The sequence below is a fragment of the Hyphomicrobium album genome, from assembly GCF_009708035.1.
GTDB classification, from domain to species: domain Bacteria; phylum Pseudomonadota; class Alphaproteobacteria; order Rhizobiales; family Hyphomicrobiaceae; genus Hyphomicrobium_A; species Hyphomicrobium_A album.
This window is the reverse complement of sequence record NZ_WMBQ01000001.1, coordinates 1,225,107-1,282,777: the sequence shown is the minus strand read 5'-3', so window position 1 is coordinate 1,282,777 and position 57,671 is coordinate 1,225,107. Positions and strand designations below refer to the sequence as shown.

At 61.1% G+C, this 57,671-nt stretch carries 48 protein-coding genes, 1 tRNA gene and 1 pseudogene (1 of these 50 only partly in view); 32 read left to right on the top strand and 18 right to left on the bottom strand.

Annotated features, from left to right (window positions below; all coding sequences use genetic code 11):
• Window positions 1–291 precede the first annotated feature (291 nt).
• Entirely contained in the window at window positions 292–2,334 is a 2,043-nt protein-coding gene (gene uvrC / locus GIW81_RS06285; protein ID WP_154738434.1) for an excinuclease ABC subunit UvrC, read from the top strand.
• Window positions 2,335–2,408: 74 nt separating this feature from the next.
• Here uvrC and GIW81_RS06280 read toward each other — a convergent pair whose 3' ends face one another.
• Window positions 2,409–2,630, bottom strand: a complete 222-nt coding sequence (locus tag GIW81_RS06280; protein WP_154738433.1) for a hypothetical protein — start codon at window positions 2,628–2,630, stop codon at window positions 2,409–2,411.
• Between the two features lie 160 nt (window positions 2,631–2,790).
• Window positions 2,791–3,666 (bottom strand): dienelactone hydrolase family protein, encoded by an 876-nt coding sequence (locus tag GIW81_RS06275; RefSeq protein ID WP_154738432.1) that lies wholly within the window; start codon window positions 3,664–3,666, stop codon window positions 2,791–2,793.
• A gap of 158 nt (window positions 3,667–3,824) precedes the next feature.
• Between GIW81_RS06275 and GIW81_RS06270 the strand changes: the two genes are divergently transcribed.
• From GIW81_RS06270 to GIW81_RS06245, 6 genes are all read left to right on the top strand, one after another.
• A complete protein-coding gene (locus tag GIW81_RS06270) occupies window positions 3,825–4,973 on the top strand; it encodes an extensin family protein (protein ID WP_154738431.1) in 1,149 nt (382 codons plus the stop codon).
• A gap of 76 nt (window positions 4,974–5,049) precedes the next feature.
• On the top strand, window positions 5,050–5,640 hold the full coding sequence (gene pgsA / locus GIW81_RS06265) for a CDP-diacylglycerol--glycerol-3-phosphate 3-phosphatidyltransferase (protein ID WP_195930415.1): 591 nt from the start codon (window positions 5,050–5,052) through the stop codon (window positions 5,638–5,640).
• A gap of 21 nt (window positions 5,641–5,661) precedes the next feature.
• Window positions 5,662–5,937, top strand: a complete 276-nt coding sequence (gene moaD, locus GIW81_RS06260) for a molybdopterin converting factor subunit 1 (protein WP_154738430.1) — start codon at window positions 5,662–5,664, stop codon at window positions 5,935–5,937.
• Window positions 5,938–5,941: 4 nt separating this feature from the next.
• A complete protein-coding gene (moaE, locus tag GIW81_RS06255; RefSeq protein ID WP_324614911.1) occupies window positions 5,942–6,394 on the top strand; it encodes a molybdopterin synthase catalytic subunit MoaE in 453 nt (150 codons plus the stop codon).
• A 167-nt stretch (window positions 6,395–6,561) separates the two neighbouring features.
• Entirely contained in the window at window positions 6,562–7,914 is a 1,353-nt protein-coding gene (locus tag GIW81_RS06250; RefSeq protein ID WP_154738428.1) for an N-acetylmuramoyl-L-alanine amidase, read from the top strand.
• Between the two features lie 780 nt (window positions 7,915–8,694).
• Window positions 8,695–9,978: a hypothetical protein gene (locus tag GIW81_RS06245; RefSeq protein WP_154738427.1), complete on the top strand. Its 1,284-nt coding sequence runs from the start codon at window positions 8,695–8,697 to the stop codon at window positions 9,976–9,978.
• Window positions 9,979–10,014: 36 nt separating this feature from the next.
• On the opposite strand, the gene rpoH is transcribed toward GIW81_RS06245, so the two are convergent.
• Together rpoH and GIW81_RS06235 are read right to left on the bottom strand one after the other, a co-directional pair.
• The gene (gene rpoH / locus GIW81_RS06240) at window positions 10,015–10,905 is read right to left on the bottom strand and encodes an RNA polymerase sigma factor RpoH (RefSeq protein ID WP_407658192.1); all 891 of its coding nucleotides are present in this window, start codon (window positions 10,903–10,905) and stop codon (window positions 10,015–10,017) included.
• 341 nt (window positions 10,906–11,246) lie between these two features.
• The gene (locus GIW81_RS06235; protein ID WP_154738425.1) at window positions 11,247–12,263 is read right to left on the bottom strand and encodes an RluA family pseudouridine synthase; all 1,017 of its coding nucleotides are present in this window, start codon (window positions 12,261–12,263) and stop codon (window positions 11,247–11,249) included.
• A gap of 28 nt (window positions 12,264–12,291) precedes the next feature.
• Here GIW81_RS06235 and GIW81_RS06230 point away from each other — a divergent pair, with 28 nt between their 5' ends.
• From GIW81_RS06230 to GIW81_RS06220, 3 genes are all read left to right on the top strand, one after another.
• Window positions 12,292–12,675, top strand: a complete 384-nt coding sequence (locus GIW81_RS06230) for a hypothetical protein (protein ID WP_210251910.1) — start codon at window positions 12,292–12,294, stop codon at window positions 12,673–12,675.
• 80 nt (window positions 12,676–12,755) lie between these two features.
• Window positions 12,756–12,831, top strand: a tRNA-Glu gene (locus GIW81_RS06225).
• A 221-nt stretch (window positions 12,832–13,052) separates the two neighbouring features.
• Window positions 13,053–13,262, top strand: coding sequence for a YodC family protein (locus tag GIW81_RS06220; RefSeq protein WP_154738423.1), 210 nt, complete (start codon window positions 13,053–13,055; stop codon window positions 13,260–13,262).
• Between the two features lie 31 nt (window positions 13,263–13,293).
• Here GIW81_RS06220 and GIW81_RS06215 read toward each other — a convergent pair whose 3' ends face one another.
• The 3 genes from GIW81_RS06215 to GIW81_RS19455 form a co-directional block, all read right to left on the bottom strand.
• Entirely contained in the window at window positions 13,294–13,539 is a 246-nt protein-coding gene (locus GIW81_RS06215; RefSeq protein WP_154738422.1) for a hypothetical protein, read from the bottom strand.
• Between the two features lie 10 nt (window positions 13,540–13,549).
• Window positions 13,550–14,614, bottom strand: coding sequence for a tyrosine-type recombinase/integrase (locus tag GIW81_RS06210; protein WP_154738421.1), 1,065 nt, complete (start codon window positions 14,612–14,614; stop codon window positions 13,550–13,552).
• A gap of 331 nt (window positions 14,615–14,945) precedes the next feature.
• On the bottom strand, window positions 14,946–15,302 hold the full coding sequence (locus tag GIW81_RS19455; RefSeq protein WP_456077608.1) for a BRA0787 family protein: 357 nt from the start codon (window positions 15,300–15,302) through the stop codon (window positions 14,946–14,948).
• A 1,385-nt stretch (window positions 15,303–16,687) separates the two neighbouring features.
• On the opposite strand from GIW81_RS19455, the gene GIW81_RS06205 reads away from it, so the two are divergent.
• Window positions 16,688–17,071: a hypothetical protein gene (locus GIW81_RS06205; RefSeq protein ID WP_154738420.1), complete on the top strand. Its 384-nt coding sequence runs from the start codon at window positions 16,688–16,690 to the stop codon at window positions 17,069–17,071.
• Between the two features lie 591 nt (window positions 17,072–17,662).
• Here the strand turns inward: GIW81_RS06205 and GIW81_RS06200 are convergent.
• Window positions 17,663–18,238, bottom strand: coding sequence for a hypothetical protein (locus GIW81_RS06200; RefSeq protein WP_154738419.1), 576 nt, complete (start codon window positions 18,236–18,238; stop codon window positions 17,663–17,665).
• A 278-nt stretch (window positions 18,239–18,516) separates the two neighbouring features.
• Here GIW81_RS06200 and GIW81_RS06195 point away from each other — a divergent pair, with 278 nt between their 5' ends.
• From GIW81_RS06195 to GIW81_RS06175, 5 genes are all read left to right on the top strand, one after another.
• Window positions 18,517–20,346, top strand: a complete 1,830-nt coding sequence (locus GIW81_RS06195; protein ID WP_229309090.1) for a KAP family P-loop NTPase fold protein — start codon at window positions 18,517–18,519, stop codon at window positions 20,344–20,346.
• Window positions 20,347–20,350: 4 nt separating this feature from the next.
• Window positions 20,351–21,112 carry a hypothetical protein gene (locus tag GIW81_RS06190; protein ID WP_154738418.1) on the top strand — a complete coding sequence of 254 codons (762 nt, stop codon included), beginning with the start codon at window positions 20,351–20,353 and terminating at the stop codon, window positions 21,110–21,112.
• A complete protein-coding gene (gene qatC / locus GIW81_RS06185; RefSeq protein WP_154738417.1) occupies window positions 21,109–22,410 on the top strand; it encodes a Qat anti-phage system QueC-like protein QatC in 1,302 nt (433 codons plus the stop codon). The genes GIW81_RS06190 and qatC overlap by 4 nt, the downstream gene beginning before the upstream one ends.
• Window positions 22,407–23,165, top strand: a complete 759-nt coding sequence (qatD, locus tag GIW81_RS06180; RefSeq protein WP_154738416.1) for a Qat anti-phage system TatD family nuclease QatD — start codon at window positions 22,407–22,409, stop codon at window positions 23,163–23,165. The genes qatC and qatD overlap by 4 nt, the downstream gene beginning before the upstream one ends.
• A gap of 178 nt (window positions 23,166–23,343) precedes the next feature.
• Window positions 23,344–24,183: a hypothetical protein gene (locus tag GIW81_RS06175; protein WP_154738415.1), complete on the top strand. Its 840-nt coding sequence runs from the start codon at window positions 23,344–23,346 to the stop codon at window positions 24,181–24,183.
• Window positions 24,184–24,694: 511 nt separating this feature from the next.
• Here GIW81_RS06175 and GIW81_RS06170 read toward each other — a convergent pair.
• The gene (locus tag GIW81_RS06170) at window positions 24,695–25,312 is read right to left on the bottom strand and encodes a terminase small subunit (protein ID WP_154738414.1); all 618 of its coding nucleotides are present in this window, start codon (window positions 25,310–25,312) and stop codon (window positions 24,695–24,697) included.
• A 101-nt stretch (window positions 25,313–25,413) separates the two neighbouring features.
• Entirely contained in the window at window positions 25,414–25,962 is a 549-nt protein-coding gene (locus GIW81_RS06165; protein ID WP_154738413.1) for a recombinase family protein, read from the bottom strand.
• A gap of 1,220 nt (window positions 25,963–27,182) precedes the next feature.
• On the opposite strand from GIW81_RS06165, the gene GIW81_RS06160 reads away from it, so the two are divergent.
• The 5 genes from GIW81_RS06160 to GIW81_RS06140 all read left to right on the top strand — a co-directional run bounded on the left by GIW81_RS06160 (window position 27,183) and on the right by GIW81_RS06140 (window position 34,799).
• Window positions 27,183–32,120: a DEAD/DEAH box helicase gene (locus tag GIW81_RS06160; protein ID WP_154738412.1), complete on the top strand. Its 4,938-nt coding sequence runs from the start codon at window positions 27,183–27,185 to the stop codon at window positions 32,118–32,120.
• Between the two features lie 32 nt (window positions 32,121–32,152).
• A complete protein-coding gene (locus tag GIW81_RS06155; RefSeq protein ID WP_154738411.1) occupies window positions 32,153–33,172 on the top strand; it encodes a restriction endonuclease in 1,020 nt (339 codons plus the stop codon).
• 141 nt (window positions 33,173–33,313) lie between these two features.
• On the top strand, window positions 33,314–33,937 hold the full coding sequence (locus tag GIW81_RS06150) for a hypothetical protein (RefSeq protein ID WP_154738410.1): 624 nt from the start codon (window positions 33,314–33,316) through the stop codon (window positions 33,935–33,937).
• Window positions 33,938–33,952: 15 nt separating this feature from the next.
• Window positions 33,953–34,174, top strand: a complete 222-nt coding sequence (locus GIW81_RS06145) for a hypothetical protein (protein WP_154738409.1) — start codon at window positions 33,953–33,955, stop codon at window positions 34,172–34,174.
• A 37-nt stretch (window positions 34,175–34,211) separates the two neighbouring features.
• Window positions 34,212–34,799 (top strand): hypothetical protein, encoded by a 588-nt coding sequence (locus GIW81_RS06140; RefSeq protein ID WP_154738408.1) that lies wholly within the window; start codon window positions 34,212–34,214, stop codon window positions 34,797–34,799.
• A gap of 40 nt (window positions 34,800–34,839) precedes the next feature.
• Here the strand turns inward: GIW81_RS06140 and GIW81_RS06135 are convergent, their stop codons facing one another.
• Window positions 34,840–36,117, bottom strand: coding sequence for a hypothetical protein (locus GIW81_RS06135; protein ID WP_154738407.1), 1,278 nt, complete (start codon window positions 36,115–36,117; stop codon window positions 34,840–34,842).
• A gap of 53 nt (window positions 36,118–36,170) precedes the next feature.
• A complete protein-coding gene (locus tag GIW81_RS06130) occupies window positions 36,171–36,845 on the bottom strand; it encodes a response regulator (RefSeq protein ID WP_154738406.1) in 675 nt (224 codons plus the stop codon).
• A 541-nt stretch (window positions 36,846–37,386) separates the two neighbouring features.
• Between GIW81_RS06130 and GIW81_RS06125 the strand changes: the two genes are divergently transcribed.
• The gene (locus tag GIW81_RS06125) at window positions 37,387–37,620 is read left to right on the top strand and encodes an Acb2/Tad1 domain-containing protein (RefSeq protein ID WP_154738405.1); all 234 of its coding nucleotides are present in this window, start codon (window positions 37,387–37,389) and stop codon (window positions 37,618–37,620) included.
• A gap of 1,116 nt (window positions 37,621–38,736) precedes the next feature.
• Here the strand turns inward: GIW81_RS06125 and GIW81_RS06120 are convergent.
• From GIW81_RS06120 to GIW81_RS06105, 4 genes are read right to left on the bottom strand one after another with little or no spacing between them, the layout of a single operon-like run.
• On the bottom strand, window positions 38,737–38,937 hold the full coding sequence (locus tag GIW81_RS06120) for a hypothetical protein (protein WP_154738404.1): 201 nt from the start codon (window positions 38,935–38,937) through the stop codon (window positions 38,737–38,739).
• A 49-nt stretch (window positions 38,938–38,986) separates the two neighbouring features.
• Window positions 38,987–39,298, bottom strand: a complete 312-nt coding sequence (locus GIW81_RS06115; RefSeq protein WP_154738403.1) for a hypothetical protein — start codon at window positions 39,296–39,298, stop codon at window positions 38,987–38,989.
• Window positions 39,299–39,309: 11 nt separating this feature from the next.
• Entirely contained in the window at window positions 39,310–40,464 is a 1,155-nt protein-coding gene (locus tag GIW81_RS06110; RefSeq protein ID WP_154738402.1) for an HlyD family secretion protein, read from the bottom strand.
• Entirely contained in the window at window positions 40,464–40,820 is a 357-nt protein-coding gene (locus GIW81_RS06105) for a DUF3302 domain-containing protein (protein ID WP_324615005.1), read from the bottom strand. The genes GIW81_RS06110 and GIW81_RS06105 overlap by 1 nt, the downstream gene beginning before the upstream one ends.
• Window positions 40,821–41,221: 401 nt before the next feature.
• On the opposite strand from GIW81_RS06105, the gene GIW81_RS06100 reads away from it, so the two are divergent.
• The 5 genes and pseudogenes from GIW81_RS06100 to fabI all read left to right on the top strand — a co-directional run bounded on the left by GIW81_RS06100 (window position 41,222) and on the right by fabI (window position 46,949).
• Window positions 41,222–43,492: a DUF3141 domain-containing protein gene (locus GIW81_RS06100; RefSeq protein WP_154738401.1), complete on the top strand. Its 2,271-nt coding sequence runs from the start codon at window positions 41,222–41,224 to the stop codon at window positions 43,490–43,492.
• 26 nt (window positions 43,493–43,518) lie between these two features.
• A complete protein-coding gene (locus GIW81_RS06095) occupies window positions 43,519–43,947 on the top strand; it encodes a hypothetical protein (protein WP_154738400.1) in 429 nt (142 codons plus the stop codon).
• Between the two features lie 27 nt (window positions 43,948–43,974).
• Window positions 43,975–44,949 (top strand): annotated as a pseudogene (locus tag GIW81_RS06090) (phosphate acetyltransferase); the annotation flags it as partial.
• 3 nt (window positions 44,950–44,952) lie between these two features.
• Window positions 44,953–46,170, top strand: coding sequence for an acetate/propionate family kinase (locus GIW81_RS06085; RefSeq protein ID WP_154738398.1), 1,218 nt, complete (start codon window positions 44,953–44,955; stop codon window positions 46,168–46,170).
• Window positions 46,167–46,949: an enoyl-ACP reductase FabI gene (gene fabI / locus GIW81_RS06080; RefSeq protein ID WP_154738397.1), complete on the top strand. Its 783-nt coding sequence runs from the start codon at window positions 46,167–46,169 to the stop codon at window positions 46,947–46,949. The genes GIW81_RS06085 and fabI overlap by 4 nt, the downstream gene beginning before the upstream one ends.
• 5 nt (window positions 46,950–46,954) lie before the next feature.
• Here fabI and ppk2 read toward each other — a convergent pair whose 3' ends face one another.
• Window positions 46,955–47,797, bottom strand: a complete 843-nt coding sequence (ppk2, locus tag GIW81_RS06075; protein ID WP_154738396.1) for a polyphosphate kinase 2 — start codon at window positions 47,795–47,797, stop codon at window positions 46,955–46,957.
• Window positions 47,798–47,907: 110 nt separating this feature from the next.
• On the opposite strand from ppk2, the gene GIW81_RS06070 reads away from it, so the two are divergent.
• From GIW81_RS06070 to GIW81_RS06050, 5 genes are all read left to right on the top strand, one after another.
• Entirely contained in the window at window positions 47,908–48,438 is a 531-nt protein-coding gene (locus tag GIW81_RS06070; protein WP_154738395.1) for a GNAT family N-acetyltransferase, read from the top strand.
• A gap of 369 nt (window positions 48,439–48,807) precedes the next feature.
• On the top strand, window positions 48,808–50,622 hold the full coding sequence (locus GIW81_RS06065; protein ID WP_324614910.1) for a bifunctional diguanylate cyclase/phosphodiesterase: 1,815 nt from the start codon (window positions 48,808–48,810) through the stop codon (window positions 50,620–50,622).
• Between the two features lie 797 nt (window positions 50,623–51,419).
• Entirely contained in the window at window positions 51,420–53,318 is a 1,899-nt protein-coding gene (locus GIW81_RS06060) for a PQQ-dependent dehydrogenase, methanol/ethanol family (RefSeq protein ID WP_154738394.1), read from the top strand.
• Window positions 53,319–53,408: 90 nt separating this feature from the next.
• Complete coding sequence (locus GIW81_RS06055; RefSeq protein ID WP_195930413.1) at window positions 53,409–55,211, top strand: quinoprotein dehydrogenase-associated putative ABC transporter substrate-binding protein; 1,803 nt, start codon at window positions 53,409–53,411, stop codon at window positions 55,209–55,211.
• 71 nt (window positions 55,212–55,282) lie between these two features.
• Window positions 55,283–56,245 carry a PQQ-dependent catabolism-associated beta-propeller protein gene (locus GIW81_RS06050; protein WP_154738392.1) on the top strand — a complete coding sequence of 321 codons (963 nt, stop codon included), beginning with the start codon at window positions 55,283–55,285 and terminating at the stop codon, window positions 56,243–56,245.
• A 115-nt stretch (window positions 56,246–56,360) separates the two neighbouring features.
• Here GIW81_RS06050 and GIW81_RS06045 read toward each other — a convergent pair whose 3' ends face one another.
• Window positions 56,361–57,671, bottom strand: partial view of a TonB-dependent receptor family protein gene (locus GIW81_RS06045; protein ID WP_195930411.1) — the final stretch only. The gene runs 1,338 nt beyond the window's last position; only the last 1,311 of its 2,649 coding nucleotides appear in the window; the start codon falls outside the window, past its right edge; the stop codon is at window positions 56,361–56,363.

The window sequence follows — 57,671 nt, the reverse complement described above, 5'->3', positions numbered from 1 at the left end:
CTGGCGGATTGCATGGGGATGAGCCGGCAGGAAAATGCGCGGGGCCCATAAGCTGGCCTCACGACCTATCTGTCGCTGACGCGAAAATGTCAGTGGGCCTCGGGCAGGGAAGCGATCCGAGGAAGACTGTTGGTCGGCATCCCTGCCGAGTGGGGCGGCGATGGCTGCTTCCAACTAAACAAATATGAGGGCCAGGACCGCCTCGCTCCCGCGTTTTTATCACCCCGGGCTTCCGCCGCGGGACGCTTGCGGTTGCTTGACGTTGGGCGCGCGGGGGCCGATCTATCGGCCATGCCCGATAAGGACACGCGCGAGCCGACGCCGGAGCTGCCGGCGAACGAGACCGTGCCGCCGGCCGCCGCGGAAGCGGTGGTCGCCAGCGGTCCTGATGTTATTGCGCGGTATCTGAAGCTGCTGCCGGCCTCGCCCGGCGTCTATCGCATGCTCGATGCGGATGGCAGCGTCATCTACGTCGGCAAGGCACGCAACCTCAAGGCGCGCGTGTCGAACTACACCCGGCTCGGCGGACATACCAACCGCATCGCGCGCATGATCGCCTGCACCGCCGCGATGGAGTTCGTCTCGGTGCGCACCGAGGCGGAAGCGCTGCTCCTCGAAGCCAACCTCATCAAGCGCTTCCGGCCGCGCTTCAACGTGCTGATGCGCGACGACAAGTCGTTTCCATACATCCTGATCGCGCGCGACTCGTCGGCGCCGCAGATCCTGAAGCATCGCGGCGCGCGCAATCGCAAAGGCGACTATTTCGGGCCGTTCGCCTCCGCCGGCGCGGTTACCCGCACCATCAATATGCTGGAGCGGGCGTTCCTGCTGCGCTCGTGCTCGGACAGCGTCTATGAGAGCCGCACGCGGCCGTGCCTGCTCTATCAGATCAAGCGCTGCTCGGCGCCGTGCACGGGCGAGATTGCGCTGGACGACTACGGCCGGCTTGTCGACGAGGCGGTGCGTTTTTTGCGCGGCGAGAGCCAGAACGTGCGCATCATGTACCGCAAGCTGATGGAGGAGGCTTCGGCGCAGCTCGAGTTCGAGCGCGCGGCGCGCTTCCGCGACCGGCTGTCGGCGCTGGCGCACGTCACCGCCGACCAGGCGATCAATCCGGAGAACATCGAGGAAGCGGACGTCTTCGCGGCGGTGCAGGAGGGCGGCCAGACGTGCATCGAGGTGTTCTTCTTCCGCACCGGGCAGAATTGGGGCAATCGCGCCTACTACCCGAAGGCTGATCGTGCACTCCCGGTGGAGGAGGTGCTCGATAGCTTCATCGCCCAATTCTACGACGACAAGCCGGTACCGCGGTTGATCCTGCTCTCGCACGATGTGCCGAACCGCGAGCTGCTCGCCGAAGCACTGTGCATCAAGGCCGATCGCAAGGTCGAGATCCGGGTGCCGCAGCGGGGCACCAAGTCGGGCATCGTCGAGCACGCCGTGAACAACGCGCGCGAGGCCCTGGGGCGCAAGCTGGCGGAGAGCTCATCGCAGCGGCGACTGCTCGAGGGGCTCGCCGAGCGCTTCGGACTGGCGGCACCGCCGCGGCGCATCGAGGTGTTCGACAACAGCCATATCCAGGGTGCGAATGCGGTGGGCGCCATGATCGTTGCCGGCCGCGACGGCTTCGTGAAAGGGCAGTACCGCAAGTTCAACATCAAGTCGGAGAACCTCGCGCCCGGCGACGACTACGGCATGATGCGCGAGGTGCTGACGCGCCGCTTCAAGCGGCTGGTGCTCGAGTCCAACGAGGAGGAGAAGAAGGACGACGGCATTGTCGGCGTCGTCAAGGAGGCGGCGAGCAACCTCGTCGCGCTGGCTGCGGCGGCGGCGGGAGCTTCACCGGACGAGGTCGACGATGACGATATCTTCCCCGATCGGCCCGATCTCGTGCTGATCGACGGCGGCGCGGGGCAGCTCGCGGTGGCACGTGAGGTCATGGCAGACCTTGGGTTGCACGACATCTGCTTGGTGGGCATCGCCAAGGGCCCCGACCGGGACGCCGGCCGCGAGCATTTTCATTTCCCCGGCGCCGACCGGCCCATACTGCTCGAGCCGCGCGATCCGGTGCTCTACTTCGTGCAGCGGCTGCGCGACGAGGCGCATCGCTTCGCGATCGGCTCGCATCGCACGCGCCGCGCCATGGCGATCAGCGCCAACCCACTCGATGATATCGACGGCATCGGCGCCCGCCGGCGTCGCGCGCTGATGAATCACTTCGGCTCGGCGAAGGCGGTGTCGCGCGCCGGCGTCGAAGACTTGAAGGCCGTCGACGGCATCTCGGCCGAGATGGCGCAACGCATCTACGATCACTTCCACGAACGCCGTAGCTGAGGTCCAGACAAGCAAACGCGACCGAGGAACAGAGTTCCCGGCCACGCAGCTTAATCTCTCGCGACGAGCGAGCTTTAGACGGGCGGTGCGGCCGCCGGCGGCATGGCGATTGCGGCCAGCCAGTAGACCCACGCCACGTAGAACACGGCAAAGAACACCGCCGTCAGTATCGCTCCGAAGAAGCGGCTACCGAACGCGATGGCGTTGCCGACAAGTGCGGCGAGGAATGCAATCCCCGAGAAGATGGCGACCGTCGTCCAATCGACGGTAGCCAAGTCGAACGGCAGTTGAGGCATGCGAACGACTCCCCCAAATCCCATCTTTGTGGGCTGTTTCAATGTGCTTGCGCGCGCAGTCTCCGCCAACGGGCTCGCAGATGCAAGGCCGCGCAGGCAACCCTTTGTGCGCAGTAGAACTCTCTAGGCTTCTGATGTGACGGAACGATTGCAGTTCCGTTCAAGCGACGCCGTGATCGCGGAACCAAGCGAGCATTTTCGCCCACGCGTCCTTCGCCGCTTCGGGCCGATAGCTCGTGCGATAGTCGGCGTTGAAGGCGTGCGGCGTGTCCGGGTAGACGACAAGTTCGCACGTCTTGTCAGCAGCTTGGCAGGCCGCGCGCATGCGGTCGACGGTTTCCACGGGAATGCCCTGGTCGACCGCGCCGTAGAGGCCGAGGACCGGCGCTTTCAGCTCGCCGACGACATCGATGGGGTGGCGTGGCGTATTGGCTGAAGCGTCGCCCACGAGCTTGCCGTACCAGGCAACACCGGCCTTCACGTCGGTGCTGTGCGCGCAATAGAGCCAGGCGATGCGCCCGCCCCAGCAAAAGCCGGTAATTCCGAGCTTCTTGGTATCGCCTTTGCCGGTGCCCTTGGCATAGGCGACGGTGGCATCGAGGTCGGACATGACTTGCGCGTCGGGGACCTTCGAGACGACTTTGGAGATGATCTCCTTCACATCGGTCATCTCGGCGACGCTGCCTTGGCGCACGTAGAGCTCGGGCGCGATGGCCATGTAGCCGGCTTTGGCCAGTCGCCGGGACACATCGCGGATGTGCTCGTGCACGCCGAAGATTTCCTGCACGACGATGACGACGGGGAAGGGCCCAGGTTTCGCGGGCATGGCGTAGTACGCGGGGACATCCCGGTCGGCCGTGGGGATGCCGACGGTGCCGGCCTCTAGCCCCTCGGCGCTCGTATGAATCACGGTCTGCGCCGAAACGGGATGAGTCGCCGCTGCGAACCCGACCGCCAGGCTCGCAGTGAGCATTTCACGGCGGTCGACGCCCTGCTTGGCGCCGAGGCTCCGGCGATCGTTCTCGAACCCGTCCATGCATTTACTCCTGGGAAGGTGTTGCGGACGCAATCGGGCAACCGCACCTTCATGGCTCGGCGCTAGAATGCAAATCGCATTTTTGCCGCGCTGGCGGCAGATGGTGTGACAGGGGACTTCGCAAAAGCGTTTCAGCCAAATTCGACCAGCAGGTGCGCATGGCGTCCTTGACGTCTGTCGACAAAACGCTGAGCCGGTTGTCCACGTGGATGTCTGCCGTGGCCTTTGCAGGCTGGGTCGGACTCGCGTTTCTTCCCGCGCGCAATCCGCCTTCCCCGCCAGCATCGGCTGCCGTCGTGCCGCCCGTGGCTACGAAATCCGCTCCCGAGACGCACGCCGCGGCACCTGCTTCGCCCGCCCCGAGGGCGGCGCCGCCGGCATCGATCGCCAAGCCTTCGGTCGCGGTATCCCCGACGGCTGCACCCGCGACTGCACCGGCAACCGTGGAGCCTGCCGCCGGTGCCGCCGCCCCCGCAGTGCCACCACCGGACGTGTGGACGCCGGAAGAGATCGCCGCCGGACTGCGTCAGTGCGTGCAGCTGCTGGGGCCGGCGAGCGCCGACATCGCGCTCGAGGAGCCGATGAAGAAGGGCCAGTGCGGCACGCCGACGCCGCTCGCCCTACGCAGTGCCGGCGGCAAGGACAAGGTCGAGTTCTCGCCAGCGCCGACCATGAATTGCCGCCTTGCCGCTTCGCTGAGCGAGTGGGTCGACAAGGTGCTGCAGCCCGCGGCGCAGGAAGTGCTGGGCTCGCGCATCACGAAAATCCTCGGCGCCGGCTCGTATTCCTGCCGCAACATCTACAACAACCCCAAACTCTCCCTCAGCGAGCACGCTACCGGGAACGCCGTTGATGTCGCCGCCTTTGTCACCGCCGACGGGCGAACCGTGACGGTGAGGCAGGCCTGGGGACCGACCGAGCGGGATATCTCCGCGGCAAAAAAGAAAGCCGCCGAGAAGCTCGCCAAGCAAACACCGGCGGCCAAGGCCGACGAGACCGCGGCAGTAACCCCGACACCTTCCATCGAGGCGGCCGGCAAGAAGGCCGACGCCAAGAAAAAGGGGCGGGTCGAGAAAACCGAGTTCAAGCAGGACCCCGCCAAGCCGGATCCGAATAAGCCGGCCCCCGCGGTGGTCGTCGACCTCAAGCCGGCGACGACCAAAGAGGCGGCGTTCCTGAAGCGCCTGCACCACGGCTCCTGCGGCCTGTTTGCGACCGTCCTCGGGCCGGAGGCCAATGAGGCCCACCGCGACCATTTTCACCTCGATATGAAGGTGCGCCGGTCGCCCCAGGGCGTGTGCCACTGAGGCGTTTCCGTTTCGGCTACGCTAGGTGCAGTTGCGCCATTGACGGACCGTTGGTCGGATGGTGTACCAAAGACTTATGGAACAAGCCGCCGCCTCCCGTGCCCTGCCGATGAGCGTGCCGAACGTGCTGACGTACGTTCGCATCGCCGCCGTGCCGGCTTTGGTCGCCTGCCTGTTCTTCCTCAAGGGCGACGTGGCGCGCTGGTCGGCCTTCTCACTGTTTGTCTTCGCCGGCATTACGGACTGGCTGGACGGCTACCTGGCCCGCGCCTGGGAGCAGCAATCGACGCTGGGGCGCATGCTCGATCCGATCGCCGACAAGCTGCTCGTCGGCGCCGTCCTGATGATGCTGGTGCACGACAACACCATCGGCGGCTGGTCGATCTGGGCGGCGATCATCATCCTGTGCCGCGAGATACTCGTCTCCGGCCTGCGCGAGTTCCTGGCCGAGCTGAACGTGAAGATCCACGTGACGCAGCTCGCCAAGTGGAAGACGACGATGCAGATGATCGCGCTGGGCGTTCTGCTGGCCGGCCCGGCTGCCGAGAAGATCGTACCCGGCATCATGACCGGAGGCCTCGTCATCCTCTGGATTGCCGCGCTACTCACGCTGTGGACCGGCTATGACTATCTAAAGGCTGGCATCGTGCATGCCATGGAGCGCTAGGCGCACGTCCTCGAGGTCCTTATGAGTTCCGCCGCGACAAGGCGCGTACGGCTTTTGTATTTCGCCTGGGTGCGGGAGAAGATCGGCTGCCCTGAGGAATCCGTCGAGCTGCCAGCGACCGTGGCTACGGTTGCCGACCTCGTCGCATGGCTAAAGGACCGCGGACCCCAGTATGGCGATGCCTTTGCGCGGCCTCAGGTGGTGCGGGCGGCGCTCGACCGCGTCCACGTCAAGCCGTCGGCGCCGCTTGGCGCGGCGCAGGAAATCGCCTTCTTCCCGCCGGTGACTGGAGGCTGACACCGTGTCCGTGCGCGTGCAGACGGAAGATTTCGACGTCGCCGCGGAGACGGAAAAGCTCCTCGGCGGCCGCACCGACGTCGGCGCCATCGTCACCTTCACGGGCCGTGTGCGGGGCAGCGACGAAGGGCGCGAGATCGCCGCGCTGACCCTCGAGCACTATCCCGACATGACCGAAGCGGAGATGGCGCGCATCGAGGCCGAGGCGCAGGCGCGCTGGTCGTTGCAGGCATCGCTCGTCGTGCATCGCGTGGGCGAGCTCAGGGCAGGCGACAATATCGTCCTCGTCATCACCGCCGCAGCGCACCGGGAGGCCGCGTTCGAAGCCGCCGGATTCCTGATGGACTATCTGAAGACCCGCGCGCCGTTCTGGAAGAAGGAAACGACTTCAGCCGGCGAGAGCGGCTGGGTCGACGCGCGCGAGCAGGACGACACCGCAGCTAAGCGCTGGAGCTGACTTAAGCTTTGCAAAGCATAGACAACTTCGCCGTTAGCGAAGTCTTAAGGCTTAAGGTGCGATAACCCTAACAATGCCTGAAGGCGGACTGCAAAACGCCATCATTCCAGGCAACCTTGACTGTCCCACCACTTGAACTTGTACCGCGTAGACGGGGGTCAGACGTCATGGTTTACGGCACTCCGTGGCGCGTGCGCCGCGGGATCCTCTTTGCGCTTACCTTGCTCTGCGCGCACACGCCGCTGCAGGCACAAAGCCTGTTGGACGGAGCCGAGCGCATTCTGAAGGGCGCCGACAACCTGTTCGGCGGTCCATCCGAGCCCGCTGCCCGCCAGGTCGCATCACAAGAGCCGCAGCAGCGCACGCGCTTCGTTATCGGCCTGCCGAAGACGACCGAGTTCGAGGTCTTCTCGCTCTCCAATCCGAACCGGGTGGTCGTACAAGTCAGCGAGACCAAACTGCGTCTGCCAGATCAGCCCAAGGCGGCGCCCGTTGGCCTCATCAAGTCATTCCAGGCGGGTCTCGCCGGAGCCGACCGCTCCCGCATTATCATTTACGTGACCGAGCCCGTCATCGTCTCGAGCGCCCGCATCGAGAAGGCCGCGGGCGGCAACAACGAGCATCTGGTCGTCGAGATCGCATCGTTCACGCCGGTAACCGCCAGCATCTCTCAGCCGGTGAAGCAAGTCGCTGCCTCGCCGGCGATGACGCCGCCGCCATTCGCTCTGGGCGCCGCCGGGCTGCAGCCGCCGCTTCCGCGCCCCGCCGTTTCTCCCGACGTTTTGGCGCAGCGCGCCTTCAAGCCGATCATCGTGATCGACCCCGGCCACGGCGGACACGACTCCGGCGCCATGAAGAACGGCGCGGTGGAGAAGGACATCACCCTCGCTTTCAGCAAGATCCTCGCCAAGAAGCTGAATGAGACCGGCCGCTACAAGGTGCTCATGACGCGCGAGGAGGACGTGTTCATTCCGCTCGGCGACCGGGTCGCCTTCGGCGAGAAGCACAAGGCGGCGTTGTTCATCGCCGTGCACTGCGACTACGCCGATACGGGCAGCACCGCCAGCGGCGCCACGATCTACTCGCTGCGCGAGTCCGTTGCCGACAGCCTGCGCCGCTCCACGCGCGACGACGTTGCCGACGACGTGAAGAGCGAGGTCGAGAAACTGAAGAAGGCCGGTGGCGGTAGCGACGACGTGAGCTCCGTCAAGGGCATCCTCGCCGATCTGGCCGAGCGCGAAGTCGATGCAACGGCCGACCGCACCAGCGTCTTCGCCCGCACGGTCATCGAGAACATGGGTGCCAGCACCACCATGCGGACCAAGCCCGATCAGCAGGCCGGTTTCCGCGTGCTCAAGACGGCGCAGTTCCCTTCGGTGCTGATCGAGCTCGCCTACGTGACGAACAAGCAGGACGCGGCCAACCTGCAGTCGGATACTTGGCGCGACAAGGTCACGAGCTCGATCATGACGGCGATCGACAACTACTTCTCCAACCAGGTGGCGCAGGTCCCGATGTGACGCTCCGCCGTTCATGGGCGCCAGGAACAACAAAGGCCGGTCCCGCAGGACCGGCCTTTTTCTTGTGGCCGAGTTGGGTTCGCACGCCCTCCTCGGCTAAGCCCCCGTCAAGTCATACTCGGAGGATGCATTTGTTTTTGGCGCCAGAGCAGTATCCGAAACCAATCCAGTTGAGGCCGAAGCGGACGAGCGACGCGGGTACAAGAAGATACGGTGTGTGGGACCTTCGCGTGATGAAGGCGCTTCAGCATTTGCCACTCCATCTTCCAGTCTGTGCCGCAACCTGAACCGGCGATCCGAAGTGGAACGGCCGACGTACGCAACGCGCCAGCTCGCACGCCGGGATGGGCGCAGCGCCTGAACAGCGATGGTCGGGGATTGCAGGAGATTGCGGCGGTCGCGGATAGGGTTCGGCAGAGGCCGACGAACAAAACCAGCGGATGCTCCCTGGGGCGGCCCTATCCATGCCCGCCGCGCATCCAACCGGCCAATAGCGCCAGTCGTTAGACAATTCTGGCTCAGAGAGTACAAGGCCTTCTGGCCCTCCGTCTCTGACGCGCACTCGTAGTCGGCTCCCGAGCCGGAGCCGCGAGAGGTCGGCCCCCTCAGCGATAGAGAGTATGTGATTCGTCCACATATACGAGGGGTAGGGCCTCGCAAATTAATGTTGCATGCGCGGTGCTGTTGCGCCGGTGCTAAAAAGCAGGTTTTGAAGGCCGTCGTTCGCCCGCTTTCTGCGGCATACTGCGGCTTCGCTCGAATCGCTACCCGAGGACCGGAATGCGCTCATCTGCCTTCATTGCCTTGGCGGCTCTCTTTCTCGCTGGACCTGCCCTCGCCTGTGCCGGTCCAAACGTTCAGATCTCAGGTGATTTCCAAACGGGCGACAAAGGCTGGGGTGAAGCCGACGCTCAGTTCCAGCCCAAGGGTTCGGAAGCCGTGTTCACCCCGCTAGTCAGCACCCAAACGGCACGCTGGAACGCCGGAGTAGCCCTCACCAATCTTGATGCTTGCGCGACCATCGCCATGCCGTCGAGCACAGCAGATGCCACGCGCAGCTACGCCGGCATCCTCTTCTGGGGTGTCGATAAGGACAATTTCTATCAGGCGGTGGTCGCGCCCAACGGCATGTTCACCGTCGCGCGCAAGGTCGAGGGGCGCATCCTGCCGACGCCGCCAGTCAACTGGCTGCAGACCAGCGCGTTGAAACTTGGTCCGAATGAGAAGAACATACTGCGCGTCACCATCGACGGTCAGCTGGTGACGGTGCGTATCAACGACACGGAAGTCGCCAGCTTCCGCGGCCAGGTACCCGATCAAGCTTCGCACGTCGGGCTCGTCGCCTCGTCGGCGCCCGCGGCGGTCGACACCTGGACTATCTCCGATTTCAAGGTGACGGACATTGTCGCCCCCGCGCAGCCTGCAGCTGCCACCCCAACGGCGGCGCCCGCTGGCGAAGTGACCGGGGCTATCACCGCCGCACCAACAGATTGCGGCGCCGGCAAAGTCCTGTTCGACGATGGCTTTGTCGGGCACGATTCAAGCTGGGGCGGCAAGGACGGCCAGTTCGCGATCTCCGGCGGCGAGGCCGTGTTCACGCCAGCCCCCGGAACACCGGTGATGCGCTGGAACCGCGCGTTCGTGTTCGGCGACATCGATGCCTGCGCCAAGGTGGAGCTCGCCAAGGCGACCCAAGATCCGACGCAAAGCTACGCGGGTCTGCTGTTCTGGGTGCAGGATGGCCGCAACTACTATCAGGCCGTGATCGCCCCCAACGGCTATTTCACCGTGGCGCGCATCGTCGACGGCAAGGTGGTCGCCAAACGGCCCGTGGATTGGAAGAAGCTCGACAGCATCAAGACCGGCGCCGAGCAGAAGAACACGCTGCGCGTGACAGCCAAGGGCTCGGAGGTGCAGATCGCCATCAACGGCAAGACGGCGGCGAGTTTCGCGGGCGAGCCTCCCCGCTCGCCGAGCTACCTCGGCATGATGGCGGCCTCGGCTGAGAGCAAGAAGGGCGACAGCTGGTCGGTCAGCGATCTAAAAGTAACGGCGCCGCAGTAGCGGCGCCGCTCTCTCGTGCATCGATAGACTTTGCGATCAGTTGAGACGGCCGGCGTCGTCGGCTTGGGCCGCCGACTGTACCGCGCGCTGCACCTTCTCGAAGGCGCGGACCTCGATCTGGCGGATGCGCTCGCGCGACACGCCGAACTCGCTCGACAGATCCTCCAGCGTCGCCGGCTGATCGGCCAGGCGCCGCGCCTCGAAGATGCGCCGCTCGCGATCGTTGAGCGAGGAAAGCGCATTCGACAGGTAGTTCTTGCGCTGGTCGAGCTCCTGCGCCTCGCCGAGGGTGTCCTCCTGCGTGGGCTGATCGTCGGCCAGCCAATCCTGCCATTCGCCGGCTTCGGAGTCGGCGCGCACCGGCGCATTCAGCGAGGCGTCGCCGCCCAGCCGCCGGTTCATCGAGATGACGTCGTTTTCGGTGACGCCGAACTTGCGGGCGATCGTCTTTACCTGATCGGGACGCAGATCGCCGTCGTCCAGCGCCTGCAGCTGGCTCTTGGCGCGCCGCAGGTTGAAGAACAGCTTCTTCTGCGCCGCCGTGGTGCCCATCTTCACGAGGCTCCAGGAGCGCAGGATGTACTCTTGGATCGAGGCGCGGATCCACCACATGGCATACGTGGCCAGGCGGAATCCCTTGTCCGGATCGAAGCGCTTCACCGCCTGCATCAGGCCGACGTTGCCTTCGGAGATGACCTCGCCGATCGGCAGCCCATAACCGCGATAGCCCATGGCGATGCGCGCGACGAGACGCAAATGCGACGTCACGAGCTTCTCCGCCGCTGCCTGATCGGAGTGCTGCTGCCAGCTTTTGGCCAGCATGAACTCCTCGCCCGGCTCGAGCATCGGAAACTTGCGGATCTCCTCGAGATAGCGGGAGAGGCCCAACGAGCCTTGCGCGATAGTCGGAAGTTTTGTCGCCATGATCTCTTAGCCGCCCTGTGCCGCTGGACGGTCCCTCACTAATGATACGCGGCTAGCCGCGCCGGGGCATTTGTACCTTTGGCCCCCATTCCTAACGCGTCACCCGGCGGGTTCCGTCGATGCGACGCTCTCAACCCCACTATACGCGGGGAACAGGTACAATGTTGCAAGTTACCTATGCCGCAATCGCAACGCTGCGTTGTGGCCCGTGGACCGTCTCACCCCGATCTTGCACCAGGACGCATCCACGGATTAGCCGGTGGCCCACTAACGTGTCTTTTGGCTATTCGGACAAATGCCGAAAGGCACTAACGGCGGCTTGTCCGGGCGTAGAGGATTTGCCGCTAATCCCCCTGCAACGCCTCGAGCAGCGCCTGCATGTCGGCTGGCAAGGGGCGTTCAAACCGAAGTGATTTGCCCGTGATCGGGTGCTCGAAGCCGAGCTCGGCGGCATGCAGCGCTTGCCTATCGAGCGCCGCGAGCGCCGCGCGCGCCGGCTCGTCGAGCTTCGCCGCCTTGGCCTTGAAGCCGCTGGCGTAGGTGGCGTCGCCGAGGACGGGATGCGCGACGTGGGCGAGGTGCACGCGGATTTGGTGCGTGCGGCCGGTTTCAAGCTCCAACCGCAGCAGCGATACCGGACCCGCGGCGGTATCGAACGTGCCGAGCACCTCGTAGTGCGTCACCGCATGGCGGCCGCCCGCGCCGCGCGTCACCGCTATCTTCGTCCGGTTCGATTGGCTGCGGGCGAGCCGCGCATCGATCATGCCGCGCGGCCGCAATGGCTTGCCCCACACGAGCGCCAGATAAGCGCGCTGCATCCGTCCGTCGGTGCCGTGGGCGGCGAACTGCTCGCTCAAGCCGCGATGCGCCGCGTCATTCTTTGCGACGACGAGCAGTCCCGACGTTCCCTTGTCGAGGCGGTGCACGATGCCAGGGCGCTTCACCCCGCCGATGCCGGACAGGCTTTCCCCGCAATGGGCAATCAGCGCGTTGACGAGTGTGCCGCTCTCGTGCCCCGGCGCCGGGTGCACGACGAGCTGCGCCGGCTTGTCGATGACGATCAGGTCGTCGTCCTCGTAGACCACGTCGAGGGCGATGGCCTCGCCCACGGGCTCCGCCGGCTCCGGCTCCGGCACGTTGACGGCAAAGGCCTCGCCCGGTTTGACCCGGTATGACCCATCTCCTATGGTCGCGCCGCCGGCCCCGGCCACGTTGCCGGCGCGGATCAGCGCCTGGATGCGGGCGCGGCTCAGGGTGTCGATGCGCTGCGCGAGCAGCTTGTCGAGACGAACGCCGGCATCGGCCTCCGTCGCCACCAGCTCGATCGTGCTTGCGCGTTGTGGGCTCACGGCGCCAACCATTGTGTGCGAACTCGACGAGGAGCGATTGATGCAGGGGACGCAAACGGTGGATGCGCGGCCCGCGGCGGATGCGACCGGCCAGACCGCCGCCGAGGCGCGCCTGCAGCGCAACCTCAAGATCGTCGTGGTCGCGCTGGGGGTGCTGATCTTTGCCGGGCTGGCCACCGCGGTCGGGCGCATCATCTATCTCGCGTCCGCCAAGCCGGCGCAACCGGCGTCGTCGTCTATGACGCTGGCACCCGCAGCGGGTCTGCAACTGCCGGCCGGGGCGCAGGTCAAATCCATCTCTCTGTCGGGCGACCGCCTAGCCGTTCACTATGAGGCATCGGGCGCGGAAGGTGTCGCGGTGATCGATCTGGCGACGGGGCAGCCTGTCGCATCTGTCGGTATTACGCGCGCAGCGCCCAATTAACGGCCGCTACAACGGCGAGGCGACGAAAGAAACGGCTTGATCGGGAGGCCCCGCCTCCCATATAGGTTCGCTCCAGCGCTGTCCCGTTCGTCTAGTGGCCTAGGACACCAGCCTCTCACGTTGGGAACAGGGGTTCGAGTCCCCTACGGGGCGCCATCCCATAAAATCACCGCTTTAAATCAAGGGCTTGGCGCAGGTTTGACAGCGCCGGGCCGTCAAGGTTTGACAATTTCGTTCGCGCTTCGGCCTCGCGGTGTCGAGATCCCCTCGCGACTCTAGCGGCAACGAGTTCTGTGAAATGACGCGGTCCCGCGCTTTCCAGACGATGCGAATCACAGCAGTCTCGGCTGTCAAGGTGAGACCGCTAGGAGACCTCGATGATTCCGCAAATTGGCGATGTGGTACGCAAGAACTCTGGCGGTCCGAAGATGGACGTGGACGCGATCGCGGACGACACCGGCCATTTGCGTTGTTCGTGGATTGATAAGGAAGGGAACCTTCATTCGGAAATGTTTCCCCCTGAGACGCTGGCAAAGGTCGAGAAGTGGGTAGCACCGCAATCGACTTTGAGCGCTCGGAGACGGTGAGCGGCACCCCGCTGCTCAAACTATATTCCTTTCAGTCCGACGTCGTGTGCGGCGCGCTCCTGAAGATTTTCCCCCCGACGCCGGGGCTGTGCCCCGCTGCCGCTCCGATCAGCACCATGACGGCAACGAGCACGACCACCCACCACTCGCGCTCATGCAATGGTGTGCCGACCCAGAGATGGCGGGCATTCCGCAGGGCGCGAAACATGAAGTAGAAGATCGCCGCGAATATCGCGCCGATCGTGCCGACCATCAGCACCAGTTCAAGCGGGTCCATGTGGGCCTCCCTACTCGCCTGAGCGGCATTTTTCTATGAGCGTGACGACGCTCGCAGCTAGCCGCTTCTGATCGGCCATGCGCGTGTACCGCTCAGCCTCCTTCAGCGACTTCCAGCCGAACCACGCCATGAGTTGATGCGCGGTGGCCCCAGCATCAGCGAGCGCCGTCGCGGCAGCCTTGCGGAGCCCGTGCGCTGAGCAGTGCGGCAAGCCCGCGGCGTCACATCGCTCGCGGAACCAATTGCCGAAGCCGGCGTCCGCGAAGCTCTTGCCGTACTCAGTGAGCAGATACGTCAAGTCGCCCGTCTCGCTCGATTCGATTACGGTTTGAAGCGCCGAGGGCATCGGCAACTCTAGTGGGGTCTTGCACTTCTTTGTCGTGAAGCGCAGCCAGCCACCGCGAACGTGTTGCCGGCCGATGGCGACAACATCTGAGCGACGAACGCCGAGATATCGGAGCAGCGCGAACGCGAGCCGAGCCTTTGAGCCCACGGGCCAGTGGTTCTCAAACTGCGCAATCTCATCGTCCGTCCACGTGTGATAGCCGCTGCCGCTCGTCTTGAGGTACTGCACATCGCGCGCGGGGTTCGCCTCGATATGCTCATTCTCCATGGCCCACTTGAAGATCCGGCGGACGTTCTTCACGCGACCGTTCGCGGCATGCGGAAATTTCATCTTCCTATCGCGCAGGACCCGCACGATTTTCGGGCTGAAGCGGTTGAGGGGACAGTCGCCGATGAGCACGGCCGATCCGGGCGCAATTGGCTCGGCCCATGTGTGCTCGATGATCAGCTCGCGAGTGCGCTGGGTGCCTGGATCGAGCCGCAGGAAGTCAGCGCTCTTGAGATACTTCAGGCACAGCCACTTATAGGTGCGGGGGTTCGCTGGCGTCGGCTGCGCGAGTTGCCCTGCTGCGCTGGCCGAAAGCGCCGCCCTATAGTCCTGCTCGAAATCCGCGCTACCGAGTGGTCCGCGCAGTGACACGCGGTTCTCGCTCGCGCGGCGATAGTAGAGGCGTGTCCTGCCGTGCCGGTCGCGAAACACCTGAACGTAGGGGTATTCGACTTTGACCATCGCGCTACTCATGCCGCGGCGCCCGACCATGGATCGTCAGCGCCGTCGCCAGCATCGATCAGATCATCAACGAAGGCCACCAAATTTCGGTAGGGCCACAGCGTTCGCGACCCGATCATCACCGGCCGCAAGAGCCTGTTTTGCTTGCGGAGCTTGTCAAAGGACGAGGGGCCAATGTTCAGCAGCGCCGCGGCTTGAACCCGCGAGCACAACAGTAATGGCATGCTGGCAGGCAGGACGGCGCTAGTCTTATCGTGGCGGGTCACTGGCTTTGCTGCGGCTCGTCTTTCGATGCTGCAAGTTTCTCAATCGCGTCAGCCTCGAATACGCCCTATCCGTCGCCGTGTGGGCATCCAGAGGAAGTTGTCCCCCCATGTATGGGTACAGGCTTGGAGATGTCGTCGAGCTCGAGTTCCTCCTTGACGCGAAGTTTTAAAGCCCGCGCAGCTGCAGCGTAGGTACGAGCTCGCGGTTCGATGTCGCAATAGCCCAACGTATTTCGGCAGTGCATGGGTAGGATGTCCGTGCAGTTCCAGACTAAGCTGCAAACCGCGGAGATCTTGATTTCGCGGTCTGCAAATTCGACTCTTGGTTCCGCTTCTCCCGAGTTCCATTCAAAGAACGCGTCAATGGCATCTTGAAACGCGTTCCGCACGTGACCCGGGGCGCGACCGCTATAGCGAGGCATGCTGCGCTCTTTTGCTACTGATCAGGTTTCGATTAGATCAGCCTCCCAAATCGCGCTGCAGCTGTCTCTCGATTCCGAGCGAAAAAATCGAGGCTACGGGCGAAATTATCCAGACGCCGGGCTACCACTTGTTTGCGTAATCTCCCGCCAACAATGGTTTTGAGTGATGGTTGTATATATTCAGAAGCATCCGTGCCGAAGCCGAACAACGGGTCAAGGACGATAACTTCGGCGCTCAAGGGCTGAGGTCTACGAGGCCGCAAAAGCATCGCGGCTGAACCTCCGTCTGTAGGGCTCGGGGCATCCCGAGGAAATGCTTCCCCCAGCGAAGAGTAGCTTCGCGTGTGCACCGTTCTACGCGCGGATAACTGCTTTTTCCTCATAGAATGGCCGAGCGACATCGACGGATGGGGACCAGAATGAAGGCTCGATGCGTTCGTCCAGGGGTATCCCCCACACTGCTCGCCCGAGGACTGCATGGATGCGCGGAACGGCTAGGCGCTCCATTCCAGCATGGCGCCACCTGCCGGCTATTTGTTGTTCGCGCAGCAACCAAAGCGGCATCGCGAAAATCAGAATCAAACGACCCGCCAAAGAGGGCGTTTGGCCACGCGTCCCATCCGGCGCCCGACTCAAATTAGCCCAGCAAATATTGGCGCGCGATGACGTGATCATCATCGGAACAGACGCGCAATTGTAACGACAAGTTTAGACACAATTCGGGTTGGTTTGCCGCGACGCGTCAACGCCCATTTTCGTCTATCTTCGTCGCGTCGAAGTAGCTGGAAAGCGATGCCCAATTGGCATGAAGGCCGCGGGCGAACCGGACAGGTTTCACAGGCTGCTTAAGCTCAAACCAGAAGCTCTTCCCCGGCAATCTAATAAAAGAACCCGCCTCCGGCGGAGCCCGCAGACGGGCGTGTAATTCAATCGGTAGCGCCTTTAGTTCCCGCTAGAAGCGCTATTGGACCAGTAAAAAGGGCGTGGTGTGAACAAGCGTTTTATAGCCAATTCAAGCGAAACGCACAAGCCCTCGTCCTCAATTGTCGAGGGTTTGATTGATGGAAGTACGCGTATCCTTTGGCCGCGTTTGCGAGGACCGTTCTGGATGGCTCCCCGTAGCCCGGGCGAGCGTTTTAACACCCGAAACGGCGCGTCCCGTGATGCTCGGCGGCGCCACTCTCGGGTACGTCGATACGCCCACTAGGCTTGCACGTCGCCGCTTCAACTTTCGTTCGCGCCGAGCTCGCGAGATTGAAGATCTTACCCGCTATCGCCATAGACATAGCCCGCCGTCCGCGGAGGAGGCCCGTGCACTCGCAACGGCCATTGCAAGCGTTACAGAGCCTTGGGCAGCGGCCGACTGGATACAGCGTTGGTGCGTAATGCTGCATGCCGACGAGCAGCGTGACATCGTCACCGACACGGCTGAGAGCCCGCGCATGTGGCGGGCGGCCGAGATGGGAGAATTACTGCGGCTTACGAAGGCCGAACGCGAACGGGTCGGGATCAAAACGTTCCGTGCCGCGGGCGTGACCCGCCGGCAAATGACGGCCGACAACAAAGCGCGAGATCGGGAACGCAAGCGCAAAGCGCGCGCCAAAGCGCGTCTCGGTAGACCGCCGTCGCTGGCGAAGCTGAAGCCCTGGCTGGACTTAGGCATCTCCGAGAGAACGTATTTCCGTCGTAAGAAGGCAGCAGCAGATGGCATTAAAAACGTCCGCAATACATGCTCGCATATATGTCGGACAGGTTCAGTGCCACGGTAATCGTGATCGCCCGGGGAGAGCGAGATTGCATCCAGGGGAAGATTGACGCCAGCAGGATCGGCCGGCCTAGTCACACTTCACCCTGGTGGATCGTGGCTATCGCGTCACTGGTCCCCCAGGAGGATGGTGATCTCTCGGCGAACGGAGCAGCGAACGCTTCGCTGGGAGACGGTTGGTGGGGTGGAAGCTAACACTGTGTTCCCAATTCCCTGGGTGCCGCCTTGTTGGTATCCGCCAGGTGCACCGTCTACTGCCGAACAGCAAACCCCGAGGTGACCGCCGCGGCGCTTTCGTTTGCTTGGCCAGTGCGGTCAAATGTGGCTACGTCGGCATCTATACAGAAGCCGACTTGGCGCGGCTAACACGGACGCTACCAGCGCGCTCAGTCGCGCCGTCTGCTTTGCCGAGAAAGGCGACATTTGTCGGATGGGTGGACCTGTGCATCGACATGTTGGGAACAGGGCCGCTGTTCCCCCTAAATCGGCCCAGTAGCAACCGGCGCCGGGTGAGTAGATCCAGTGAACTTGACCGCCACTGGTGGGAGCGGACGCGCAAAAATCTCGAACGCCGCACAGTTGGATGCGGAGGGTCTTACCTGCCAAGGCGCGTCTCGAGCCGGTGGTGGAGAGTGTGTGCTATCTCGAAGGTCTTTGCCGCTGACCGTTCCAGGACAACCAGATTGATGAGGCTCCAATCCTTCAGATGCTGATCCCCTTTGATGCTCTCGGGATAGCGAAAAATCTCTCCCTTCGGATCGACTTCTGCCATCGCTTCGACCACTTCGCCGATCGCGGCCAGTTCTCGGTCGCTGGCCTTGAGCTTAGCTTCTGCGATGAGCTTGAGCGCTAACTCCCAGTTTTCTTTGAGTCCGTGATTGGGTCGGTAGCTCTTCTTGGCATTGTTTAGCTTGGCAAGATCAGAGATGAGATACTTGATGAACAACTCCATTGCGTGGCGATAAGTCAGACAGATCGGATAGACCACAACGTCAATGATGATGCCTGGCTTTTGTGCCTCCTGAAGCAGAAGCCGCGTGGCCTCGAAATATCCTTGCGCGTAGTCATAGAGATCGTATGGACCGCCGTTGTTGCCTACGCATGCGTTCATTGCGCTGTGCGCCTTCCAGCCACGAAAAAGCGTATTCTCCTTAAAGGTTGCTTTCGTCATTCAATTATTCCTGTCATGTGCGATGAGCGGCCATTGAGTTGAGAGGTTCGGCGCCGCACCGACGAGGGGCTGGGTATGCAGAAGTCGCGGCCCACTCAGTGTAGGCCTATCATGCTGGCGGCAGCCACGTCTGCACGCCCCAAAAGGGGTCGGGGTCATCCGCCCCACAAACTCAAGACATGGCTGAGAACGGATGACCGCGCTCAACAAATATAAGTTGTTGAAAAGCCAAGCGCGAGCCGAAGCGTTGGCTTTCCGCTTGTGCCTTGCGACTGCAAATGCGCAAATCCATCTTCTTACAATTGCACGGCGCGCCGGGTGCATTCAAAGGATTTTCCATGTGGGCCGATACGGATACAGACCTAGATTTTCTCAACTACTCCGAGGTGGCCGAGTTGATCGCCGACATGATCGCGCGCAAGGATTTGCTGCCGCTATCTTTGGGTGTGTTCGGGAGCTGGGGAGTCGGCAAGTCCAGCACCCTCCGCCTCGTCGCCAATGAACTTGGAAAGCATGAGCAAAACTATCTCGTAATCACCTTCGACGCGTGGCTCTACCAGGACTTTGACGATGCGCGCGCGGCGTTGATGTCCGTCATTGCCAGCGAACTAACCAAGGCCTCACCGCCAGACCTTGCCGAGAAAGCCAAGTCCCTTTTTGGGCGGATCAACAAGCTTCGGGCGCTCAGCCTCCTATTGGAAGGTGGTGCGCTCGCGATGGGCCTGCCCACATTCGGGCTCATCACCCGAGGCCTCGAGGGAGCTCGCGATGTCGTCGCGGGTACGTCCGACAAGGAAGATTACGAAGCGATCAAGGCTGCAGCCGGGGACGCCAAGGAGAAGGCGTCCGGGTTGGTTGGCAGCGTGTCTGAAAAAGGCCCACCCGAAGAGATCGCAGCTTTCCGAAGTGAGTTTGGCGAGGTTCTGGCAGGTCTTGGTAAGACGCTCGTCGTCTTCATCGACAATCTCGATCGCTGCCTCCCAGAAAACGCAATTCATACGCTTGAAGCGGTTCGCCTCTTCCTGTTTATGCCGAGCACGGCATTCGTAATCGGTGCCGATGAGGACATGATCCGCCATGCCGTCGCCCGGCATTTCAAAGATCCGGGCGAGAAGCAGGTAACGGACTATCTGGACAAATTGATCCAGATACCTGTCCGAGTGCCGCGCATCGGCGTTCAGGAGGTCCGCGCCTATCTCTTCCTACTGCTTACGCGCGATGTCATTGCCGATGAACAGCTTCGTGAGAGACTGCGGAGCTATCTCATCGAGCGGCTGCGCGAGTCGTGGAAGCATGGCGCGCCGTTTACGATCGACGACGTATTGAAGAGCGTTGGGCGCGAGGGCGACGACACACTCCGTCAGAGCCTTGAGATGGCCAACCGAATGGCGCCCCTCCTTGCGCACGCTTCGCGCGTGCAGGGCAATCCGCGGATCGTCAAACGGCTTCTGAATGTCGTCCGCATGCGCGCGTCGATCGCCAAGAAGCGGCGTATGCCCCTTGACGAAGCGATCATCGCCAAGCTGGCGCTGTTCGAGCGCTGCACCGACGCGGTTGCCACCGAAGCCCTGCACGAGGTGATCAGTGTTTCACCGGGCGGCAAGATCGAGTTCCTACCCGCCTTCGAGAGGGGCGAGCCAGTCGAGGAGGGTAAGAGCAAACTGCCAGAAGCCTGGCAAAAGCATTTGCCGTTCGTTGCCGATTGGGTGCGCCTGGAACCGACGCTTGCCGACGTGGACCTCCGGCCTGCGGTCTATCTGGCTCGCGAGACGGTCCCTGTCCGCTTTGTTTCCAGCGCGACCCCACCACAGGTCACCCATGCCATCGACGAGCTATTGCGGACAGCGACACTGTCCTCGCGCGCCGCAGCGAACGCCATCGCCGGTCTTTCCGCGGGACAGGACATCATGGTGATGGAGGGGATCGTTGCCCAGTTGCGCAAGAATCCAGACTGGTCAAAGACGCGATCCGATCTGCGCGGCGCCGTCTTGCTCTCCCGGTCGTCGCCCGACGCCGCAAAAATCCTTTCCCGATTCATCCAAACCGTCCCTCAACATCCACCCTGGATGCGCACGATGCTGAAGGACGAGACTTGGTACGGGAGCTGACAAGATGGGTACCTCGGGATCAAGCAAAGGACCCAAATCCACATCGCCATTGGTTCCGCCAGGTGTGGACGACGAGCCTGGCAAACCGCTCCCATCACCGGAGGGGCAGCGTTTCCGCGGCTTCCGAACCGAATTCGGCCGTGCGGCTGCAGGAGGTGGGAAAGGGGCGCTGAATTCCGCTCTCGGGAAATACGCACGTGACGCAACGCAAGGCAGTACGGTTGGTCCGCGCCGCTTTGGTCCCGCCTACCGCTCCGGTGCGGCGCTCGCCGATACGCTACGTGATCTTGCGCAATTTGGCTCTGGGCTCGCTCCAGGCGGGCTCGACCTCTCAACATTGCAAGGACAGCCTGTCAACGTCGCTGCGCAGGAAATTGCGCGAGCTTTAGCGCCGGAAGGTGCAGACGCCGACGAGGTGTCTGCCGCTATCCAAGAAGCGATAACCGAAGTGCTTCCTGAAGCAGGCGTCTTCGATCCGTCCCTCCTGACGCCGGACACACTCATTCAGATCATGGTAGAGTTTTTCAGCCGCATCCTGTTCATGGAAATCACGGCGACAGCAGGAGACGCTTGGAACAAGGCGCCCGATGCGCAGCACGCCACGCAAACCGAAGCCGATCTGCTGGAATTGATCCGCGTGGTCGTCGACAAGCACTTCTCGCCCCGCCTGGCGCAAGGACTAGCAAACGCCAACCGCGAAGAGTTTCGCAAGCTCGAGCGCCAAGCCATGGATGAGGTCTGGCGCGAGTGGGAAACCCTGCAATGAACCGATTGATCTTTCACGTTAATCGGGACAGCATCCCCGAGGAGCCGGATGGGAATATCCACGTCTGGCTCTACGGGCCGAGCCCTCCTTTCTTGCATGCCGCAAGCGTGGGTGCGCAAGCACTCGACGAAGCATCCCGTTTGACGCTGAGACCAAGCCCTGCTGCCATTGACTTCATGTCGATCGCTATGGCGGTCACAGCAGCCGACACCTTCGTGCCAAGGTCCGACGCACGCGGCGGCTGGAGCCGCGATTTCGAAATCGTGTTGCCTCTCGCAAATCCCGATCCTTGGAACGCACTGAAGCCGAAACTGCAGTCGGCGCTGCGGTTCCTAAGCTCGGATACGTGGGAGTTTGAGTTTGCGGGGCATGGAGTTCAGCCCCCACCGGTTAGCCTTATCAAGAGTCGCCAGCGTGTTGTCGACCTGTCCCAAGTTGATTGTGTTTCACTCTTCTCTGGTGGGCTCGATAGCGCGATCGGAGTGCTCGACCTTTTGGCCAAGAGTCACCGGCCACTCCTCATTAGCCATGCTTACGCAAAAGATGCGCAGAAACAGGATGAGGTCGCTCAGCTCCTGCCATCCCATTGTCAGCGGGTTTCTGTGAATACGTATCCGACCTGGAGTGGCGCCGATGATGACAGCATGCGTACGCGAAGCTTCCAGTTCCTGGCGCTTGGGACTGTAGCCGCCGAGGCGGTGGCCGCGTATCGCGGAGGACCCAAGGCGGAGCTCTATGTCTGCGAGAATGGGCTCATCGCGTTGAACCCGCCACTAACACCTCGCCGGATGGGGTCGCACAGCACCCGCACCGCGCATCCACATTTTCTTGAAAGCATTCAGTCGCTGCTCGATGCCCTTCACGTGCCGATACAGATAGTCAATCCTTATCGCCACCGAACGAAAGGGGAGATGGCGCTGCCCTACGCGAACGATCCCAATTTTCGTGCATTCGCATCCTCAACTGTTTCATGCGGAAAGTGGAAGCGCCGAAACCAACAGTGTGGACGCTGCGTCCCATGCCTCATCCGCCGTGCGTCACTACACGCCGCCGCTGTTGTCGACGATACTGACTATCAATTTCCGGACCTCCGCGCCGTCATGGACGATGAGGAGGGGCGCGACGATCTCGTTGCGGTTCAGGCGGCGCTGATACGCGGAAGCCCTCTTGAAGTAGAGCTGATGAAGGCAGGGCCTCTGCCGACGGAAGCAGTGGAACGCAAAGCCTATATAGATGTAGCTGCGCGCGGGCTGAGCGAGTTGCGGGCCTATCTGACGAGCGAGGGGTTTGCAGTTTGATCGACTTTCACTGTCATCTTGACCTTTTTGACGACCCGGAGGCCGTTGCTTCAGAGTGCGAGAAGGCAGGCGTGTTCGTTTTGTCAGTCACGACAACACCCAAGGCGTGGCGCAAGACGTCGGCATTGGCAAAAAACAGGCGATATGTTCGCACGGCCTTGGGATTGCATCCGCAGCTCGCGCATGAGCGCTCAAGCGAAGTCCCGTTGCTAGAGGCGCTTTTGGGCGAAGCAAGTTACGTCGGCGAAATCGGGCTCGATGGTTCCCCGGCCCATCGACCGCACGCGGAGATCCAGCTCAAGGTGTTCGAACGTGTCCTATCCGCGTCGCAAAGCGGAGGCGGGCACATCTTCACCATTCACAGCCGCGGAGCCGCAGAGGCCGTCATTTCGTCTCTGCATCGGCATCGATGCGGGTCAACTGCTGTACTTCACTGGTTTTCAGGCACGCGCGTCGAACTGGATGCTGCCATTGCACTTGGGTGCTGGTTCTCGGTCGGCCCGGCGATGCTACGCAGTGAGAAGGGCCGCCAGCTGGCGGCTCGAATGCCACGGGACCGCTTGCTGACCGAAACCGATGGACCCTTTGCCCTGGACGGCAAAAGGCCCCTAATGCCCACCGATGTCCGTACAGCGGTTACACAAATTGCAAAGCTCTGGTCTACCAGGGAGCATGACGTGCAGTATCAGCTCAACGCCAACTTGAAAGACCTTCTTTCCAGAGTGCCAGATCGTGCTACTCAGGCGCCTGTCTGAGACCGCTCCGACGCATGTCACAATTCGCACAGCCACTGCTTCGGTCGGAGCCGCAGCGCTTAGCGCGAGGAGCAGACGTTGTCCTAGAAGCCGTCGGCAAGACGGTCCTTGCTGCAGGAGGAAAGCTATCTGGCCCTGAAATCGTCGCCGTTATAGAGCGACTTAAAGGAGAGCAGCGGTGCAGCAACTCGATGAGGCAACTGCCATCAAGTTGCTGGACGAGCTGAGCCGGCAACTCGCGCTATACAGCGTCGGGTTCCTCGCCTTCTTCAAAGCGCCGGACGGTTTGGATGGAAAGCCTATGGGAACGGGCACGCTCGTTTCCATCAACGGCGCGAAGGGTATCCTCACAGCAGCCCATGTAGTGGACGCGGTTTCACAGGAAGAGGTCGGAATCGTTCGCATCGGTCTCGGCCCGCATCACCTTCAAAGGTTTAAGCTGGATCTCAAGCTCGCCACCCCGCACGTCCGCAGCACCGATCATCAAAAACCAGAAACGCCCGAAGACCGCGCCCCGGATATCGGCTTCCTGCAACTGCCCCTGCCTGACGCTGCGACGCTTGCCGCTTCCCACAGCTTCTACAATCTCGACATTGCGCGGCCCGACGCCCTAATGGCCCACGAGCTGCCGGACTCGGGTATCGGAGAAGCAGCATTCGGAGTCGTCGCCCAGTGGACCGAAGACCTGTCGCCGCCCGGTACCGATACGAGGCGCAAGGGTGTGAATGCTCTCATCTGCCAAGGCGCTACTTCGAACTGGCGAGACATCGAGGGATACGACATCGGTGATTTCACGCTGGATCAGTCAAGGCGCGGCGCCGCGCTCACCGACTATGGCGGCATGAGCGGCGGGCCCATATGGCGATTTTCGCCAAACAGTTTGAACACCGAATTCGAGAAGGCCTTGGCCGGCGTCATCTACTGGCAGGCCGATAAGGACACGAGCCAGCACCGCATCACCTACCATGGACCCCAGAGCATTCAGAAACTCGCCGACTTTGTCCGAGCTCGCGTCTAGCATTCACAGGAGAGCCCTCGCGCGTTGGATCAAGCTAGGTCAGGCCGCGTAGCTTTAGGCATGCTGCCAATACTCGTCCAGGCTATCGATGGCCCCATCAAGGGCCGCTAGCATCGGGCTCGATCCGGTCAATCTCGGCATCCGCTCTTGCGACGGACCAAGGCGGTCCTGATCTATCGGCGGACCGGTAAGCCGGGAGCAGTTCAACTCATTCTCGGGCATTTGAAGATCGAGAGCACCGTTCGCTACCTCGGAATCGAGGTCGATAACGCGTCCGAGATCGCGGAGAAGATCGACATCGGATGGCCGGTTCACTGCCGAGAGCAGACCTGGTCGGCCATGCTTACGGCGCGCCGACAAAGGATCGGCCGACTTCCGTTATTGGGACAAAGCGCCGTCATCTATTTGACAGGCGGCAGACTCCGGCCGTCAAAGCCGAGGACCGCTTCTGTATACCTGCGGAGGTGGCGGCTCCCTTGTTGGGCCCTTGGCTGCAGGGAGGCTACGGCATCTATTCCTGCTTGCCACCGTCAATCGTGCGGAGCGTTGGCTTGTCGAAGCGCTTCCGCATCTCCTCGAGCCGTTCCTGAGAGGGGAGCTGCGGTACGAGGACGGCATCGGACGGCGCAGGGCCCCTGTCCTTGCCAAGGCCTAAGTGCTTGCCGATCTGAACGAGCGACGGTTCCTTGCCGTGGAGCTTGATCTTGGTGCGCACAACGAGCTTGGCGTCTTCTCCCTTGCCCTCGGTGTATGTCTCGCTCGTCAGCTCCTGGATCGCTGCCCATTGGGCATCGGTTGCGTTCGTCAGATCGACGTAAGCCTGACCGTTCACCGTCTTGGTCGCATAGTGCTTAATGTTTGCGAAGCCGAGTATAGCCAGCTCTTTGATGACATCAGCAAGGGTGATCGACGTATCAGCGACGACGCGCTCCGTCACGGCGCCCTTGAGATGCGCCGAGCGAGCCTTAATGTCGTCATTTGTCGTCAAACGAGCTGCATTCGCCCTGTTGGGCTTGTAGCCCGCTGAGGCATAGGCCTGGGTCGCGGGCTCCCCCCTGAGGAGCGCCTGAACGAAGGCCTCGTGCCGGGGGTTGGGTAGGGGTCGCGTGGGGTCGGGCCTGTTACGCATGACTATACCTATTTCTGGGTGGTCCGGCGGTAGGTTGCCGGCGACCGGCGATGAATTTCAGGGGTCATCCCCCATGGATGAATTGCTCGACGTCGTCGGTGCTATCGGAGGCGGGAGATCGTCGCGTGGTGGGTCCCGTAGGACTTGCCGATGGCCCTGGCGCTCTCGCCGGCCTCGAGCCGTCGCAGTGCCTCGGCCTGCTGGTAAGGGGTCAACTTGGGTTTGCGCCCGAACCTGGCCCCGCGCGCCTTGGCGGCATCCAGGCCATCCCGAGACCGCTTGACGATGCGCTGACGCTCGTCCTCGGCCATGGCACTGAGGAGCGCAATCAGGCCTCGGCCCAAGGGGGTGGTGAGGTCCAGGTGCGGCTTGTCCAATACTTGCACGAAAGAGCCGCGAGCGTGGATGCGCTCGATGATCGCGATCCCGTCCAACATCGACCGCGTGGCCCTGTCCCACTCCGCTACCACTAGGATGTCGCCAGTCCCGAGAGCGTCGATAGCCTTTTCGAGCTGAGGCCTGCCTCTCGTAGCCTTACCGCTCGCCTTCTCCCGGAAGATCAATTCGCAGCCGGCAGCCCTGAGAGCGGCTATCTGCCGGTCAAGGTTCTGAGAAGCGGTGGATACCCGCGCGTAGCCAATTTTCTGCATCTAGTTTCGCACCAAGTTTCTATCCAGGCTCAGAACTTGATTTTGTTGAGGGCCGGCGAGTGGATAGAAAACCCTAGGTCTCGCACCATCACGCTCGCCAGCGCCTTGCTTCAACCATTGATATAATGGTACCGTGATGTCATGACAAAGTCAAATCGTGGTACCATAAAACAGCGCGGAAGACCTGCGAGCACGGGGGTGGGCACCCAAGTAGGTGCACGTTGGCACGACGCAGAGCTTGCTGGGATCGATAACTGGCGCCGCGCGCAGGAAGACATCCCCAGCCGTGCAGAGGCGATCAGACGGCTTGTCAGGGTCGCGCTTGATGCCACGGGCAAGAAGGGGAGATGAGTGTGGAGGTAGCACTTGCTGAGGCGAGCCGTTGCTCAGTTGCCCAGTTGCTCAGTTGCTCAACGGCGGAGCCAAGGATGTCTGGTCGCGAGCCGGAGTGGAGGTCAGACTAAGAATTGTGAAATAGCGAGAAGGCATAAATAAAGCGAGCCCCGCAGCGGCTGGAACCGCGGCGGGGCTCTTGAACCGACATCCTCTTCCAAGGAGATCGATCCCGATGAGTAATTTTGCACGGCATCGCGGCAAGCGCGGAGCCAAAAGTTTCCGACGCAACTATTTCAGGTGCTTACCTGGTCCAGCCTCTTCCCATCTCTCAACGGGGGCGGCCCATGATTAGTCACGTGCCCGGTCCGTTGGACCGACTTATCAGCCGCCTACGGGCGCGTTGGGAATGCTGGCTAGATAACATATTTACGGATCCACCCATGCCGCCGGCGGCCGGTCCACCGGTGGTCCAAGCTGCTGGGGTGGTCAAGGACGGGCCGAGAGGCCTACCGGCGGTTATCGCAGCAGCTCTGCTGGAGGGCCGCGCTACCGGTTCACAGCGCGCCATCGCCCGCCGGTTCAACACAAGCAAGAGCACGGTCCAACGCGCCCACGTCCTGGTCCGGGAAATGGCAACGGCGTAGTCAAAAAGAGGGGCGGTCCAAGCCTGGACCGTCTCCCCTGCTAAATTTCCTTCTCGTCACGCCCTGACAGTCGTAACGATTGATCTACGCCGCGGTGCGCGACATCCCCTCGCAGCGGGCGTCCGGGAATCGCGTCGGCGGCGTTGATCTTGCGTGCTGAACCGAGCTCGACTACAGCGGGTGGTCATAGCGAGAGGCCTATTCCGATCGTTAGGTTGCCGGCGGCAACGGGGGGATGCCATGGAAAGCGCGCTGGGCGCACTCCTTGAGAATTTCCGTGCTTCGGCCAAGTCCGAGCGCGAGAAGGGAATGTATTTCGAGGAGCTGATCACCTGCTACCTGCGGAATGAGCCCCGTTACCGGGATCTCTATGACGTGGTTTGGCCCTATGCCGATTGGGCGCACGCGCAAGGCCACGACGGGCGCGACGCCGGCATCGATCTTGTCGCCCAGACGCACGGCACCGGCGAGTACCATGCCATTCAGTGCAAGCTCTTCGACCCCGAATACCGCCTGCAGAAGGCGGACATCGATAGCTTCTTCACTGCCTCCGGCAAGAAGCCCTTCACTCAACGCGTCATCGTAAGCACGACTGATCATTGGAGCGATCATGCGGAAGCGGCGCTTACAGGTCAGCAGCCGCCAGTGCACAAGATCGATCTTACTGCGCTTGAGGAAAGCCGGATTGATTGGTCGAAATACGCGCCAAAATCCAAGCCGGTCCTGAAATCCAAGAAGGAGCTGCGCGAGCACCAGACCAAGGCACTGAAAGCTGTCGTAGACGGATTAGCCTCCGTGGACCGCGGCAAGCTGATCATGGCATGCGGTACGGGCAAAACCTTCACCAGCCTGAAGATTGCGGAGAAGATTGCGGGGGCCGGTGGCCGGGTTCTGTTCCTGGTGCCCAGCCTCAACCTTCTTTCGCAGACTTTGACCGAATGGTCGCAAGAAGGGGCCGTCCCGCTGCACTGCTTCGCGGTCTGCTCCGACGCCGACATCGGCAAGAAGCGGAACAAGAACGACGACACCGTTGAAACCTTCGTGCACGAGTTGCGGTATCCCGCCACGACCAATGCCAAGAACTTCGCCAAGGAGATGACCTCCCGACACGACGACGAAAGCATGTCCGTCGTCTTCAGTACCTACCATTCAATTGCGACGATCAGTGAGGCGCAGAAGAAGCACAAGCTTGCCGATTTCGATCTGATCATCTGCGACGAGGCGCATCGCACCACGGGCGCAACTTTCGAGGATGAGGACGAAAGCGCCTTCATCATGGTCCACGATGAAAAGACTATTCGTGGCAACAAGCGCATCTATATGACGGCCACGCCGCGCATCTATGGCGACGCGGCCAAGGCGACAGCCGAAAAAGACAATGTCGCGCTATGCTCGATGGACGATGAATCTCTCTTCGGCAGAGAGCTTCACGTCCTGACGTTCTCCGACGCGGTGCAGCGCGGCCTGCTGGTCGATTATAAAGTGATCGTGCTGGCGGTTCAGGAAGAGCATGTCAGCCGCCGGCTGCAGGAACTGCTGAGGGACGGCAACAACCAGATCAAGGTTGACGACGCCGCCAAGATCATCGGCTGCTGGAAGGCCCTTTCCAAGCAGAACCTGACACCCCTGGAAGGCGACACCGCCGCCATGCGCCGCGCCGTCGCATTCTGCCAAGTGATCGAGGTACAGAAGGGGGCAAAGACCCACAAGGTCAGCTCCAAGAACATTGCTGGGATGTTCCAATCGGTTGTGGAAGCCTATCAAAAAGCTGAGCTGGAGGCTGGTGTCGAGATTGAGCCCAGCATGCGCCTCAAATGCGAAGCCGCGCATGTAGATGGCAGCATGAATGCCAGCGAGAAGGAAACGAAGCTCGCCTGGCTGAAGGCTGATCCCGGCGAAGACACCTGCCGAATCCTAAGCAACGTTCGGTGCCTGTCCGAAGGCGTTGACGTTCCCGCGCTTGATGCCGTGGTGTTCCTGACACCGCGCAATTCGCAGGTCGACGTGGTGCAATCGGTCGGCCGAGTCATGCGGAATGCGCCGGGCAAGACACGCGGCTATGTTGTCCTACCGGTCGTCATCCCTGCAGGGATGGAGCCGCATGAAGCACTGAGCAACAACCAAGTGTACCGCGTCGTCTGGCAGGTTCTCCAGGCCCTGCGGTCTCATGACGACCGCTTCGACGCGATGATCAACAAGCTCGACTTGATCGGCAAGGACACCAGCAAAATGGAGGTCATCGCGGTTACCGACAAGATTCAGCGCAAGCAGAGCAAGTCGGGAAGCGCCGGCGCAGCCGGTAAAAATACCTTCGGCATCGGAACCCCCGCGCCGAAGAAGGTAGGGTTAGACGCACAGGGCAAGCTGCAGTTTGAAATCGGCGAGGTGGAACGTGCCATCTACGCCAAGGTCGTCCAGAAGTGCGGGAACCGGCTCCACTGGGAAGAGTGGGCCGCCGACATCGCCAAGATCGCCCAAACCCACATCGACCGCATCCAGGGCATTATTGAGAATCCGAAGAACAAGGCTGAGCGGGCTGCCTTCGACAAATTCGCCGAGGAGCTGCGCGACGACCTGAACCCCAGCATCGGTGACGACGACATCGTCGAAATGCTCGCTCAGCACCTGATCACCAAGCCCGTCTTCGAGGCCCTGTTCAGCGATTACAGCTTCGCCAGCCACAATCCCATGTCGCAGGCCATGCAGAGCGTGCTGGACCTCTTGCATGAACATCACCTCGACAAGGAAGCCGACACGCTCCAGCGCTTCTACGACAGCGTGAAGATGCGAGCGTCAGGCATCGAGAACGCTCAAGGCAAGCAGCGGATCGTCATTGAGCTTTACGACAAGTTCTTCCGCAATGCCTTCCCGAAGATGACCGAGCGACTGGGCATCGTGTACACGCCGGTCGAAGTCGTCGACTTCATCGTCCACAGCGTCAACGACGTGCTTAAATCCGAATTCGGACAGACGCTGGGGAGCGAAGGCGTTCACATCATAGATCCCTTCACGGGAACCGGCACCTTCATCACGCGCCTGCTGCAATCGGGCCTGATGAGTCCCGCCGAGATCAAGAAGAAGTACGCGAACGAGCTGCACGCCAACGAGATCGTTCTCCTGGCCTACTACATCGCCGCCATCAACATCGAGGCTGCCTATCACGACATCGTCGGCGGAGTGTACAAGCCGTTTGAAGGCATCTGTCTCACGGACACGTTCCAGATGTACGAGAAGGAGGATTTGATCGACGCCATTCTTGTCGACAACAGCAAGCGCCGCAGGCTGCAGAAGAAGCTCGACATCCGCGTCATCATCAGCAACCCGCCATATTCGGTTGGCCAACGCAGTGAGAACGACAACAACGAAAACATCGAGTACGCGCACCTCGACGAACGCATCGCTGCGACCTACGCCGCAAGATCGAGCGCTGTTCTCTCCAAGGGCCTCTATGACAGCTACGTACGAGCCATTAGATGGGCCAGTGACCGCATCGGAAACAGCGGAGTGATAGGTTTCGTAACGAACGCAGGATTCTTGGATTCCAGGACATCCGATGGACTAAGAAAATGTTTGGCAGACGAGTTCGCAAATATTTTCGTGTTTCACCTTAAGGGCCTAAGAGGGCAAAAGACTTCTGGTGAGAGAGCAAAGCGCGAAGGTGGACAGATCTTTGGTCTCGCAAGTGCGGCCAGCATCTGCATCACTATACTTGTCAAGAATCCTCTCGCCCTGAAGAAGGGCCAAATTTTCTTCGCCGAGGTCGATGACTACCTCAGCCGCGAACAGAAGCTCAATTTGCTCAACGAGCGCCGTAGCTTAAGTCAAGTGCCACTGGAATTCTGGAAGACAATCACTCCAGATAGACATGGCGACTGGATCAAGCAGCGCGACGATAGTTTTTCGGCACACATCGTCGCCGGTAACAAGAAGGGTGAAGGGCCTAAGGTATTTGAGAACTTCTCGCTCGGTGTGGTCACGAACCGCGATGCCTGGTGCCTAAACGGATCGAAATCTAAACTCAAGGAGAACATTTCGGGTTTGATCGATGCGTTTTCGGGCGAGCGGCGCCGCTTCGTCCGCTCCTATCCAGATGTCGCCGCACGCCGCAAGATCGTTGACGATTTTGTGGATGCCGATCCAACCAAGATAGCTTGGACCCGCGCCCTAAAGCAGGACCTCGTGAAGGACAAGGCCCTTGAATTTGACGCATCAGCTCTCGTCGTCGGGCTGTATCGTCCGTTCACCAAGCAATGGATGTACTTCAATCGCCGTCTCAATGAGATGGTGTATCAGATGCCCTATTTTTTCCCTGACGCAAAGGCTGAGAACATTGTCATTGGCGTATCTGCCTCTGAGTCTCGCAGTGCTTACTCAGTTTTGATCACCAACAGGGTCCCTAGCCTTCACGCGGTCGATATGGTGGGCTCGCAATATTTTCCCCTCTACCTGTACGATGCGGCCGAAGGCGATGGCACAGATGCGGAGGGCAACCTGTTTGCCGCGGCTGAGGGGGAAGAGAAAGCCAAAACCCCCTCGCGCCGCGACGCCATCACGGACGAGGGGCTGGCGCACTTCGCGGAAGCCTATCCCCGCGATAAGATCAGCAAGGAGGACTTGTTCTATTACGTCTATGGCCTCCTGCATTCGGAAGACTACCGCGAGCGCTTCGCTGACAACCTTGGCAAGGAGCTGCCTCGAATCCCGCGCGTGAAGATGGCTGCGGATTTCTGGGCATTCAGCAAGGCCGGCCGCGTGCTCGCTGAGCTTCACATCAACTATGAGAACGTGCCCATCTATGCCGCCGCCAAAGTCGCCGGCGGCGGCAAGCCGGGTGATTATAGCGTCGTGAAAATGCGCTACGGCAAGGACAAGGACCGCACCACGCTTCACTACAACGACAAGATCACCGTCACCGAGATTCCGCTGGATGCCTACGATTACATCGTGAACGGCAAGCCCGCACTGGACTGGGTGGTGGAGCGCCAGGGTGTAAAGACAGATGCGGATAGCGGCATCGTGAACGACGCCAACGATTGGGCCGTCGAGACCATGAAGAACCCGAAATATCCTCTAGAGCTGTTCTTGCGCGTCATCACCGTCAGCTTGGAGACCATGAAACTTGTCCGGTCTCTACCCAAGCTCGAGATATTGGAAGCAACGGCAGCACAGACAACCTAGCGCGGCTGAGCGCAACAATTGAGAGGCCGGACATGTCTAGGCTCGATCCTGTGTTTTGGGGGATACACGCTGGCAGAACCGGCGACGCCGATGAGCTCTTTCTTCGCGGCAACTGTGTCGCCATCGGTTGGGCCGACCTGGGCAATCTTTCGGCGATCGGAGCAAACAGAGAAGCCTTCAAGGCGAAGGTCATTTCAACTTATGCCGACATCAAGCCCGGGGCCGTACCGCAGGCGGCCGGGCAGCCATTCCGTTTTGTCCACGAGATGAAGGTAGGCGACCTCGTCATCTATCCTGCCAAGCAAAGCAGACAAGTTCATATCGGCCGCGTTGAGGGCGAATATGAATATGACACTGGGGCGCCGGCCGGGTATCCGAACCGGCGCAAGGTAACGTGGCTGAAGTCGGCACCGCGCACGCATTTTAGCCAGGGTGCCCTATACGAGATTGGCTCTGCGCTCAGCTTGTTCCAGGTGCGAAACTTTGCGGATGAATTCCGGGCGCTCGTTGATGGCAAGGCACCGGAGACCGTAGTCTCCGCCGCTGACGACTTGACCGTGGCGCGGGTTGCAGAAGATATCGAAGAGACGACGAAGGACTTCGTCCTCAAGCAGCTCGCCCGTGACCTCAAGGGAACCGCGTTCGAAGGATTCGTGGCGCACCTACTCGAATGCATGGGATACCACGCGCGGCTTGCCCGGACGAATGAGCCCAGCGTCGACATCATCGCCCACAAAGACCACCTCGGCATTGAACCGCCTATCATTAAGGTTCAGGTCAAGAGCGGTGACGGCTCAGTCTCGGACCGTGACGTCTCAGCGCTCTTTGGCAAACTTGCCCCCGGCGAGTACGGCCTATTCGTTACGCTCGGAGACTTTTCAGCGGAAGCTCTGCGATTTGAAAGGAGCAAGAGCAATCTCCGTGTCATAGATGGCGAAGAGATCGTTCAGCTCATTTTTGAAAACTATGAGAAGTTCGACACGCGCCATAAGGGCTTACTTCCTTTGCGAAGAGTCTACATTCCCGAGACATCGGCCGCGGAAGGCGAATAGATGCCGGGCCAAACCAGCTACGCTAGCGCGTCGCAGATTTCTCGATGCTAACAAGAGAATGCCGCCGGCGCGTCGCGAAGCGCCGCAGGCCTTGCTACATCCGACAGAGAAGTTCAGGTCGGTTTAGCCTACAGGTCGATCATGACGCCTTTTCACGCTGCCCGCACCCTCACCCAGGACATTAAGGCGCTGTTGCGCGAACTAACCGACGTGCTGAGTCGGCCGCAAGGTGATCGCCTGCGCGACGACGGAGACCTCTCCATGCCGATGGTGATGGCCATGCTCGATTATCCGCAAGCTGACCTTGAAGCCATCGAGAGCGATGTGACGGCGTACCTCTCTGCCGCCCTGGCGCAGGTTGAATCCATCAATGCGGACGAGGGAGAGTCATTCTGGGAGGACCCGGCCCACGATAGAAGTCCCTTTATGTTGCGCATCTCTATCAGCGCGGCGTTGCCTAACGTCGAAGGTGCACGCTCTGTCCTCAGACGTTTGCGCAGTCTCATCAAGGTCAAGGTGCAGCGGATGCGCTCGCTCACCGCCGCTGCTCAGGCCGCGGCGGCGCAGGCTCTGAGTTGGATCGGGAGCATCATGGGCTGGCTGAAAAGCCTCTCCGCTCAGCTTTGGTCCATGCTGGCAAATCTTCTGACGCCAACGCAATGGAAGATGTCGGGAAAAGTTGGAACCGGGGTTCTGGGACTTATCGACGTCGGCGTCGAGATTACCTTCGGCGACGGCCAACGGCCCGGCGCCGCCAAAACCTGAGATAGGGGTGCACGCATGAGCGGCATTACTGTTTGGATCGCGTACAACACGGACGACGAATGTTTTGCGAGCCACGAGGGGGCCGAAGAAGCGCTTGATGGTCTCGTGGAAAGCTCTGGTCACGGCGAAGGAGTGCGGGTGATCGAACTGAGGCTGACTCTCCCGAGTGTAAAACCATTGGCAGTCGAAGCCGTCATTCCTGAGCGTGACGAGCCGGTCACGATCAGAATTGCATAGCGTCGTATGAGTCGACTTGGGGAGATCAAAGCCGAAGATGACTTGCTCTACCCACGACACGCTGGCTCGATTGTTGCTTGAGGCAGGTCAAAGCGTTCTTCTGAATGGTTCCGAAGCGGGTGAGGACTTAGTTCGCCGGCGCTGGCCCCATCTGAAAGCTACCCGAACTCGACGGACGATCAGCGATCGGCAGAAATTGAAGATCTTCAAAGCTGATGGCTTCCGCTGTCGCTACACCGGCGACCTCCTATTTTTCTCCGGCTATCTCACTGCACTCTCAGCGCTTTGGCCCGAAACGTTTCCTGCCCATCCGCACGGCAAATCTGATGAAGCTCATGAGGCATACTGGACGCACTTTGCGAGCGTCGAGCATCTCGATCCAGTTTCGATGGGAGGAGCCGAGACTGAGGACAACTGGATCACGACGAGTATGGCTCGGAACCAGGTTCGCAGCCGCTACAGCCTTGAAGCACTCGGCTGGAAGGTGTTGCCTCGAAATCCGATGGCTGATTGGGAAGGTGGCGTAAGGGCCTTTCTAGAGATTCTTGACGCGTACCCTAGCGCTCTTGCTGGAGTGAATGGTCAATATTTGAAGCGCTGGCGAGCAGTTGTCATCGCAGGGTAAGCGGTTTGACCGCTCATTCGAATGGTCGCTCGATTGACGGTCAACATTTGTCATCGGCGTTGCCGACATAGCGCGATTGGTAGCGCTCCGAGGGGGTCTTCCAATTTAGGAAAAAGCGCATCGGGTCGACGGATCCGAGAAGCTGTCGGGCGAGCGATAGTCGTTCGAACGCGGCCTTCTTTTCCTCGTCCGATAGCTTTGCAACACTCTCTTCAACTCCCAGAAGGAATTGCTCGACGCTCTTAACGCTGGCCCACTGCTGAATAATTTGCGCAAGGTGTTGGTGGCTGTCTTTGATCGATTCCGCAATCTTACGTCGATCCTCTTCTCTTTCGTGTCTCTCGATTACTGCTAAGTGCTCAAGGCGCTCCGCCTCCGCCACGCGTTTCGCTTCCGCCAGCTTTTCCGCTAAGGTGACGGCCGATCCTCCGATGGTCTTTAGGATGGCGCGTAACGAACTCTCAAGTGGGGATTTCGGCGTCTCCTGCCATTCCGTTGTCCAGGACACCCTCCAGGAGGGGCAATAAGCAACAAGGCGCAGTCGGCCGGACGGTAGGGATTGCGTAGTGGTCCACGTGCGGTCGACGTAGTGCCGCGAGGCTTTGGGGGACTTGTAGTCAGCATCTCGAACGTATTTGCCATTAACGTAACGCATGAGAACGTCTTCGGACATCTCGATGATGGCAAGTCCGATGGCCACTTCTTCAATGTAGACGACGGTTGGTGCTCGTGGCGTCCAAATGCTCGGATAGCGGTGCCTTTGTTGCTTACTCCGCGCCTCGTGTTCGTTGATTTCGATCCGGTACAAGCCCTGATTTGAGGCCACCATCACGCGATGTCCGGCCGCTTCAAGAGCGTTGAATAGGGTACTGGCGAAGCCGAATGCTTTTTCGAGGCACGCCTTAGATGACGTGATGTCGACCAGGAGCTTCTTGTAGGGCTTCAGGTAATCGCCGTCTTCAATCGGGCGGCTATTGTCAAAGTGTTGTCGCGCGCTGGTGATCAACCAATGGGTGCGAACCTGTGATCGTGATTGACGATCTCCCTCGTATTTCTGCGGGCGTCGTAGGTTTGCAGCAGGACTGAGCTCGCCGCCAGGTTCCCAAGAGAGTTGGTCGCCAGGGTGCGGTTCCCGCAATGGAATGCGCGGTGGCGCTGCATCAACGACCAGCTTGGCCCAATAGCCTCTCCCGGGCCGGGGCACATTTAATGCGGCACAGACCCGGGCCAGATAGCTGCTGGACACCTCGAACTGCTTAGCGACTGTTGTCATAGGGCTGGACCACACCAGCTCGTAGAGCTCCTGCCTAGACACCATGGCGATCTTCCTCCAGCGGTATCAACTGGACCTTGGTTGGTCGGGGAAAAGAGCTAAGAATTCGAGCCCAAATATTTCACAACGTGGTCGACCAGCTCCAGCATGTCGTTGGTTGACAGCTGGGCGCCACGTTCCGCGGCCTCGCGCCGGAATTCTAGCGTGTCCGATCCCGCGAAGATAAAGAACGGGACCCCGCTACCGCTGTCACGCACCAGCTTTAGCAGACGATAGCCGGCGCGTATGTCGTCGCCGCGGCCCATGTCTGAGATCACGAGGTCGAACTTTCGGCGCTGGAACGCCACCATGGCGGCCTCGGTGTTGGTCGCCTGCTCTATGTCCAGCCCAAACTTCCTGAGCGCCCTCACCGCGAGTTCATTGTTTGCCGGGTTATCGTCGACCCAGAGAATGGCCTTGCCCGTCAGGTTGTTAAACGTTTCCGGGGTGAAGACGCGGTCGACAGTCGCGCGGATGAGGGGAACATCGACCTTCTCTCCTGAGGTGGACTGCCACGCCCGACTGGCCGTGGCGGTGGCAATGATTGCCTCCTCTTTCATCATCCGGAAGCTGAAGGGGCCAACGGAAAGACTCTCGACGCGGCTCTTTCGAAGCGCAATGACCAGTAGAAGGAGGGCCAGGAGCCAGGCGAACAGGTTGACGACCGAACTTACGGCCTGCGCCACCTCGAAATACGGCTTGTGGGCCTGCACGAATGAAAGCACGTTTTCCATGAGCTTCCCCCAGGAGCTGCTCGAGCAGCTATCTAGCCGTTTTCTGCCCCCCGGCGTCACCGATCGAGATCACGCGGTCTGCTTAGGGCCATCCGGCTCCGGATCTCAATTTCTCATACGGTTTGATTGCGGGCGAGAGCCTCCCGCCGGCGCCTCTGTAGACTCGGGAGACGTTACTTGTTCGAGCAATGTGAAATGGGCGGCCGAGGTTTGACACTCGCCCAGCTAACGCCTTGAAACATCATGGGCGGCAAAACTGTCAAACCTTGAGCTAAGCGATTGATATCGCTCGCTGGCAAAAGTCCCCTACGGGGCGCCAAAATTAACAGTTATTTTTCAAGTACTTGTTTCGGCTAGCTAAGTTTTCCACAGAGCCTCCACTTTTAAGTGGATAAGGCTGTGGAAGAAATAAAACCACGGTACATTCGACGGTACAGACCCTTTTTGAGGGTGGCTGTACCGTGACCTTTTCCACAGCCCCTCGTCGCGACAATCCGTACACAGATGATATGATGGCTGAATATTAGCTAGATGCATTCTTATGGCACCAACAGAAACAGTCGGAGAGCAGCGCGTCCGTATCAACTTTAATCCGGCCACCTCCGAGCGGGGCGGCGACGTCGCCGACAAGGTCCGCGAGATCAAACAGAAAAGCGCCGAGCTCATCGACCTCTGCGAGGCTCTCAAGCCTAAAGATCCGCGTCTCGCATCACTCGCGCAAACCTCCTACGAGGAAGCGGCGATGTGGGCCGTCAAGGCCGCTACTGCTGCATAATATGTCGACCACCGACAACGACAGTGTCGGAAATCGACATTACCGTCGCGCACTACGAGCGGGTGCGCTCGCTAGCGCCCGTCGACGAACGCGATCGAAAGTCCACGAGACGCTCCGTGTCCAAAGGCTTGCGCGCATGAAACACTCCGCGGCTTGACCTGCCGCCAAAAAAAGAGACCCCAAGCCGAAGCTTGGGGTCTCTCGTGTAGGGCTCGGTCGGGATAGGACGGTCCGTCCCTATGGCTGATAGTCTAATCGCATTACTGGTAGGCCAGCTCCACGCCTTGCGTCTCCGCGATAACACCGGGCCGAAGCCCTATAGCCACTGGCAGTTACCTATCAACTGCTGCCCCGGGTGGCGGTGAACTCCGCACTGATGGAGTTTTCCGGGCCATTCAAAATGAGTTTCAAAGGAACCTCCTTTTGTTTGGCCGTTTTGGAGATAGGGACGCGTACCTCACGCTTCAAGGAGATGACGCCCGGCAGTTTCCCGCCGGGCGCTTCTTCACTTCAGTAGCAGATCGACGAGGATCGCCGTCGCGATAAGTACCCTCGCCACATCTACTATGAGCACTACCTTCACATCCTTCATGGACATGATCCTTGGTAGGCCCAGGCGCCCAGGCCGGGTTAAGGCTGGGTGTGACCGCGGTATTGCTAGCTATGGGAGTGGCGCTCCGAAGAGCGGGGTAGTGGCGCTGGAATTTCGCTTCCAACGAAAGTGCGGTTAGTGGCGCCGAACTATCGCGTCGACGAGGGCGTAATGCATCGCAGTTTACGTCCGCGACGATGACGAACTATCCGTCTAACTGATTTGCCAGCGCGTCTCAACGCGTCTCATGCTGTCGCATGTTCGAGGCACGGTACAAAGCACGGTACAGAGCCCAGAGGGCGAGTAGAAAACACAGAGATTGCAGCAGGTTATTTGACCACTGTGGGTCCCCTACGGGGCGCCATTAAATTCCTGCGACATATAAAGTACTTATGTAGATCAGCCAATCCTCCGCAGGAGCTGTGCGTGATCTTGTGGACAGCGTCGACCGACGCTGGCGGTTCCCGCAACGCCAACTCGGTGTCGCGAGAAATACGGTCCGGCACCCATCAGATGCAAATTGGTCAAGTGCGGAAGCCGCGTACCCACTCTGTGGCGAGCCAAAGCATGAAGCCGATCATGACCCAGGCGGCGTTCGTCCCGAGGCTATAGTTGGCAAGGAACGAGGGTGGATCGCCCGCCAGTATGCGCCACACAACGTAGGCCGTCGTTCCCAGGTAGACGGCCCAACCCAGCACCAGTCCCGCGCCGATCAACTTCCGCAAGGTGATACACCCTCCGCCGGGCGAGAGGCGACGCTAGCGCTCCTCGGTCTTACCGCTTCTGCACGTAGGGCAAGCGCTCTTGCTTGATGCGTTCGCACGAGGTGCGCCACGCTTCCTTCGTCATGTGAGTTCCAGGATCCCAGCTATTCATGCAGGCCTCCATTGACTGCGTAGCAAGGGACCTTTCCTGCCCACCTTCGTCGGGAGTCGCGGTCTCTGCCTGCGAACTTGGCGAGGTCTCTCCCACCAAGATCACCTGTCCGTCGGTCGCGAGGTCGCCGAAGGGTAACGCCGCTACCGATCCGCTGCCCGCGCCGACGGCCAGCAGCGCCATGAGACCCCAGATCGTACTTCTAGACATAGCGGATGCTCCTAGTGACCTTCGAGGAAGATGTAGTTCTGCCAACCCCGCATGCGCAGCAAGATCCGCCGGATAATCGCGAAGTGATGCCAGTAAGGGGTATAGAGGGCGACCTGGGCGGCAGCTCCACCGGGGATGTTGTAGGCGGACATGTCCTGTCGGACCTCGATCACCGCCACCGCGCGGCCGCCGGGCAGCCGTTCACCCATGTCTTGCAATGAGCCGCTCGCTTGAAATTGGCCCGGCGCGATGGCGTCGAGGACGCGTACCACTTCCCCCTTAAAAACCCGTCCCGGAACTGCATCAAAAGCAATCTCCGCCTCGTCACCCGGGCGCACCCGCTGCAGAGCGTTCTGCTGAAAACCCGCGGCGAGCGTGCGGTCGTCCTCGTGCACAAACACCATGACCGGCCGAAGCGGTGCAGGAACAACGTACATGCCGGGTCGCAACGCCAATTGCGTAACAAACCCCGGTCCCGGTGCGCGCACGGTCGTCATCTCGAGGTCGAACTCGGCATCGCGCAAATCCGCGCGCAACTTCGCCACCGAGGTATGAACGCCGCCGATTTCGGACTGATAGGTGACGCGCGCCTGCTCCGCCTTGGCTTCCGCCTGCTGCAACGTGCCTTCTGCGGCGAGATAGACTCCGCGCCTGTTTTCTACGTCGGCCACAGAAAACGGCAGATCGCGCCCGGCAGCGCGCGCATTCTCGTTGCCTTGGCTGAAACGTCCATAGGCGGCCTTCGCACGATCGCGTTCTGCTGTGGCCGAGGCCACGACCGCCTGCGCGGAATCGAAGCCGGCCTTGAGCTGCGCTACGTTCTGCTCGGCTTCCGAGAGCGCTGCGCGTCGCTTGTCGACTTCAAACTGATAGGGCGCCGGATCGACACGGAACAACACATCGCCCTTCTTCAGGGGACGGTTCGCCTCGACGGGAACCTCGATAACGCGCCCTCTCACGTCAGCAAGAATTGGAGTCGTCGCAAAGTAGATGCGCGCATTGTCCGTGAAGGGGTGGTTGTAGTTCATCACCAGAAGGATGAAGCCAATGAGGGCAATGCCGCCGAGGACCGCAGTCGGCAGCGTCCACTTGTTCACCGGAATCCGGAAGATCTTAAAAATGGCGACGCATATCGCCGTGTAGGTGAGGATGAGGAGTAGCTCCATCACCGCGCTCCCTGATCCACGCGGCGTTCGAGCTCCGCGACGCGCGCCCGCAACGCCTCGATTATATCGGGCTCGATCTCGGCGTGTCCGTTACCCGCTTGCGACTTCTGCTGCACGCCCCAGCCGCGGTCGGGGCGGTAGAGCATCGCCCAGATCCACAGGAACGGCCAAATCGCATGCAGGGTGAAGAGGCTGACCCACCCGGCTGCGTGGATCGCGTCCTGGTGCGGATGATCGCGGTGCTTGGCGATTTCGTAGGGCACGTCGTGGATTGCGATGATCCCATAGAACAGCGTTATGAGAACGAAGATCAGCAATCCGAGAGCGAAATAGTTGAGGAACGTATCGAAGTCGATATCGCTGCGGACGAGCAGCGTCACGCCGATGACGAGGACGACAATCGCGGCGAGTGCAGCGATCACCCACTTTTTGAACCAGAAGTGTACTAGCCCGGAGTCCAAGACCCGATCGCGCGACCAACGCGCGTAGTCGGCAAAGGACTTCCGCGAAACGTCGTCTCCGGTCTTCTCATCGGCTTTTCGGAGCACGACACCACTCCCCGACACATGCGGTCGCCAGCCGCTTAGCTTACACCAGCGCGCTCCGACCGATACGCAATTCGGCACGTTAACGCTGGTTCAGTAAACGGAATATTTGCCCTCATCGCGGTTGCTTTTTGTTGACCGGCCGCCACCGTGGGTATGGAGTGCGAGGGGTTCGGATTGTTCACGCACACCCTTCAAGGGAGTGAACCGCGATGCTCCGTACCTCGACTCCAATCACCGATCCTCGCGCGCCGGCACCGGCTTTTCCTCTGGGGGATGCCTGGTCCTATTGGATCGATGCATGCCAACGCTCCCTCCTCTTCTTTGATGTGCTGCAGCAGCGCAGCGAGCGGTATCGCGAGCACGCCGCTAAGGTCGCTCCGCATGTTCTGAAGTTCGCGTGCGAGCTTGTCATGGACGGGCGCACTCTCGGGCGCCCGGTCAACTATGTGTTGGTACGGGTCGCGCCTCCCCCCGATGTCGAGATCGATGCCACCAAGCGCCCGTTCGTAATCGTCGACCCACGCGCCGGACACGGCCCGGGCATAGGCGGCTTCAAGCCCCAGAGCGAGATCGGCGTTGCCTTCAAGGCCGGGCATCCCTGTTACTTCATTGGGTTTCTGCCGGAGCCAATTCCCGGTCAGACGATCGAAGACATCGTGCACGCCGAGGCCGCTTTCCTCGAGCGGGTGATCGAGCTGCATCCAGATGCAGATGGTAAACCTGCCGTCGTCGGCAATTGCCAGGCGGGATGGGCCGTGATGCTCGTCGCGGCACAACGACCAGAGCTGTTCGGACCTATTATCGTTGCCGGCTCCCCGCTGTCCTATTGGGCGGGCGTGCACGGCGAGAACCCGATGCGGTACACGGCGGGTCTTTTGGGCGGTAGCTGGCTAACGGCCCTGACCGGCGATATCGGCAACGGCAAATTCGACGGCGCCTGGCTCGTGTCGAACTTCGAGAACCTCAATCCCGCGAACACGCTCTGGTCGAAGCAGCACAACCTCTATGCCAAGGTCGACAGCGAGGCGCCGCGCTATCTCGAGTTCGAGCAGTGGTGGGGCGGGCACGTCGTTCTCAACGCAGAAGAGATGCAGTTTATCGCCGACGAGCTATTCATCGGAAACAAACTGGCGTCCGGCGAGATCGCATCCTCTGATGGCACCCGCTTCGACCTGCGCAACATCACCTCCCCGATCATCGTCTTCTGCTCGAAGGCCGATAACATCACGCCGCCGCCGCAAGCGCTCGATTGGATCCTCGAGCTTTACGAAAACGTGGAGGACATCCGCACCCACGGCCAAACCATCGTCTATACGGTGCATCCCTCGATCGGGCATCTGGGGATTTTCGTCTCAGGCTCAGTGGCGAAGAAAGAGCACGACGAGTTCGCCAGCAACATCGACCTCATCGATGTTCTGCCGCCGGGACTCTATGAAGCGGTGATGGTGGCCAAGGATCCCGGGCAGCGCGCCGCGGACTTGATCGGCGGAAACTACCTCGTGCGGTTCGAGGCGCGGACCCTGGATGACATTCGCGCCCTCGGCGGCAATGACGAAAGCGACGATCGCAAGTTCGCGACGGTCGCCCGCGTTTCTGAGATCAATCTTGGTCTCTATAGGATGTTCGTGCAGCCGTGGGTGCGGCTATGGGCGAACGAGGACCTGGCCGTGGCGATGCGGCGTATGCACCCGCTGCGAATCCAGTACGAGATGTTCTCCGCCGAGAGTCCGATGATGAAACCGCTGGAAGCCGCAGCGGACTTGGCACGCGATAACCGCCAGCCCGTCCCTACCACTAATCCATTCTGGCAAGTCCAGGAGCTCCTATCGAGCTGGACCGAAACGTGGCTCGATACCTACCGCCGACAGCGCGACGATTTGTGTGAGGCGACCTTCAATGCCGTCTATGGCTCGCCCGTGTTGCAGGCGCTGGTCGGGCTCAAGGCAGCGGACGGGACGGCGTTGCGCAGACCTCGCAAGGACGCCGCGCATCTCGCGCTTGTAAACCGCCGCATCAAAGAGCTGCGGGATGGCATATCGGCTGGTGGCCCCCGCGAAGCGGCAATCCGCGCCATGCTCTATCTCGGCGAACCCGACGGCGCCTTCGACGAGCGTGGTTTCAATCTCCTCCGGCGCATGCGCGAGGAGGCCGGAAGCGGCATGTCTCTCAGCGAATTCAAGCGCGTCGTGCGCGAGCAATTCTTCATGCTGCTGGTTGAACCGCAGCGCGCAATTGCGGCCGTTCCGGCCATGCTCGAGAAGGACCCCGCACTCGCCGGGCAGATGCGAGCGATGCTGCGGAGACTGATCGAGACTGTCGGGCTGCACACGACAACCGCAGAGGTTCGACTGGCTGCGCTGGAGCACCTACTCGAGCAAAGCGCCGACAGTCCATCATCTCACGAGCTGCAGCATTTCACGAAGCTCCGTCCGCTGCCGCTCCACGGCGGCAAGGGTTCCAAACACAGACGGGCAAGCTAACCCGGGTAGAGCAAGCGAGCACGACCATGGCTGACCTTTTGAAACCTAACGACCTACTGCAAATGGCCTCCGAGGCCGAGCTGGCGGAGATGGAGAAGGAGCGGCGGCTGAAGCAGAAGAAGCAGCAGCAGGAACTCGATCTGCGCGAGGCGTTCATGACACGCACGGTCGCACCCGAAGCTATCGAACGGATCAATCACGCCGTGAGTGTCGCCGCCAAGCGTGGCGAGCACCAGATCCAAGCGGTGACGTTCCCGTGCACCTTCTGCTCGGACGGCGGCCGACGCATCAATATTGCCGACCCAGAGTGGCCCACTACGCTCCAGGGGTTTGCCAAGAATGCCTATGACTTCTTCGACAAGGAGTTGCGACCGCTCGGCTACAAGCTCCACGCCGAGATCATCAGCTTTCCAGGCGGCATGCCTGGAGAGGCAGCGCTGTACCTGAAATGGTGACGGGTAGCCGCGCATCGTCCGCGAAAGAGGATCGGTGCCATGACCAAGAAGGCAGTAGTCTCGCAGCTGCGCGAGCACGATAAGTACGATCGGCTTCTGGCGGCGACTCGAGGACTTCAACCGCTTCCAACGGCGGTGGCTCACCCATGCGACGAGAGCTCGCTCCGCGGAGTCCTCGATGCGGCAAGCGCGAGACTGATCGTGCCGATCCTTGTGGGTCCCAAAGCCAAGATCAAGGCGGTCGCCGAAAAGTTCGGGCTCGACATCTCCGGGCACGAGATCGTCGATGCACCGCATAGTCAGGCCGCCGCCGAGCTGGCCGTCGAACTCGTCCGCAAGGGCGTAGCTGAGCTGCTGATGAAGGGCAGCCTACACTCGGACGAGCTTCTCGGTGCGGTCGCCAAGCGCGAGACGGGGCTGAGGACGGGACGGCGCATCAGTCATGTGTTCGTCATGGACGTGCCCAACCACGCGGAAACCCTGTTCATCACCGATGCGGCCGTGAACATCTTTCCCGACCTGATGGCAAAACGCGACATCGTCCAGAACGCGATCGACCTCTACGCGGGACTGGGCCTCGGCACGCCGAAGGTCGCGATCCTCTCTGCCGTCGAGACCATCAACCCGGGCATTCCTTCGACGATCGAGGCAGCGGCGCTGTGCAAGATGGCCGATCGCGGCCAGATCACCGGCGGCATTGTCGATGGCCCTCTTGCCTTCGACAACGCGATCAGCCCCGAGGCCGCGCGCATCAAGGGCATCGACTCACCGGTTGCCGGACACGCGCAGATTCTCGTCGTGCCCGACCTCGAAGCCGGCAACATGCTGGCCAAGAACCTGACGTTTCTTTCCCGGGCCGATGCAGCCGGAATCGTGCTCGGCGCACGCGTGCCGGTCATCCTGACTTCAAGGGCCGATAACCTCAGAACCCGCATGGCCTCGTGCGCGGTTGCCATGCTGCTCGCTCACAATCGCAGGGCAAAAGAGCCGGTGCGGGCCTGAGCCATGACCGCCGAAACCATCCTTGTGGTGAATGCGGGCAGCTCGAGCATCAAGTTCCAGCTGTTCGAGGTTGGAGCCCGCGACCAGCTTAAACGGCGCTTCAAGGGACAAATCGAGGGCATCGGCGCGCACCCCCACCTGATCGCCAAAAACCCTGAAGGGGAACTGCTGGTCGATGAGACGTGGCCGGGCGCGGAGGTCAATACCGTGCCGGCAGCGCTCGACAAAGTCATCGGGTTCCTGCGCCCGCAGATCGGCGGCAAACTTCCAGCCGTCGTCGGCCACCGTGTCGTTCACGGCGGGCCGGACTACAGCGCGCCGACGGTTGTCAGCGAACTAGTGGTCGACCGCCTCTCGCGCTTCGTTCCGCTCGCCCCGCTGCATCAGCCAAACAACCTGGCTCCAATCAAAGCGATCCTGCAGCGGCAGCCCCAGGTGCTGCAGGTCGCGTGTTTCGACACCGCCTTCCATCGCGGCCATCCTGAAGTGGCGGACCGTTTCGCTATTCCCGACGCGTTCTATGCGGAGGGCGTTCGCCGCTACGGATTTCACGGCCTGTCGTACGAATACATCGCTCGGCAGCTCCGCGAGGTCGCGCCTGAAATTGCCGGCGGCAGGGTCGTGATCGCGCATCTTGGAAGCGGCGCCTCCATGTGCGCGCTCTCGTCGGGAAGAAGCGTCGAAAGCACCATGGGCTTCACGGCCCTTGATGGGCTGCCGATGGGCACCCGCCCGGGGCAACTCGACGCCGGCGTCGTGCTCTACCTCATGAGCGAGAAGGGGATGAGCGCCAAGGAGATCGAGCGTCTCCTTTACAACGACTGCGGGTTGAAGGGCTTATCAGGCATCAGCAACGACGTGCGCGAGCTTCAGGCAAGCGACGATCCGCGCGCCAAGCTAGCGCTCGACTACTTCACCTACCGCATTGCGCTCTTTACCGGAATGCTTGCCGCCGCCATGGGCGGCATCGACGGCTTCGTGTTCACGGCAGGGATCGGAGAAAACGCACCGGCCATCCGCGAGGCGGTCGCGCAGCGACTGACGTGGCTTGGCCTCGAGCTGTCTTCCAAGGCGAATGCCAAGGGCGAGCTCAAGATTTCCCGCAAGCGATCGCTGGTCGCCTGCTACGTCATCCCGACCGACGAGGAGCTGATGATAGCCGAACATGCGCTCGATGCATTGCGCTCGCACGCTGCGGGGGCTGAGGAGAAACGAGCATGATCGACCTCGCTTCGCTTGCCGTGCTGAAGGGAAAGAAGGCGCTCGTAACCGGCATCGCCAATGACCAATCGATCGCCTGGGGATGCGCCAAGGCGTTTCACGCCTTCGGCGCGGACCTTGCCATCACCTACCGCAGCGAAAAGACCAAGCGCTACGTCGACGCGCTCGCCAAGCAGGTCGATGCGTCGATCTACATGCCGCTTGACGTGCAAAAGCCGGGAGAGCTGGAGGTCGTTTTTGACACCATCAAGAAGAAGTGGGGCAAGCTCGACATCATGTTGCATTCGATCGCCTTCGCCCCGAAGGACGATCTGCAGGGCCGCGTCGTCGATTGCTCGAAAGACGGATTCCTGCTGGCGATGGAGCTGTCGTGCTGGTCGTTCATCGGCATGGCCAAGCTGGCCGAGCCGCTCATGAAGGACGGTGGCACGCTCTTCACGATGACGTATTACGGCTCGCAGATGGTGGTCGAGAACTACAACATCATGGGGCCGGTTAAAGCCGCGCTCGAAGCGGTGACGCGCTATATGGCCGCCGAGCTTGGCCCGAAGGGAATTCGAGTGCACGCGATATCGCCGGGCCCACTCAAAACACGCGCCGCCTCGGGACTGAGCGACTTCGACAAGCTGCTGCAAAAGGCCCAGGCGAAGGCGCCTTCGCGGAGCCTCGTGTCGATCGACGACGTCGGCGTCGCCGTGGCGTTTCTCGCGATGAACGGCGCCAAGCTGATCACCGGCGAGACGCTGTACATCGATGGCGGATATCACATCATCGACTGAAGCAGTCAGCTCAGCTCGGGGATATAGCGCAACGGATATGGCTCCTTGCCGGCGGGCGACACATGCCGCTTCGGGAGCTTGGCCTTGGGGAGCGCAACGTCCTTATAAGGAACCTTGCCGAGTATGTGGCTGATGACGTTGAGCCGCGCCCGCCGCTTGTCGTCCGAGCGCGCCACGTACCAAGGTGCCCACGCCGTATCCGTGGCCATCAACATGTCGTCGCGTGCTCGCGAGTAGTCGTCCCAACGCGTGTAGGACTTGAGGTCCATGTTGGTCAGCTTCCATATCTTGCGGCCGTCGTCGATGCGCTCCTCCAGCCGCCTCGTCTGCTCCTCGGGGCTCACCTCGAGCCAGTATTTGAGCAGGATCACACCGGAAGCGATGATCGCCTTCTCCACGCTCGGGACGACGTTGAGAAACTGCTTTGCCTGATCCTCCGTGCAAAAGCCCATCACGCGCTCGACGCCGGCGCGGTTATACCAACTGCGATCGAAGATCACGACCTCGCCGCCGGCCGGTAGATGCGGCAGGTACCGCTGGATGTACATTTGCGATTTTTCCCGGTCGGTGGGAGCGGGGAGCGCTACGACGCGGAAGATCCGCGGGCTGACCCTAGCCGTCAGTGCCTTGATGACGCCGCCCTTGCCCGCACCGTCGCGACCTTCAAAGAGGATGCAAACCTTCCGGCCTTTGTGGCGAACCCACTCTTGCAGCTTAACCAGCTCCACGTGCAGCTTGCGGAGCTCGTCCTCGTATTCCTTGCGCTTCAGCCTCGGCTTAGCGCCCGAGTTGGCCGATTGGCCGCTGCCTTCGGGGTTTCCGGTCTTTTTTCCTTTGAGCTTTTGCATCGGGCAGTTCCTTCTCCCCCAAGGCCAGCAGCTCGCAAGCGCAGTATGCTGACGGAGTGTATGCCGGAGCCAGGCGCTCTGCAAAAGCGATCGGCGCGAAGGGCTAATAGATGATCGATACGCGCAACTATTCTGCGCCCGACAAGCTCAAGGACGGAACACCGGTCACCGTCCGAGCCATACGAGCCGGTGACCGAGAGGTCATCGCCGCTGCATTTGCGGAGCTCGACCGCGAGTCCATCTACACGCGCTTCTTCACCTACAAGAAGCAGCTGACAGAAGCGGAGCTGCGGCAATTGACCGAGGTCGACTTCGAGCACGTGGTCGCGCTCGTCGTGGTCGAAGTCGGCGTCGACGGTGAAACGCTGCTAGGCGGCGGCCGCTACTGTTCCGAACAACCGCTCCACTTGGCCCGTAGTGCGGAACTGGCGTTTGTGACCGGTGACGCGCACCACGGCCGTGGAGTCGCCAGCGTAATCCTCAAGCATCTCGTGCAGATTGCCCGCGACCGGGGCCTAGCCTACCTCGATGCCGTGGTGCTCGCGCACAACCGGGCGATGCTCGCCGTCTTCCAGCATAGCGGATTGCCGATGGATTCTAAGCTCGAAGCGGGCGTGCTGCAGGTTCGACTCCACATCTGAATAGCGCCAGCTCGCGCCGTGCAGTGGTAAGCGTATTGCGCTGAATGTACGGCGAAGCGATGTGCACACCTAAGAGAGAAGCAACACGATCGGAGCGGCTGCTTTGGGTCGGGGAGAAGGCATCGTGGCTAGTTGTGCTCGACGGCAGCTTTTTGGCCATCAGCCGACATTGAGTGGCCATCCGTCGATGTCGTTACGCCATGAATTTCGAAAGGAAACATCCCTGCCAATTCCTTTTTATCCATATATGGAATTCAGCGCAGGCCTTCTCGTCTTCGCGGGCGCGTCAATGGACCGGATCGCCGAAGACTTAACTGTTGGCCGCTCATATTCTTAAGCATTGGCGAATGGGGCCCGAATGGAGGCGGCGTGCCGGACCAGCTCCAACAAGATATTCTGGCTATGGTCGCACGAGGATGCTCTGTGCAAGAGACGGGAGAGCATATCTGTCGTCATGCCGAGCGGCTTGCTGACGGCGTGCTCTGCTCGATCGTCACGGTCGACCACGCTGGCCTCATACATCCTCTTGCCGGCTCCAGCATATCCCCTGCCTACTCTGCTGCTTTGGATGGAATTGCAATCGGGCCAGGGGTGGGCTCGTGCGGAACGGCAGCCGCTCTGCGAAAGCCAGTCGCAGTCGAGGACATATTCAGTGATCCTTTGTGGGCTCCCTATCAGGGTCTCGCCGAGATGCTGCACAAGGCTCACGGTGTCCAGGCCTGCTGGTCAAGCCCAATCATCCAGAGCGATGGTCGGGTGCTGGGTGCCTTCGGCTTCTACTATAAATCCAGACGCGGGCCGACAGCCAAGGAACGGGCAATTGTCGCGAAGTGCGTAGACTTGTGCGCCTTGGTTCTGGAGCGCGACGAGGCCAGGGCCGAAAATAAGAGGCTTACGCATATCGACATACTTACCGGCCTGGGCAATCGCGCGAATTTCATACAGACGCTCGGAGAAGCATATGATGCAGGCAAGAGCCCTCTCGCGCTTCTGCTCATCGACATCGACAGCCTTGGACACGTCAACGATATTTCTGGACAGGCGGTTGGCGATCGGGTGATCCGTAAGATCGGCCAGACGATCGCTCGAATTGCTTTGCCTGGGATGACATTCAGAGTCGACGCGGACGAATTTGCCGTGCTTTTGGAAGGCACCGAGGTTGATCTATCTAGGATCTCGGCGGAGATTTTGCAGGCGGTGAGCGGCGAGGAAACGTCCCAGACTGACCCCCTTCCATTTGCGCCATCCGTTACGTGCGGCGGCACATTCTTGGCAGCAAGCACACCCTGCGATGCTTCCACGTTTCTACAACGTGCTGATCTAGCTCTGCAGCATGCCAAGCAGACTGCACGAGGAAGGTTTGTTCTCTACAATGACGATTTGGCGAGCGCGATAGCTCAGCGGTTTCGAGCCCTGCAAACGGTTACAAGCGCACTGGCCGAAAACCGGATCGAAGCCCACTATCAGCCGATCATCCGACTTGCGACGCGAGAGATCGTCGGCTTGGAGGCTCTTTGCCGCGTGCGCACCCCTGAGGGCAAGATCATTTCGGCCGGACAGCTTGCTGAAGCGATGGAAGACCTCACGCTGGGAAATTTTCTAACCGATCGCATGTTGGCGCTAGTCGCCCGAGATATCAGATACTGGCTCGACCAAGATATCCCGCTCCAGCATGTGGGCGTGAATGTTTCGATGGCGGACTTCCTCAAGGGGAATCTCCATGAGCGCATCGTAGCTGCGTTCAAGGCACACGGCGCACCGCTCGAACACATCGTTCTCGAGGTAACCGAGTCCGTCTACATGGACGGCAGCGATCGCATAGTCGCTCGGGCCATTGAACAACTGCGCGGTGAGGGTTTGCTTGTCGCCCTTGATGATTTTGGGACAGGCTTTGCGTCCCTGACGCATCTGCTCAACTTCCCGGTCGACATGATCAAGATAGACAGAAGCTTTGTCGCCCAAATGGCGACTGGCCGCGGGGAAATTGTCATCAAGGCGCTTCTCGACATGGCAACGGGCCTTGGCATGCGCGTTGTCGCGGAGGGCGTCGAGACCACGGAGCAAGCCATACGATTAGAGCATCTGGGCTGCGTTCATGCTCAAGGCTATCTGTTTGGTCACGCCGCCAGCCGCGAGCAAACAGCCGAGGCGTTCCTACGACGGCCCATTAGAATCTCTGCCTAGTCAGCGATGGTCTTGCGACGGCCTGTCTCGGCCGGAAGCGCACCGCCTGTCCCCAGGTCCGGTGCTCGCGACGTCCCTCGACTATCGTCACTCTCCGCGTTCGCCGGGCGCCCTTCGCCTGGCGCCGACGCGTACCTCGCGAATTGATTCACCCGCACCGAAGCGGCATCGCAAGTGCTTAACAAGCACGTGGCTCTGGCCACGTTTGCGTGATCGCAATCTGAATGCGCTACGCACACTTCACGCCTGCCGCGTCGCCGTTTCGGAAGCGCGGCTTGCCATCAATTCCCGTCATCGTCTGCCACATGAGCCTTCTATGCGCAGGGTCAATTGCCACGCGGCGCGCAGATCGGGCCTGTTTCAAACGCAAAGCGCGCTCGGATTTTTGTGCGCGCGGTGAATTTTGGCTCCACGCGCAACACTCGAAACCTTCAACAGCTCGATTCTGTTGACGTTCGAGGCTCGGGAAAACGCCGGGGGCTAAGAGTGAAACTTTGTTGCGTCGTCTAGGAACACTGCCGCTAGTTCCCTTGCACCCGCTTTCCTAGGGTCCCCATGCCACGACCGCGAGGGCGGACGCTGAAGTCAGCGCCCGCAATAGGCGCCAACGGTGCCTGCCGCGCTGTTCCTTAATGGCAAAGGAGAACGAGCTTTCGCATCGCTGAGATCGCCGGGCGCCGTGGGAGCGGCACACCTCGACGGGCGGGAAAACTGAAAGCACCGAATCTGCGTCCCGGCTCGAATTGCCGCTGCTGGGAAGGGACGTGGCATGTCTGCAAAGAGGAGAGGAAACCAACATGATACGTAGTTCGGTTCTCCTGCTATCCGGCTTGTTATTGGCCGGTACGGTGGGAATACCAAATCCAGTGGTCGCCGAAACGGCGTCCGAGGAAATCGACGCGCGTGCAAAGAATCCTGACTGGTGGCCGGCGCCGGGACGCGACAACAAGCTGACGCGTCACAGCGACCTCAAAGAGATCACGACGGACAACGTCGGTAAGCTCAAGTACGTCTGGTCGCAATCGACCGGCGCGCTGCGCGGCCATGAAGGCCAACCGGTGGTCGTCGAGCACGACGGCAAGCCGATGATGTACTTCTCGTCGGGCTGCCCGAACATGGCCCAGTGCAACATCGTGCAGGCGCTGGATCTGACCGATCCGGACAATCCGGTGCAGATCTGGAACTACGTCAAGAAGACCGATCGCGATGAATCGGCCGTGCCGCGCGCCTGCTGCGACACCGTCCATCGCGGCGTGAACTACGCGAAGAACAAGGTCATCTACCACACGCTCGACGGCTACGTGATCGCGCTCGACGCGTCCACGGGCAAGGAAGTGTGGGTCGTCAAGCATGCTTACCCGGAGAAGGGCGAGACCATCACCGGTCCGACGCTCATCGCCGAGAACCTCGTGATCGCCGGCTTCGGCGGTGACGAGTTTGCTGCCCGCGGCCGCCTCACGGCGTACGATGTCGACACCGGCAAAGTCGTGTGGAACTGCCACTCGACCGGTCCCGACAAGGACGTCTGCCTGACACCTGATACCAACAAGGCCAATCCTCACTTCGGCACGGCCGGCAAGGACATCGGCGTCAGCAGCTATCCCGATACGAACGGCGGCGAGTGGAAGATCGGCGGCGGCTCCTATTGGGCATGGGGTAGCTACGATCCGGAGCTGAAGCTCGTGTTCTGGTCGACTGGCAACCCCGGTCACTGGAGCCCCAGCTATCGCTGCGGCGACAAGACCCACGACGAGTGCAACACCGGCAAGTGGGACAACAAGTGGTCGATGACCATTTTCGCCCGCAAGGTGGACACCGGTGAGGTTGCTTGGGCCTATCAGATGACGCCCTTCGACCAGTGGGACTATGACGGCGTCAACGAGAACATTCTTACCGACATGGACATCGACGGTAAGAAGGTCAAAGCGCTCACCCACTTCGATCGTAACGGCTTTGCCTACGTCCTCGATCGCACGAACGGCACGCTTCTGCGTGCCAGCAAGTTCGTGACCGTCGACTGGGCCGAGAAGGTCGACCTGAAGACCGGTCGTCCGATCAAGGTGCGCGAGCACTCGCCGTTCGAAGTCGGCCGCAATACGCCTGCCTGTCCTTCCGCCATGGGTGGCAAGGATCAGCAGCCGTGCTCGGTCGATCCGAAGGAGCCCAACAAGTTCTACTGTCCCACGAACAACTGGTGCATGGAGGACGAGCCGCAGGAGCGCACGCACACGCAGCAGGGCACGGTCTACGTGTTCGCCAACGTGTACATGTACCCCGAAAAGCCCGGCATCTCCGGCAAGCTGAAGAAGTTCGACGTCCTGACGGGCAAGACCGATTGGGAAATCCCGGATCCGTATCCGAACTGGGGTGGCACGATGGTCACCGACGGCGGCGTCGTTTTCTACGGCTCCAACAACGGCGACTTCCGTGCGGTCGACAAGAAGTCCGGCAAGGTGCTGTGGCAGCAGCGTCTCGGCTCGGGCATCATCGGCAACCCGATCACCTACAAGCTGAAGGGTAAGCAGTACGTGTCGATCTTCGCCGGTCTCGGCGGCTGGATCGGCATCCCCGTCACCGCCGGTCTCGACATGGAAGACAAGTTCGGCGCGATCGGTGCGACGGCGATGGCAAAGGCTACGGGGCTCGACAAGATCCCGCAGGCTGGCATGCTCTACACCTTCCGTCTGGGTGAGTAAGCACTGACCATCGACGACAGTCGTGGCGCCCGGAGCCGTGAAGGCACCGGGCGCCATTCGAGTCCATCAAAGCCAATGGTTGCGTCGGGAATGAAACATCGCTCGCTGACATCGCTGTCCGTCTGCCTTCTCGTCACCCTCGCCTTCAGCCAATCGACCCCCGCGCAGGAACGCCGGCCCATGCGCGGCGAATATTCGCTTTCGACGCCCTATGAGCAGCTGACGCCGGCAGAGATCGCCGCGGCCAAGCACGCCGCCAAGACGCGCAAGGTAACGACGCTGTCGGTGTGCGCCGACCCCGGCAACATGCCGCTGTCCAACAACAAGCAGCAGGGCTTCCAGAACAAGATCATCGAAGCCGTCGCCGAGCACCTCGGCGCCCGCGTCAACTACTTCTGGCGCCCGTACCTGGAGCGCGGACTGACGCGTGAAACGTTCGCCAACGACGAATGTGACATTCTTCTCGACATGCCGTCGGATTCATCGGCCGTCCTGACGACCATTCCGATCTATCGCTCGACCTACGTGTTCGCCTATCTCACGGACAAGCACTACGACTTCAAGAGCCTCGACGATCCGCGGCTCAAAGAACTGAAGATCGGCACCTATCAGCATTCCGCTATCCGCATCCTGCTCGCCAGCTACGGCATCAAGAACTTGCAATCGCTGGCCGTCATCACACCGGACGCGGACTTGCGTCCCGAGAACCAGCCGTGGCGCCAGGTCGAGAAGCTGGTTGACGGTCAACTCGACGTCGTCGGCGTCTGGGGCCCGTTCGCCGGCTGGGTGAAAAAGGAAGGCGCGCCGATCACGCTGCAGCCCGTCAACCTCATGGAAGACGTCGTGCCGCTCGAGTTCAGTCTGTCGATCGGCGTGCAGAACACCGATGTCGTCCTGAAGTTCGTACTCGACAAGGCGCTGATAGCCAAGAAGGACGAGATCACCAAGATCCTCGCTGATTTCGGCGCGCCGCTGGTCCAGTGCAGCGACTGCGTCGTCGCCGGTGACATCCCCTCGCATGGCGCCTACGACAAGGCCGTGGCGAAGAAATACGAGGAGCGCTACCTCAAATCAGCGGCGGCGCGCCCGGCGACAAAGGCCGCATCCGAGGATCAAATCGTCTCGCAGAAACGCCTGGAGGATTGGCTGGCCGCGGGCGCCGATGTCGACGCCGAGCTCACCAATGCCGTCCTCGCCTTCGACGCCGAGCGCGTGAAGTTCCTCATCGGCAAGGGCGCCGACGTCAACAAGCTGAGCGATCAGGGATACGCGCCCCTTCACACCGCTGCGCGCAGCCGGAACTCCGATCTCGTCAAGCTGCTGCTGGAGCACAAGGCCGATCCGAATCTTCCCGACAGCGACGGCATGACCCCGCTCGTGCACGCCATCATGCGCAATCATGTTCCTTCCATCGAAGCGCTGCTTGCCGCCGGTGCCGACATCGAGCGCGAGACCAAGCAGGGCTACACCCCGCTTGAGGTGGCCATCGGCGAGGATCAGCTCTTTGCGGCACGGGCCCTGATCAACGGGGGCGCCAAGGTCGGCGCCGCCAACGGAAAGCAGCAGATCACGCCCCTGATGCTAGTTGCCTCGCAGCTCAGCCCGCAGGCCCGGACCACCCATCTTGCCGCCGGACCGACGCCCGTCGACATCGCCGAGCTGCTGATCGAGCGCGGCGCCGCAGTCGACGCCAAGTCGGCAGCCGGGGTAACGGCTCTTATGGTCGCCGCCGGGCACAACAACGCTCCAATGATTGGCCTGCTGCTGGGCAAAGGAGCCAAGCCGGAGACTAAGAATAACCTTGGCAAGACGGCGCTCGACGTTGCACGTGAAGCTCGCAACGACGTGGCCATCAGCGCGCTGCAGCTCCTCTCCGTCCCGCCCCCGAACTGACGCGGCAACTTCACGCCCGGAAACATGCAACCGAACGTCGGCGCGTTCCCCAACGAACAGGACGAGACCGAATGCGTAGAGCATCCAGCTGCGCCCTAGCTATCGCGTTGCTGACCACGCCTGGCGATGCCTATCAGCTCTTCATCAGCAATGAGAAGGACAACACCGTCACCGTGCTCGACAGCACGACCATGCAACCGGTGAAGGTGATCAAGACAGGCAAACGCCCGCGCGGCATCCGCATTACCTCAGACTTCAAGGAGGTCCTGGTGTGCGCCGGCGACGACGATGCGATCGACGTCATCGATACAGACAAGATGGAGGTGGCGCGCTCGATCCCGACGCTTGCCGATCCCGAGTATCTGGAGGTCGAGCCGGGCGGCAAGCGCATGTTCATCGCCAACGAGGACGACGCGATGGTGTCGGTCACGGATATCGCCGACGGCAAAGTCGAGGCGGAGATTCCCGTCGGCATCGAGCCCGAGGGGATGGCCTTCAGCCCTGACGGCAAGCACGCTGTCGCCACATCTGAATCTACGAGTATGGCGCACGTGATCGACACTACGACGTTCAAGCTGATCGCCAATGTGCTCGTCGACACGCGCCCGCGCGCTGTCCTCTACGAGGACGGTGGCAAGCGTTTCTGGGTGACCTCGGAGGTCGGCGGCACGCTGTCGGTGATCGACGCCAAGACCTACAAGATCGTGAAGAAGATCGGCTTCGCCATCGAAGGCGTGCGCGACGAGCTCATCCAGCCGCTCGGCATCCGCTTTTCCAAGGACGGCAAGCGCGGGTTCGTGGCGCTCGGCCGTGCCAACCGCATCGCCGTCATCGACGTCGAGAAGCTGGAAGTCACCAACTACATCCTCGTCGGCCAGCGGCCTTGGCACATGGAAATGTCGCCCGACGGCTCGAAGCTCTACACGGCCAACGGCCTGACCAACGACCTGACAATTATCGATGTCGCGACGTTGAAGGCGGAGAAGTCGGTGCCGGTCGGCCGCCTGCCGTGGGGCATCGCCATCAAGCCCTGACGACGTCGGGCCACATCTTCACTGGCACCAGCTGCAGCCCAACGCACATAAAAAGGCCGCCCCCACCTCGCGGCAGGGGCGGCTCATCGTTCGTGCGCGTTGGTCGGCTCGTGGATCAGAACTTGTACGCGAAGCCCGTCCAAATGGTGCGACCGATACCGGCCTTCATGCCATCCTCGCGGTCGGTGATGTAGAACTCGTCGAGCAGGTTGTCGCCGGACACGAACACGCTGGCACCCGTGTCACCGAGGTGAAGGTTGAAGCGCGCCGACAGTAGCCAAACACTCGGCACCCCGCCGCCTTCGCCGGCTTCCTCGATCTCGCACGTTCCGGCGACGTCATCGCACTCATACTCGCCGCCCAAACCGTAGGGCGTGTTGGCCGCGTCGGTGAAGAAGGAGCCGCGGTAGGTATAGGTGGCACTGGCGTTCCAGCGCCAGCCGGTGGTGCCCTCGATGCCGAGGGTGAGAGCGGCGACGTGCGTGGGCACCTCGGGAACATGGTTGCCGCTGTAGTCGTCGTCGATGGCCCCGGTATCGTCGAAGGTGAACGCTGACTTCAAGATGCTGCGAGCGTAGGTGTAGTTGCCCTCGGCGAATAGGTTGAGCGGCCCGCCGGTAAACGGCTGCGAGTTGAGCCGGCCGTAGAGCTCGACGCCGCTGATCTCAACCTCGTCGGCGCGGCCGAACTCGCGGTCGCCGGTGATCGCCGAGAACGATTCTCCGTATTGGAAGTCCTCGAACAACTGGTAGAAGCCGGCGACCTCGAAGTCGAAGCCCTTGATGGCGGAGCTGCGCAGGCCGATGTTGAAGTTGTCACCGATCTCGTCGGGTGAGGGGAAATCCTCGTTGCGCAGCACATTGGTGGTCAGGCCGCGGTGGTAGCCGCCGTAGAGCGTCGAGCGATAGAGACCGGTGTAGGCGAAGGCGATACCCGGCAACGCATTGAAGCTCGAGGTGCTGTCGCGCGCGGGATCGGGTGAGAAGAGGATGTCTTCGATGACGAGGCATTCGTCGGGATTAAACGGGGTGCCTACCGGGCATGGATCCTCTTCCCCTGCTTCGCCTTCCTCAGCGGCAACGACGCGGTTGCGGCGATTGACGTCGTACCACTCGAAGCGGACGCCCGGCAGGACGTTGAAGTCCTTGGCGACATAGATGTTCGACTGCAAGAAGGCCGAAACGGTATTGGCGGTGAGCGAGCGGTCGAAGAACGTCACTGAGCCCTTGTCTCCGTTCTCGAGAATCTCGCCATCGCGGCCCAGGACGTTCTTGTTGGACATGTCCTGGTACTCGTAGCGGATGCCCGCCTGGAAATCCTGCCGGAAGCCGAGCAGGCTTTGGTTCGCCCACTCGCCGCGTACCTCGCCGCCAAGGTGGCGGAAGGTGCGCAGGCGCCCGAACATGGTGTCCTCGCCGAAGAAAAC

Excerpts from the sequence above, each read along its gene's own strand:
- uvrC (WP_154738434.1), top strand. The coding sequence starts at position 292 with ATGCCCGATAAGGACACGCGCGAGCCGACGCCGGAGCTGCCGGCGAAC.
- GIW81_RS06280 (WP_154738433.1), bottom strand. The coding sequence starts at position 2,630 with ATGCCTCAACTGCCGTTCGACTTGGCTACCGTCGATTGGACGACGGTC.
- GIW81_RS06275 (WP_154738432.1), bottom strand. The coding sequence starts at position 3,666 with ATGGACGGGTTCGAGAACGATCGCCGGAGCCTCGGCGCCAAGCAGGGC.
- GIW81_RS06270 (WP_154738431.1), top strand. The coding sequence starts at position 3,825 with ATGGCGTCCTTGACGTCTGTCGACAAAACGCTGAGCCGGTTGTCCACG.
- pgsA (WP_195930415.1), top strand. The coding sequence starts at position 5,050 with ATGGAACAAGCCGCCGCCTCCCGTGCCCTGCCGATGAGCGTGCCGAAC.
- moaD (WP_154738430.1), top strand. The coding sequence starts at position 5,662 with ATGAGTTCCGCCGCGACAAGGCGCGTACGGCTTTTGTATTTCGCCTGG.
- GIW81_RS06250 (WP_154738428.1), top strand. The coding sequence starts at position 6,562 with ATGGTTTACGGCACTCCGTGGCGCGTGCGCCGCGGGATCCTCTTTGCG.
- GIW81_RS06245 (WP_154738427.1), top strand. The coding sequence starts at position 8,695 with ATGCGCTCATCTGCCTTCATTGCCTTGGCGGCTCTCTTTCTCGCTGGA.
- GIW81_RS06235 (WP_154738425.1), bottom strand. The coding sequence starts at position 12,263 with ATGGTTGGCGCCGTGAGCCCACAACGCGCAAGCACGATCGAGCTGGTG.
- GIW81_RS06230 (WP_210251910.1), top strand. The coding sequence starts at position 12,292 with ATGCAGGGGACGCAAACGGTGGATGCGCGGCCCGCGGCGGATGCGACC.
- GIW81_RS06220 (WP_154738423.1), top strand. The coding sequence starts at position 13,053 with ATGATTCCGCAAATTGGCGATGTGGTACGCAAGAACTCTGGCGGTCCG.
- GIW81_RS06215 (WP_154738422.1), bottom strand. The coding sequence starts at position 13,539 with ATGGACCCGCTTGAACTGGTGCTGATGGTCGGCACGATCGGCGCGATA.
- GIW81_RS06210 (WP_154738421.1), bottom strand. The coding sequence starts at position 14,614 with ATGGTCAAAGTCGAATACCCCTACGTTCAGGTGTTTCGCGACCGGCAC.
- GIW81_RS19455 (WP_456077608.1), bottom strand. The coding sequence starts at position 15,302 with ATGCCTCGCTATAGCGGTCGCGCCCCGGGTCACGTGCGGAACGCGTTT.
- GIW81_RS06205 (WP_154738420.1), top strand. The coding sequence starts at position 16,688 with ATGCTGCATGCCGACGAGCAGCGTGACATCGTCACCGACACGGCTGAG.
- GIW81_RS06200 (WP_154738419.1), bottom strand. The coding sequence starts at position 18,238 with ATGACGAAAGCAACCTTTAAGGAGAATACGCTTTTTCGTGGCTGGAAG.
- GIW81_RS06195 (WP_229309090.1), top strand. The coding sequence starts at position 18,517 with ATGCGCAAATCCATCTTCTTACAATTGCACGGCGCGCCGGGTGCATTC.
- GIW81_RS06190 (WP_154738418.1), top strand. The coding sequence starts at position 20,351 with ATGGGTACCTCGGGATCAAGCAAAGGACCCAAATCCACATCGCCATTG.
- qatC (WP_154738417.1), top strand. The coding sequence starts at position 21,109 with ATGAACCGATTGATCTTTCACGTTAATCGGGACAGCATCCCCGAGGAG.
- GIW81_RS06170 (WP_154738414.1), bottom strand. The coding sequence starts at position 25,312 with ATGCGTAACAGGCCCGACCCCACGCGACCCCTACCCAACCCCCGGCAC.
- GIW81_RS06165 (WP_154738413.1), bottom strand. The coding sequence starts at position 25,962 with ATGCAGAAAATTGGCTACGCGCGGGTATCCACCGCTTCTCAGAACCTT.
- GIW81_RS06160 (WP_154738412.1), top strand. The coding sequence starts at position 27,183 with ATGGAAAGCGCGCTGGGCGCACTCCTTGAGAATTTCCGTGCTTCGGCC.
- GIW81_RS06155 (WP_154738411.1), top strand. The coding sequence starts at position 32,153 with ATGTCTAGGCTCGATCCTGTGTTTTGGGGGATACACGCTGGCAGAACC.
- GIW81_RS06150 (WP_154738410.1), top strand. The coding sequence starts at position 33,314 with ATGACGCCTTTTCACGCTGCCCGCACCCTCACCCAGGACATTAAGGCG.
- GIW81_RS06145 (WP_154738409.1), top strand. The coding sequence starts at position 33,953 with ATGAGCGGCATTACTGTTTGGATCGCGTACAACACGGACGACGAATGT.
- GIW81_RS06140 (WP_154738408.1), top strand. The coding sequence starts at position 34,212 with ATGACTTGCTCTACCCACGACACGCTGGCTCGATTGTTGCTTGAGGCA.
- GIW81_RS06135 (WP_154738407.1), bottom strand. The coding sequence starts at position 36,117 with ATGGTGTCTAGGCAGGAGCTCTACGAGCTGGTGTGGTCCAGCCCTATG.
- GIW81_RS06130 (WP_154738406.1), bottom strand. The coding sequence starts at position 36,845 with ATGGAAAACGTGCTTTCATTCGTGCAGGCCCACAAGCCGTATTTCGAG.
- GIW81_RS06125 (WP_154738405.1), top strand. The coding sequence starts at position 37,387 with ATGGCACCAACAGAAACAGTCGGAGAGCAGCGCGTCCGTATCAACTTT.
- GIW81_RS06115 (WP_154738403.1), bottom strand. The coding sequence starts at position 39,298 with ATGTCTAGAAGTACGATCTGGGGTCTCATGGCGCTGCTGGCCGTCGGC.
- GIW81_RS06110 (WP_154738402.1), bottom strand. The coding sequence starts at position 40,464 with ATGGAGCTACTCCTCATCCTCACCTACACGGCGATATGCGTCGCCATT.
- GIW81_RS06100 (WP_154738401.1), top strand. The coding sequence starts at position 41,222 with ATGCTCCGTACCTCGACTCCAATCACCGATCCTCGCGCGCCGGCACCG.
- GIW81_RS06095 (WP_154738400.1), top strand. The coding sequence starts at position 43,519 with ATGGCTGACCTTTTGAAACCTAACGACCTACTGCAAATGGCCTCCGAG.
- GIW81_RS06085 (WP_154738398.1), top strand. The coding sequence starts at position 44,953 with ATGACCGCCGAAACCATCCTTGTGGTGAATGCGGGCAGCTCGAGCATC.
- fabI (WP_154738397.1), top strand. The coding sequence starts at position 46,167 with ATGATCGACCTCGCTTCGCTTGCCGTGCTGAAGGGAAAGAAGGCGCTC.
- ppk2 (WP_154738396.1), bottom strand. The coding sequence starts at position 47,797 with ATGCAAAAGCTCAAAGGAAAAAAGACCGGAAACCCCGAAGGCAGCGGC.
- GIW81_RS06070 (WP_154738395.1), top strand. The coding sequence starts at position 47,908 with ATGATCGATACGCGCAACTATTCTGCGCCCGACAAGCTCAAGGACGGA.
- GIW81_RS06060 (WP_154738394.1), top strand. The coding sequence starts at position 51,420 with ATGATACGTAGTTCGGTTCTCCTGCTATCCGGCTTGTTATTGGCCGGT.
- GIW81_RS06055 (WP_195930413.1), top strand. The coding sequence starts at position 53,409 with ATGAAACATCGCTCGCTGACATCGCTGTCCGTCTGCCTTCTCGTCACC.
- GIW81_RS06050 (WP_154738392.1), top strand. The coding sequence starts at position 55,283 with ATGCGTAGAGCATCCAGCTGCGCCCTAGCTATCGCGTTGCTGACCACG.